Origin of the sequence: Marmoricola sp. RAF53, assembly GCF_052114005.1 — a bacterium.
Lineage (GTDB): Bacteria > Actinomycetota > Actinomycetes > Propionibacteriales > Nocardioidaceae > Marmoricola.
This window is the reverse complement of the sequence record NZ_JBFRDX010000001.1, coordinates 225,373-279,689: the sequence shown is the minus strand read 5'-3', so window position 1 is coordinate 279,689 and position 54,317 is coordinate 225,373. Positions and strand designations below refer to the sequence as shown.

Here is a 54,317-nt window from a genome sequence, read left to right as displayed (position 1 = left end):
ATCGTCGCTGTCCGCCACGACCAGGTGCCCCCGGCGGGCCAGGCCCGCGTTGAGAGCATCCATGAACATCGTGTGGGGGTCGCAGAGCACCAGCCTCATCGCGAGTTCCGCAGCACGACGGGAAACGTCATCCGGATCGTCGTACCCGCGTGGCTGTCGATGTGCAGCCGGCCCATGCCCGACCGGATCGCGTCCCGTACGACGGAGAGGCCGATGCCGCTCCCGGACCCGATCTCGCCGAACCCCGGCCCGTCGTCGGCGACCTCGACCCAGCGCTCGTCGTCCGACCTGCCGACCCGGACCGTCACCAGTCCGACGGTCGTCGCGGCACGGCAGGCGTTGTCGAGCAGGTTGGCGATCGCGCGCCGGAGCAGCACCGGGTCGCCCTGGACCACGTGGTCGCAGCCGTCGACCTCGAGGACGACGTGGTAGCCCGGCCCGACGGCCTCGACGCACTGGCGTGCCAGCGTGCCCAGGTCGGCCGGTGCCAGGTGACCGCCGTTGTCGTCGCTGAGCAGTGCCACCAGCGCGGCGGCGTACTCGAACTGCTGGTGCAGTACCCGGAACCTGCTCCGCACGCTGTCGCGCAACTCCTCGCCCGCGGGTGCTTCCGAGAGCAGCATCCCGGTGGCGATGTGCTGCTTCAGGTCGTGGCACACGGCCTCGAGCTGGTCCGACCTTTTCCTGTTGGTGCTCATTTCCTGGGTCATCTGTCCCCGTCCCCCGTTTTTCCCCCGTGCGGCAGGCGTCGCCGGTCGCGGGGACGTCACCCCGACGTCCCGGCAGGCTCCGACTGCCATTCCCCCGCTGCCCGGCGGCCGGCGTCCAGGCCGCCCCTCCGGGCAGGGACCGCGACGCTGAACGCGTACGCGGTCGTGCTTTCCCTCGCTTCGTCGTGTTGCGGCTACCTGCCGGGCGGTTCGCCCCGGGCCGCCGGTTCCCCCACCGGTCTCAACGACAGCTGCTCATCGTCCATCTTCCGTCCCCCGACGTATGTCCTGCTCGTGCGCGTGCCCTGGCAAGGGCCGAACCGCACGTGCCCGACCGTCCGGGCGCTCCTGAGGGATCAGCGAGCGTCACCCGGGGTCCGGGGGTGGTGCTACGGGATTGCGGTCCGAGAGGACCTGATCTCAGGATGCGCCGCGGCGACATCGTTTCTGAGCGGTTCTGGTGGATCTGGATTTCACCCTACGTCAGCGGTCGGGCCTGTCAACCGCCCGAACGGGCGGCGTTCGCAGACCCGGCGGAGTGACCTCGCGCGCGGGCAGCTCGCCGGTCACGAGACGGGCCGCGACGCTGCTCAGCGACGCGCCCCGGCTGCGCGCGTAGGACCGGATCGCGGCGAACGCCTGGGCCACCTCGAGGCCCCCGAACTCGGCCACCACACCCTTGGCCTGCTCCAGGGTGACGCGGCTGACCAGCGCGGTCTGGAGCTGCTCGGAAAGCAGCGAAGCCTCCGCGAGGGAGCGCTGGTGGAGGATGCCGATCGTGGCCACGTCCGCCATCGCGCGGATGAGCAGGAGGTCCGGTTCGGACAGCGGCGGCCGGTCCCGGTTGACCAGGTGGAGGACGCCGATGGTCTCGCTGCGGAGCCGCAGCGGGAGCACGGTCCCGGAGGTGAAACCGGTGCCGCGCGCCAGTCCGGCGAACGCCGACCACCGGTCCTCCAGGACGTCAAGGGAGGGGTACGGAACGGGCTCACCGGTCTGTACCACCTGACCGCCGGGGCCCTCCTTGCAGTCCAGCTCGAAGAGCGCGACGGCGAGCGGGTCCTCGCTCGCGGCGACCACGTCCAGGTTCCCGTCGCGGTCGGCCAGCAGCACCCCGGCCGCACTCACCGGGACCAGCTGGGTGCAGTCGAGCACCAGCCGGTCGAGCAGCTCGACCACGTCGAAGTCGTCGACCAGCGTGTCCGCGAGCTCCACCAGGCGCTGCGCGACCTCCACCAGGCGTTCGCGGTCGTGCCCGTCGGTACTCATGGAATCCCCCTGCCGCTCCCCGGTCGCGGACACGACGGAGGTGCGGTGCGTCCCCCGTCGCCTCACCAGAGTACGCGCGGATCCGGATTCGGGGACCCCCCTCGTCGGCGCGCGTGCCATGCTCGGGCATGGCCATCTCCGTCCGGGACGTGATGCGGCGGTGGGGTGGCCGCGCGATCGGCCTCACCGTCACCGGCATCGGCCTGTACGTCGTCGCGCCGAGCCTGCTGACCATGTTCGGCTCCTGGCCGCGGCTCGCCGAGGTCCGGCTCTACTGGTTCGCCGAGCTCGCGCTCTTCGAGACGCTCAGCCTGGCGTCGCTCTGGTGGCTGACCCGGATCGCGCTCGCCCCGCACCCGGGCGACGCGGAGTCGGGCACGCACCCCCGGCTCGGGTGGGGGACCGCGGCGGCCGCGCAGCTGGCCGGGAACGCGGCGAGCAAGGTGGTGCCCGGCGGCGCGGCCACCGGCGGCGTCGTGCAGGCGAAGATCCTGATCGACGCGGGGCAGCCGGGACCCGCGGTCGCCTCCGGCCTCACCGCCACGAACCTGCTCGGGACCGCGGTGCTGCTGCTGCTCCCGGTGCTCACCATCCCGGCGCTGATCATCGGGCCGCCCCCGGCGCACGAGCTGCAGCTGGGGCTGGTCGTCTCGGTGGTCCTGGCCGCGGTGATCGTCGCGATCGGGGTGACCGCGCTGACCTGGCCGCGGGTCGTGGCCACGGCCGGGCGCGGCATCGGCGCGGCCGTGCACCTGGTCCGGCCGGCGGTGACCGGTGAGGGACTCGCCACCGCGCTGCTCGCCCAGCGGGAGCGGATCGCCGCGGCGTTCCAGGGCCACTGGTGGCGCGCGGTGTTCGCCGCGGCGGCGAACCGGATGTTCGACTACGCCGCCCTGGTCGCGGCCCTGGTCGCGTTCGGCGCGCACGTCCGTCCGGCCGAGGTGCTGGTCGCGTACGTCGTCGCGCAGGCGTTCGCGATCATCCCGATCACCCCGGGTGGGGTCGGGTTCGTCGACGCGGGCCTGACCAGCCTGCTCGTCGTGGCCGGCGTACCCGCGGACACGGCGCTGATCGGCACTCTGCTCTACCGGTTGTTCTCGTTCTGGCTGCCGATCCCGGTCGGCGCGCTCGCCTGGGCGGGGTGGCGGATCGGCACCCGGTCGGGCAGCGGGGAACCGACCGCCTGACCGGCCGGCTCACTCGTGGCGGAAGCCGCCGAGGAAGCGTCGGAACAGCCCGCCCCGGCGCGGCAGCGGCGGCGCCGGCGGGGGTGCGGTCGCCCGGCGGGTGGCGATCGGCTGGTCGTAGTCGGTGCGGCGGATCGCGTCGATGATCTGCTCCTCGGTGAAGTCGCCGGAGCCCTCGATCTCGGGCACGAAGCCGACGAGCATCCCGTTGCGCATCACCTGCGCCTCGAGCGCGGCGGTGTCGTCGGAGTCCCAGGTCGCCTCACGGCCGTCGGGCAGCCGGACGACGATGCCGAACTGGTAGACGCCGACGCGCGCGAGGTCGGCGTTCGTGCCGAGCTCGCGGAGGGCGTCCACGACGCGACGGGCCTTGTTCTCGTCCATGGGACTGCGAGCGTAGCCCGTGGCCGGTCGGCCGGTCCGCTTCTCGGCAGCCGTCTTGTCTAGGGTGTGGCCATGGACCCGGACGACGGCATCGCTCCTCCCGCCGGCGACGTCGCGCTCACCATCGGGGACCTGGGCGAACGGACCGGCCTCAGTCCCGCGGTGCTGCGGATGTGGGAGACCCGGCACGGCTTCCCCGTCCCGCGTCGCCTCGCCTCCGGGCACCGGCGCTACACCGAGGCCGACGTCGACCTCGTCCGGCAGGTGCTGCGCCGCAAGGAGGCCGGCGTACGGCTGGAGATCGCGATCGCCGAGGCGCAGGCGAGCCAGGCGCCCTCCACCCCCTCGATCTTCGCCGGGCTGCGTCGCAAGCACCCGACCCTGGCCACGCACCGGCTGCGCAAGTCGACCCTGATCGCACTCTCCTGGGCGATCGAGGACGAGTGCTGCGCGGTCGCGGAGACCCCCGTCCTGTTCGGCGCCTTCCAGCGCGGCGACTTCTACGCGCCCTCGGCACCGCGCTGGACCGAGCTGGCCCGGGTCGCCCGCTCGGCCATCGTCTTCGCCGACCACTGGGACGGCAGCGCCGCGGACGCCGTCGGGCCGATCCGCGCCACCCTCGCCGAGGACGCGCCGCTACGCCGGGAGTGGGCCGTCGTCTGCGACGCCGTCGACTCCACCGCCTGCCTCTCCGCCTGGGAGCTGCCCGGACAGACGGACGTGCCGGACCGGCAGCGGATCTTCGAAGCCGTCTGGACCGTGGACCCCGTCGCGGTCCGCGACGCCGCCCGCGTCGCCGCCCACCTGGCCGCCTCCGCCGGTGTCCTGGCCGCCCAGGAATTGGTGGCCGAGCTCGCCGACGCCCCTGCGCCGCGCGTGTCGGCGGATCCGGGCGTGACCGCTCTGTTCAACCGCGTGGTCGCGTACGTCGACCGCCTGTCCTAGGCAGCGGGCCTAGGCAGCGGCGCAGCGATCCCGTCCACGCGCGGCACCAGCTCGAACACCTTGATCTCGCGGTCGGTCCGCTGCTCGTAGCGCAGGAAGTTCGGCCAGACCCCGACCATCGTCCTCCACGCGTCCGCCCTCTGTGCGCTCGTCACGCGGCGCGCCACGAGCTCGGTGGTCCGGCCGCGGAACCGGACGACGACCTCGGGGTGCGCCTCGAGGTTCTTCACCCACAGCGGCTCGACCGGCCCGCCGAAGTAGGAGCCCGCAACCAGGATCCGGTCGCCGTCGGGCACGCACAGCAGCGGGTTGCTGCGCGGCAGCCCGCTCTTTCGGCCGGTGGTGGTGAGCATCAGGTTCGGCAGCCCGGCGATGTCGAGAACGGTGAGCCGCCCGCGGCTGACCCGCTGCAACAGCTTGTCGGTCCGGACGATCTGCGGCAGCAGCCGGGGCATCCAGAAGACCGCTCCGATGCGGATCGCGAGCGGGACGAGGAGCCCGGGCTTGCGGGGTTCGAAGCGCGGGGTGGCGGTCATGGGAGGGCCTCCAAATATCTCAACACGAAACATGAACAGAATGTGGAGGTTCCTACCTTGCGCCATCGAGCACGAATAGGCAAATGAGGACGGACGCACATGAGAGAGACCCCCGAGGTGAAGCGTCTCGGGGGTCTCTCTCATTTGGTCTCGCTGCGCGCCCGTAGGGATTCGAACCCCAAACCTTCTGATCCGTAGTCAGATGCTCTATCCGTTGAGCTACGGGCGCCTGTCCCGCCGGCGAGCCAGCGGGACCCGCATATGTTAGCGGAGGTCCGCCGCTGACCGAAATCGAGGGTTTCGATGCGCCCGATCCGGGCACTTGATCGATCCAATAGGTCGCCGCCGAAGCGGCAGTTAAATTCTTCGGAACCTTCGGGGGCAGGACCGGTTCGGCCGGTCGTGCACCGGAGCGATCGCTGCAACGGCGCGGCGATCCTGCACCACACCCATCCAACTTTCAAAATCCGTCGATGCGCTCGACGGCCGGTCCGCGCCGCTCCAGCGGTGCGCACCGCGATCGAAGGGGAACACCTGGCATGACTGCCGAAACGACCATCCAGACCGCGCCGACGCCGAGCGCACCGACTTCTCGCGAGGACATCCTCACCTGGGTCGAGGAAATCGCGGAGCTGACCCAGCCGGACGCGATCCACTGGTGCACGGGCTCCGACGAGGAGTGGACCGAGCTGACCGACTTCCTGGTCGGCACCGGGACCTTCGTCAAGCTCGACGAGAACAAGAAGCCGAACTCGTTCTACGCCGCCTCCGACCCGACCGACGTCGCGCGCGTCGAGGACAAGACCTTCATCTGCTCGGTCGACGAGAAGGACTGCGGGCCCACCAACAACTGGATGGACCCCTCCGCGATGAAGGAGATCATGCGCGGGCTGTACGCCGGCTGCATGCGCGGTCGCACCATGTACGTCATCCCCTTCGTGATGGGCCACCTCGAGGCCGACAAGCCGATGTTCGGCGTCGAGATCACCGACTCGGCGTACGTCGTCGCGTCGATGCGCGTGATGGCCCGGATGGGCACCGAGGTCCTCCGCAAGATGGAGGAGACCAACGCGCCGTACGTCCCCGCCCTGCACTCGGTCGGGCACCCGCTGGAGCCCGGCCAGGCCGACGTCGCCTGGCCGTGCAACGACACCAAGTACATCGTCCAGTTCCCCGAGGAGCGGATGATCTGGAGCTTCGGATCGGGCTACGGCGGCAACGCGCTGCTCGGCAAGAAGTGCTACGCGCTGCGGATCGCCTCGGTGATGGCGCGCGACGAGGGCTGGATGGCCGAGCACATGCTGATCCTCAAGCTCACCTCGCCGCAGGGCGTCGTGAAGTACGTCGCGGCGGCGTTCCCCTCGGCCTGCGGCAAGACCAACCTGGCGATGCTCGAGCCGACCGTCCCGGGCTGGAAGGTCGAGGCGATCGGCGACGACATCGCCTGGATGCGGATCGGCGAGGACGGCCGCCTGTGGGCCGTCAACCCGGAGTTCGGCTTCTTCGGCGTCGCGCCGGGCACCAACGAGCACACCAACCCGAACGCGATGCGGACCATCAACAAGGGCAACTCGGTCTTCACCAACGTCGCGCTCACCGAGGACGGCGACGTCTGGTGGGAGGGCCTGGAGAACCCGCCGGCCCGGGCGACCTCGTGGAAGGGCGAGCCGTGGACCCCGGACAGCGAGGAGCTGTCCAGCCACCCGAACAGCCGCTACTGCACGCCGATCAAGCAGTGCGACATGCTCGCCGCCGAGTACGACGACCCGCGTGGCGTGCCGATCGACGCGATCCTCTTCGGCGGCCGCCGCAAGACCACGATCCCGCTGGTCAGCGAGGCCCGCGACTGGACGCACGGGACGTTCCTCGGCGCGACCCTGTCCTCGGAGACCACGGCGGCCGCGGTCGGCGCGGTCGGTGTGGTGCGCCGCGACCCGATGGCGATGATCCCGTTCATCGGCTACAACGCCGGCGACTACTTCGGTCACTGGATCAACATGGGCAAGGACAACGACGCGTCCAAGATGCCCAAGATCTTCTACGTGAACTGGTTCCGCCTCGACGAGAACGGCAAGTTCCTGTGGCCGGGCTTCGGCGAGAACAGCCGCGTGCTGAAGTGGATCATCGAGCGCATCGACGGCCAGGCCGCCGCGGTGGAGACCCCGATCGGCCACGTGCCGGCGCCGGGCTCCTTCGACCTCGACGGCCTCGACATGACCGAGGCGCAGCTCGAGCAGGCGCTCGCGGTCGACGTCGAGGAGTGGAAGGCCGAGATCCCGCAGATCCAGGAGTGGTTCGAGAAGTTCGGCGACGACCTGCCGAGCGTCCTCTGGACCGAGCTGGACGGTCTCAAGGCCCGCCTGGGCGTCTGAGAGCCGCCGCTCACCCCGTACGACGACGAGGGCCGCATCCCGCAAGGGGTGCGGCCCTCGGTCGCTCCGGCACCACCCGGACGGGTTGCAAGTTCATGTCCGAACAACCAGTGTCCGGTTTTGCAGGTTTCTGCGATCATCGTGCCTGTGAGTCTCGAGTACGACGCAGCCCACCGTCGTCTCCTCCAGAACGACGCCGGTGAGCTCTTCCAGAAGGTCGTCCTGGAGGGGTCCCTCGCCGCGTCCGACGAACGCATCGCCGCCGGCGGCCCCGACCACGAGTCGTTCGTCTTCCTCGTGGACCTCGGCCTGCTCGCCCTGGACCCGACCAAGGAGGTCTACCTCCCGGTCGATCCCGCGACGGTGCAGTCCCGCGTGGTCGCGCCGATGGGCCAGCGGGCCGCCGAGCTGCTCGCCGAGTCGACGAGCTGGGCGAACACCTTCGCCGACCTCGGCCTCGCCTATCGGCGTACGGCGCCGAGCGACCTGCCGATCGTGGAGCTGCGCGGGCTCCCGAACATCAACCGGTTCCTCACCGCCGCGGTCGGAGACGCGCAGAGCGAGCTGCTGACCGCGCAGCCGGACGGCGCCCGGCCGACCGCGATCCTCGACCAGGCCATCGAGCGCGACAAGCGGGCGCTGGCGCGCGGCGTACGGATGCGGACGCTGTACCAGCACTCCGCGCGACGCAGCGTGGCCACCCGCGAGTACGTCGAGGAGGTCATGCAGTTCGGCGCCGAGGTGCGCACGCTCGACGAGTTCTTCAACCGGCTGATCGTCGTGGACCGGCGGCTGGCGATCGTTCCGGGCATCGACGGCAGCGACGTGGCGATGGCGATCCACGACCCCAGCCTGGTGGCGTACCTGGTCGACATCTTCGAGCGCTTCTGGGAGCGCGGTCAGGTGTTCTCGGACCGGGAGTCCTCGACCGAGCGGGACATCGCCGAGGACGTGCACAAGATGACGGTCCGGATGCTCGTCGAGGGCCACAGCGACAACGCCAGCGCGAAGCGGGTCGGCGTCAGCACCCGCACCTACGCGGGCTACGTCGCCTCGCTGAAGAACGAGTACGGCGTCGAGACCCGCTTCCAGCTCGGCTACGCGATCGGACAGCAGGAGATCCGCGACCGGGACGCGGCGGAGGACGGCCCGCCGCCGGAGTGACCGGCATCGAACTTCCTGGAGAATTGACAAGGGCGGAGAGTGGGGGTCTCTCCGCCCTTCGTCACGAGACGGGCCTTGCGGCGTGACGCTGTCTGGGGGTCGACGATGCGTCCTCGTCCCGGGTCTCTATCAGCCCCAGCCGGTGTCCCACATGTAGGTGGTGACGCCGCCGGTGTTCCCGGGGCTTCGCGGTGCTGCGTCTGCGGCGGACGTCGTGCCGGCGAACACGCCGGTCGCGAGAACCGCTGCCGCGGCCAGAGCCGCCAGCTTCTTCATAGTGCTCATCAGGTGGGTGCCTCCCAATTTCGCCGGGCGCTCAGGGGACGCGACCGGATGTCCCTATCCTCCCGCAGTGCCCCGGTGCAGACCAGTACGGAGGCTGCCTCAGGAAGATGCACTGCACCTTCCTGCAAATTTGTGCAAGCACGCGCAGAAAGCACGAAGCCCCGCCGGGGAATTCCCAGGCGGGGCTCGCAATCTGGCGGAGCAAGCTCCGCCCTGGTTGCCCAGGGCGGAGGTGCTCGGTCTGGCGGAGCAAGCTCCGCCCTGGTTGCCCAGGGCGGAGGTGCTCGTTCTGGCGGAGGTGGAGGGATTTGAACCCTCGATGGGGTTGTAGCCCCAAACCCGCTTAGCAGGCGGGCGCCATAGACCGGACTAGGCGACACCTCCAGACAGCGAGGGCAAGATTACCCACCCGGTCGCCGTCCGGGAAATCGGCCCCGGTACCGGGTGTCCGGGTCAGATCCTGCGGTACCCGTGGCCGGTGTCCAGACGCCGCCGGAGCTCGTCCACGAACTCCTCGCGGTCGCCCTCGATGACGTTGACCGGGATCGTCGTCTGGCGACCGTCGCGCAGCCGCAGCAGGACGCACTCGGTGCCGCCGACCACGGCGGTGGTCAGGTTGTCGACGTCGGCCCAGCGGGCCCGGGTCGCGCCGGCGCCGCGGACGAAGCGGATCTGGTATCCGGTGTCGTCGAGGCGCACGACGTACCAGCGCCGGACCAGGAAGAAGCCGAGCGCGAAGATGCCGACCAGCACGAGGACCACCAGCGCGGTGAGCAGGTCCTGGGGAAGCCGGAGGACCGCGACCAGGACGGTCATCAGCAGCAGGACCAGGCCGATGCCGGCCAGGAACGTGCCCATCAGGCGTGCGCGCAGCGGCGCGGCCAGGCCGTAGTCGCGGGATTCGGTGCCGTTCACCCCCCGATTACATCTGGTGGACCGCGGCCCGGCGCAGCCGGGGTCGGCCGCCGGTCCGGCGCAGCCGGACGCGGCACGCCGTGCCTGCCGAGGAATTGGGACGAACAGGTCTTGCCTCGCGGTGTGGGCTGGGTCACACTCAGATTCCCTCCAACGCACGAACCCCCTCGTGAGGTGGTGGCCATGACCCTGGAAACAGCGATTTCCGAGCTGCGCCAGACGCTCGACGGAAGCCGAACGACCACCGGCTGGCGCCGCACGATGCGGCTACGTCTCTCCGAGGTGCGCGATGCCCTCGGCGACGAACGGTTCACCTCCTGGGACGGCTGGCTCGCCGCGCGCAGCGGGACCAGCGACCGCGAGCGCCAACAGCTGCTGGCGCGCATCACCGCCCTGGGCAACACGGTCCTGGACCGGCTCGACACGGAACGCGTCGCCTCCGAGGTACGCCGCCTGCTCAACGACCTCGAGCACTACCGGCAGAAGATGCACGACCTGGTCTACGACTCGGTCTCGATGGAGATCGGCGGGTCGGAGTAAGCACCGTTGGATCCGGCCTCATGGTCGGTCGAATCGGCAGCGGCAGCAGAGGGGGCGGGATTCGAACCCGCGGTAGGTCTCCCTACGACCGCTTTCAAGGCGGTTCCGATAGGCCACTCCGGCACCCCTCCTCGCGTCCGGCCGGGTCACCCCGCGACGCTCGTGGGCGAGTCTAGGACCTCAGCCGTGGTCGAGGACGACGAGGACGTCGCCCTCCTGGATCACGTCGCCGGGCGCGACCCGGACCTCGAGGACGGTCCCGCCGTGCTCGACGAGCACCGGGATCTCCATCTTCATCGACTCCAGCAGCATCACCGTGGTGCCGGGTTCGATCCGTTCGCCCGGGGCTACCGCGACCGAGAGCACGCTGGCTACCATCTCGGCGAGGATCTCGGTAGTCGTCGGTCGAGCCATGCGGCGACGCTACAGGGGGACCGCGGTTACTCGCGCGTTCAGTGCAGCGGCCGGGTGCGTCCGGGCTCGGGCCGGTGGGCGACGGCCTCCTCGTCGCGGCGGGCCCGGCGGCCGTGGCTGCCGGTGAGGAACTGCTCGACGCGGATCACCAGGTAGCCGATCACGACCCCGACGGCGAAGCTGTAGAGGCCCCCGAGCGCGATGGCGCCCGGCTCGAGGTCACCGCCGACGAGACGGGTCGCGATCGGCGCCGTCGCGGCCACGCCGAAGGCGCAGACCCACCAGCCCTGCCGGCGCCGGGCGCGCATGAAGACGCCCCAGACCAGCGCCGGGTAGCCGAGCAGCGAGACGATCGGGTGCGCCACCGCGCCGAAGGTCGAGCGGATCGAGGCGCGCAGGTCGTCCAGCGAGCCGACCATCTCGCGCGAGCCCCAGTGCGCCAGCGCCTCGCTGTAGGCCAGCGCCAGCGCGAGCATCAGCACGCCGCCCACGGCGACCGCGTAGCCGCGGCGGCCGAGGCCGTGCAGACCCGCGCCGAGCCGGTAGACGAGGGCGAAGGCACCGGCCAGGGAGAGCCCGAGGACGACGTAGCCGAACCGGTTCGGGTCGACCTGCGGCTGCGAGCCGGAGCCGTAGCCGACGACGCCGAACGCGCCGACCCAGGCGATCGCCGTCGCGACCAGCACCTCGCGGAGCGCGATCCCGAAGGTGGCGGCGGGCACGGTGGACATCACCGCCAGGGTCGCGGCGAGCACGCCGGTGCCGACCGAGGCGCCGGCGAGCAGCGGCTCCCAGCCGGAGACGATCGCGCCCACGGCGAGGGCCGCGCTCAGGCCCGCGGCCCAGAACGGACGGCCGCCGGTGCGGACACCGAGCCCCCAGGCGAGCCCCACCGAGACGAGTGCGGCGCCGACCTCCCGGACGAGGTCCGGTACGCCGTCGAAGGTGCGGGTGGCGAGCACGCCCGCGGCGCCGGCGATCACGACGACCAGCCACCCGGCCCGGACGCCGATGCTGCGCAGGACCCGCTCGCGCAGCGGGGGCGCGGTCCGCTCCGGCTCGGTACGCCGCCGCGGCGCCGGGGGCGGTGGCTTGGGGGCGGACCGCTGGGGGGACCGCATCGTCTGCCGGACCCGCGGCTGGGTCCGTGCCGAGCGGCCGTTCGTCACCGGGTGCTCGAGGACCGACGGGTCGCCGCGCAGCGGCTCGGTGGCCGGCTTCTCCGCGGTACGCACGGGTGCCGGCTCGGGCCGCGGGGCCGGAGCGGGGGGTGCCGCTGCGGGTGCCGGAGCGGGCACCGCAGCAGCCGGCGCGGGCGCAGGAGCAGCCGGCGCGGGGATCGGGGTCGCGACAGGCGCGGGTGCCGGTGTCGGGGCCGGTGTCGGGGCCGCTGCCGGGGCCGGAGTGGGTGTCGGTGTCGGTGTCGGTGTCGGTGTCGGCGGGAGGGCACGGCGGGCGCCGGGGGTGCTGCTGCCGGCGCCGCGGGCGACCACGTCGGCGAGCGGGTCCGGTCCCGGGCCGACGCGGGTCGGCCGGTCGGCTCGGCGCGAGCCGGGCGGCCGCGCCGCCGGACGCTCGCCCGACGGGACGAGTACCGGGCCGACGGCCGGCGGGCGCGAGGCCGGGCGCGCGGGCGGACGGGCGTGCTTCGAGCCCGGGAACGCGGGATCGGTGCCGTTGTCCGGCTCCGGGGCCGCCGTCTCCGAGTCGCTCGGAAGTGCCCGGCGGCGACCGGGCATACGGTCAGGACCGGACACCTGCTCCACCTTCGTCTGGATTGCTCGACGGACGTTTCAGCGTACCAACGCGGTCACAGCCGCCGGTTGCCCAACGAGGTGTTGCGCTGCCGGGCCTCCCGGACGGCGTCCAGGTCGAGCGTCGCCCGGAGGAGCTCTTCGCCCTCACTGGCCTCGGCGACGACCTCACCGGTCGGCGCGACCACCATCGAGTGCCCGGAGTAGCGCGGCCCGGGCTGCGCCGCCGCGACCACCCAGCACAGGTTCTCGATCGCGCGCGCCCGCACCAGGGTCCGCCACTGGTCCACCTTGAGCGGCCCGGCCACCCAGGCGGCCGGAAGCACGAGCACGTCCGCACCGGCCGCGGAGAGCGCCCGGGCGAGCTCGGGGAAGCGCAGGTCGTAGCAGGTCATCAGCCCGACCGACAGGTCGGCCACGCGGGTCACCACGGGCGTCAGCGGCCCGGCGGTGACGAGGTCGGACTCGCGCTGGCCGAAGGAGTCGTAGAGGTGGATCTTCCGGTACGTCGCGGCCCGCCCGCCGTCCGGCCCGGCGAGGACGAGGGTGTTGAACGGGCGCTCCGGGTCCTCGCTGGTCTCGAACATGCCCGCGAGGACGGCAGTGCCGCGGTCGGCGGCCAGTGCGGCGAGCGCCCCGGCGTACGGCCCGTCCAGCGGTTCGGCGTACGGGCCGAGGGCGGAGCCGGGCTCGCCGAAGTCACGCGCGGAGGCCTCGGGGAGCACGAGCAGGTCGGTGCCGCCGACCTCCGGCGCGAGCGCGCTCAGGGCCGCGCGGTTCTCGGCCGGGTCCAGGGACGCCGCGTGCTGCCAGACCGCCACCCGCAGCTGCTCACCCATGCGTGCAGTCTGCCACCGTCCGCGGTGGCAGACTGCACGCGTGGAGACAGCCCGGACCGGCGCGCGCTTGGGCGCGGTGATCCTCACCGGCGGCGGTGCCGTCCGGCTGGACGGTGCGGACAAGGCGTCCGTCGAGCTCGGCGGGCTCACCCTCCTCGAGCACGCGCTCGGCGCGGTGGTCGACGCCGCCGAGGTGGTCGTGGTCGGACCCGACGTGCCGACCAGCCGCCCGGTCACCTTCACCCGCGAGGACCCGCCCGGCGGCGGACCCGCGGCCGGCCTGCTCGCCGGGCTCCGCTGCTTCGCGCGCCGACCCGACTGGGTGCTCGCGCTCGCCGTCGACATGCCGCTGGTGACCAGCTGGACCGTGCGGCGTCTCGCCGAGGCCGCCCGGTACGACGGTGCGGCGCTCATCGACGACAGCCGCCGTCTCCAGTACCTCTGCGCGCTCTACTCGACCGACTCGCTGCAGCGGGTGCGCCCGTCGTACGAGGAGGAGCACGGCCTGTCGATGAAGGCCCTCGTGCACACCCTGCGCCTCGAGCACGTGCCCGCGGTCGGGCCGGAGACCCGGGACGTCGACACCTGGGAGGACCTCCTCCGGCTGCGCGAGGCCCTGGGCGACTGACCTGGGCAGTCGGACCTCTTGCGCCTCCGCCGGAGGTCGGCAATTGTGGGAAACGTGAACCTGCACGACTGGATCGACGAGCTCTGCGACGCCCTCGACGTCGAGATCGATCTCGACGAGGCGCTCATCCTCGACGTGGCCCGGGAGGCCGCGCACCAGGTCGAGCGCCCGGCTGCACCGATCACCGCGTTCCTGCTCGGGTACGCCGCCGCCCGGACCGACGGCGACCAGGAGGCGGTCGAGCGGCTCGCTGCCGCGGCCATCGACCTGGCCCGGCGCTGGGACAAGTCGGCGTACGACGTCGCGCACGAGGACGACGACCCCGAGGTCGAGGAAGAGCTGGAGTCCGTCGACGCCTGAGCCGGGCGCGGCGGGGTCGCGGAGCCGATGCGCCCGGGCCCTACGCTGATGCCCATGCGTGCCGTCGTCGTCCCCGTTCCCGGAGGGCCCGAGGCCCTCACCGTCACCGAGCTGCCCGACCTCGAGCCGGGGCCCGGCGAGGTGGTGCTGGAGGTGACCGCGTCGGCGGTCAACCGGGCCGACACCCTGCAGCGGCAGGGCTTCTACCCGCCGCCGCCCGGGGCCAGCGACGTGCTCGGGCTGGAGTGCTCGGGGATCGTGAAGTCCGTCGGTGAGGGCGTCACCGGCTGGGCGGTCGGGGACGAGGCGTGCGCGCTGCTGGCCGGCGGCGGGTACGCCGAGCAGGTGGCCGTCCCGGCCGGGCAGCTGATGTGGGTGCCGTCCGGGGTCTCCCTGGTGCACGCGGCCGCGCTGCCCGAGGTGGCCTGCACCGTCTGGTCGAACGTCTTCATGCTCGCCCACCTCGAACCCGGCGAGACCCTGCTGGTGCACGGGGGCGCGGGCGGCATCGGCACCTTCGCGATCCAGGCCGCGCACGCGCTGGGAGCGCGGGTCTTCACCACCGCCGGCACGCCGGAGAAGCGGGCCTTCTGCGAGAGCCTGGGCGCCGAGCGGGCGATCGACTACCGCGAGGAGGACTTCGTCCAGATCCTCCGCGAGGCCGGCGGGGCCGACGTGATCCTCGACGTGATGGGCGCCAAGTACCTGGAGCGCAACGTCAAGGCGCTGGCCACCGGGGGTCGGCTGGTCACCATCGGGATGCAGGGCGGGACCCGGGGCGAGCTCGACCTGGCGGCCCTGATGGGGAAGCGGGCCGCCGTGTTCGCGACCACGCTGCGCGCCCGCCCCACCGAGGAGAAGGCCGCGATCTGCAGCGCCGTGGAGGAGCACGTCTGGCCGCTGGTCGCCGACGGCACCATCCGCCCGGTGATCGAGGCCGAGCTCGACCTGGACGACGTGGCGAAGGCGCACGCCCTGATGGATGCCGGCGAGCACACCGGCAAGATCCTGCTGCGGATGTAGGGATCTCCTACTTCTCGGTGATCAGGTAGGTCACCGAGGTGCCGGTCTCGGTCCCGACGACCGTCAGGCTGACCGAGTAGTCGTCGTTGTCGTACCTGCGGACCTGGAGACGGCCGGCGTCGGTCTTCGCCCCGGCCGCGTAGCCGGCCTCGTCGAGCAGGTCGCCGGCGTCGTCGACGACGTCCTCGACGTCACCGGCCGGCTGCATCACGACCGACCAGGCGTAGCCGCTCCCGGGCTCGCCCGCCGAGGCGGCCGCGACGGGCGAGTCGAGCAGCGGGACGTCGTCCTTCGGGAAACCCTGCGGCAGCGCGGCGCTGACCTTGATCCGGGACTCCGGCACGAACGTCGCCGACGGCGAGGGATCCGGCGCGGCCGCGGTCCGCTCGTCCCCGCCGCAGCCGGAGAGGGCGAGCACGGGCAGGAGCGCGAGGACGGCGAGCAGGGAGGTGGAGCGCAACGTCAGGGGCGGCGTCATGGGCGGCATTGAAGCAGGTTCCCGGGCCGCGACGGGGCCGAACCGTGGGATGCCTGCACGGCCCGGGCTAGGCTCGCCGCATGTCCAGCCAGTCTGAGGAACAGCCCGATCCCCGCGTGATGATCATCGACCCGCAGGGCGAGCCGGCGGTCGCACCCGATTCCGACCAGGTCGCGGACGACGGGGCGGAGGGCGAGGACCCGGCCGGCCTGGTCGAGGAGCCCGCGAAGGTGATGCGGATCGGCAGCATGATCCGGATGCTGCTGGAGGAGGTCAAGGCCGCCCCGGTCGACGAGGCCGGCCGCACCCGGCTCGCCTCGGTGCTGCAGACCTCGATCGTCGAGCTCAAGGAGGGCCTGGCACCCGAGCTCGGCGAGGAGCTCGACCGGCTGATCCACCCGTTCGGCGACCAGACCCCCTCGGAGTCCGAGCTGCGGATCGCGCAGGCCCAGCTGGTCGGCTGGCTGGAGGGCCTGTTCCACGGCATCCAGACGGCGATCTACGCCCAGCAGATGGCGGCCCGGGCGCAGCTGGAGCAGATGCGTCGTGCGCTCCCGCCCGGATCGATGCCGCCGGGGATGCCGGGTGCTCCGCAGGAGGGCGACTCCTCGGGCGCCAGCTCCGGGGGCATGTACTTGTAGGACGAGTCAGCGGCGCGGGCGGTCCACGCCGGTGCGGCGGCGGCGTACGAGGGCCACGGCGCCCACGCCGAAGGCGACCACGAACGCGCCGATACCGGCTATCCGGACCAGGTCCGGGCCGCCGTCCTCGGGGGGCGGGGTGTCCCCGAAGGTGGGCAGTGGTTCGAACGGTCCCTTGGTCTTCGCCTGCACCTGGAGCACGACGTCGTCGGTGTAGGAGGTGCTGCCCCCGCAGAGGTCGGCGGTCATCCGGCCGGGGTGGCGGCCGTGGATGAAGAAGACGTAGCGCTCGCCGGTGGTGAGCTCACCGAGGCCGCAGGCGGCGTCGGACGCCGGGCTGACGACCTTCTCCCGGATGCCGGCGACGCCCTTGTAGACCTCGTCGACCTTGAGGCCGTAGGTCCGCTCCTGGCCGTTGGTCGTCGCCCACTCCAGCTCACCGCCGACGACCGTGTCCGCCCGGTCCACCTGATCGGCGACCGAGGAGCGCACGCAGCTGCAGGCCAGCGCGACGCTCGGGGTCAGCAGCACCATGCCGGCGCAGGTGCCGAGGACGACGAGCAGCGAGGCGAGGGCGCGCCGGGGCGAGCGGCCGCGTCGGGGGAAGGGCATGGGCTCAGTCTCGTCGGGCGCCGGTCGCGGTGTCGAGGAGCCGCTCGATGACCTGGGCCACACCGTCCTCGTCGTTCGGCGGGGCGAGGTGGTCGGCAGCCGCGCGGACGGTCGGGTGCGCGTTGGCCATCGCGTACGACGTCCCGGCCCAGGCGAGCATCGGCAGATCGTTCGGCATGTCCCCGAAGGCGACCACCTCGGCGCGGTCGATCCCGCGCCCCGTGCAGAACACCTCGAGGGTGGAGGCCTTGGTGACGTCGTACGCGCTGATCTCCAGCAGCGCCGTGGTCGAGGACCAGGTGATCTCGACGACGTCGCCGGCGGCCTCGAGCGCCCGGTCCCAGAACTCCTGCGGGCCGAGCTCCTCGTGCCGGGCGAGCAGCTTGTACGCCGGCCGGTCGGCGATCTCGGCGAAGCTGCCGCGCCGGGCGCCGTCGGGCACCGGGTAGCGCTCCAGGAAGCCGGTCTCCAGCGCGATCCCCTCGAGGGTCTCGACGGCGTAGTGCGTGCCGGGGATCGCCTCCCGGAGCAGGTCGGCGACCCGGGCCGCGACCTCCGGCGTGATCGCCCGCTCCAGGGCGGGGGCCGCGGCGGCGACGTCCCAGAGCAGCGCTCCGTTGGAGATGATCGCGTGGCCGTGGCCGCCGACGTGCTCGAAGACGTCCTCGGCCCAGCGCAGCGGCCGGCCGGTGACGAAGACCACGTCGACGCCGCTCGCCTCGGCGGCCGCGAGGGCCGCGCGGGTCCGGGGGGTCACGCTGCCGTCGGAGTGGACCAGGGTGCCGTCGAGGTCGGTGGCGATCAGTCGCACGGGCACGGTCACCCGGCGAGACTAACGGCCTTCCCCTGCGCAGGATCGCGGGCTAGTGTGTATTCAACCGTTTGGTTGACAAGGAGTCGGACATGTCGCAGCCCACCCCCGCCGATACCCACCGCGCCTACGCCGCGATCTTCTCCGGCGTCGTCGACGGCGTCGCGCCCGACGGCTGGGACGCACCCGCTCCGGTCGACGGCTGGGCGGCGCGCGACGTCGTGGGACACCTGGTCGAGTGGCTGCCCGCGCTGCTCTCCTCCGGCTCCGACGTCACCCTGCCCCCCGGGCCGGACGCGGCCGAGGACCCCGCTGCCGCCTGGGCGCACCACCGGGACGCGGTCCAGGCGCTGCTGGAGGACCCGCGCACGCCGGACCGAACCCTGACCAACCCGCACCTCGGCGCGCTGCCGGTCGACCAGGCGGTCGACCGGTTCTACAGCTCCGACGTCCTGCTGCACTCCTGGGACCTCGCCCGCGCCACCGGCCAGCAGGTCGACCTCGGCGAGGAGCGGTGCGCCGCGATGCTCGCCGGCATGGAGCCGCTCGACGAGATGCTCCGCCAGAGCGGTCAGTACGGACCGAAGGTCGACGTCCCCGCCGACGCCAGCGCGCAGGACCGGCTGATGGGGTTCATCGGCCGCGACCCGGGCTTCGGTGGTTGAGGTGCTCCGGAGCGACGCAGGAGCGTAGGAGCCTCGAAGCCCGGCGAGGTCCCCGCCGACCTCACCGCAGCGGCCGGACCATCACCAGGTTGCCGTCCTCGTCGCTTCCGCGCAGCCCCGTGAAGCCGCACTTGGCGAGCACGCGCACGCTCGCGGAGTTGCCCGGCTCCACGCTCGCCCGGACCCGGACGCCGAGCCGGTCGGTCTGCTCGAGCAGGCCGCGCAGCGCCTCGGTGGCCGCGCCGTGCCCGCGGGCGTCCTCGACGAGCCCGTAGCCGACCTCGACCTCGGCCACGCCGTCATCGGCCGGCGCCGGCGGGCCGAAGAAGCCGATCCCACCGACCACCAGCGAGTCGAACGCGCGGACGACGTGCCGCGGACCCCAGGTGCTGCCGTCGTCGCGGACCATCGACGCCGCGTCCAGGTCGTCCTGCCGCGGGTACCCCGGCGCGAAGGCCGGACCCCGCCCGCCGGCGAGCATCGCCTGCGCCTCCTCGTAGCCGACCAGCTCCAGCCGCAGCCGGGCGGTGGTGACGAGCAGGTCCGGCTGGTCGGGTGCGGTCACGGAAGCCCTTGGGTTGAGGAGGGCGCTCCGCGCCCGTCACGAAACCACCGACGCAGCTCGACCGCGGCGCCGTCCTCGCGGACCGTCGGTACGACGGCGTCGGCGGCCTCCTTGACCACGTCCGGCGCCTGGCCCATGGCCACGCCGCGACCGACCCAGGTGAGCATCTCGATGTCGTTGCGGCCGTCCCCGATCGCGAGCACGTCCGCGGCGTCCACCCCGAGCTCCTGGCACACCCACTGCAGGCCGCTGGCCTTGCTGACACCCTCGGGCGCCAGGTCGAGCCACGCGGTCCAGCCGATGAAGTAGTTGGTGCCGTGCAGGCCGAGCTGCTTGGCCAGGTTGACGAAGTCCTCCGAGGTCGAGTCCGGGTCGCGGATGATCACGCGGCTCACGTCGGTCGAGATCATCTCCTCGAGGTCGCAGATGATCATCTCGCCGTCGAGCTCGCCCGGCGGGAAGAGCCGGTTCACCCGGTAGCCGATCCCGTGCTCCTCGACCGCGACCGCGGCGCCCGGCACGTGCTCCAACACCGTCCGCACGGCCTCGCCGGCGTCGAAGGTGACCTCGTGGACGACCTCCATCGGCGCGTGCCGGAAGACCACCGAGCCGTTCGAGGCGACCACGTGCAACCGGTCGCCGCGCAGCTCCTGGACGAGCTCGGTCAGGCCGATCCGGTCGGCGACGCCGGCCATGCTCAGCGGCGCCCGGCCGGAGGCGAGCACGACGTGCGCGCCCGCCCGCGCGATCGCCAGCACGGCCTCGCGCACGGCGTCGGTCATCACCTCCGAGGCGAACCCGTTCTCCAGGTCCGGGATCAGCAGGGTGCCGTCGATGTCGAGCGCGACGAGCCGGGGCGTCCAGCCCTGGCCCACGCTCCGGGCGTCCCCCTCGGACACCACGCTCAGGCCCCGGCGACCGGGGTGAGCACCTCGCGGCCCAGCCACTTCTGCAGCGCCTTCGGCACCCGTACCGAGCCATCCGGCTGCTGGTGGGTCTCCAGGATCGCGACGATCGTCCGGGTCATCGCGCAGAGCGTGCCGTTCAGCGTCGAGATCGGCCGGACCTCCTGCTTGCCGTCCTCGCCGGGGAAGCGGCCGCGGGTCTCCAGGCGCCGGGTCTGGAACTCGGTGCAGTTCGACGTCGAGGTGAGCTCGCGGTACTTGCCCTGCGTCGGGATCCAGGCCTCGCAGTCGAACTTCCGCTGCGCCGACAGGCCGAGGTCGCCGGCGGCCACGTCGATGACCCGGTAGGCCAGCTCGAGCTTGTCGAGGAACTCCTTCTCCCAGGCCAGCAGCCGCTGGTGCTCGGCGTAGGAGTCCTCGGTGGTGGTGTAGACGAACATCTCCACCTTGTCGAACCAGTGCACCCGGATGATGCCCTTGGTGTCCTTGCCGTGCGAGCCGGCCTCCTTGCGGAAGCACGGGCTGAACGCGGCGTACCGGCGCGGCAGCGAGGCCGCGTCCAGGATCTCCTCGGAGTGGTACGCCGCCATCGGCACCTCCGAGGTGCCGACCAGGTACATGTCCTGGCCCTCGATCCGGTAGACGTCGTCGGCGGCCTGGCCGAGGAAGCCGGTCCCGGCCATCGCCTCCGGCTTGACCAGCGACGGCGCGATCACCTGGGTGAACCCGGCCTCACGGGCCTGCTCCATGGCGAGGTTGATGAGCGCGAACTCCAGCTCGGCGCCGACGCCGGTGAGGAAGTAGAAGCGCGACCCGGAGACCTTCGCGCCGCGGTCGAGGTCGATCGCGCCGAGGATCCGGCCGAGCTCGACGTGGTCGCGGGGCTCGAAGCCCTCGGCCGCGAAGTCTCGCGGCGTGCCGACGGTCTCGAGCACGACGAAGTCGTCCTCGCCGCCGGCCGGCGCCTCGTCGGCGGCCGGGTTCGGGATCGCCAGCACCGCGTCGCGCCAGGCCTGCTCGGCCTCGCCGGCGGCGGCCTCCGCGGCCTTCACCTCGGCCGAGAGACCTTTGGTCCGCTCCAGCAGCGCGGCCTTCTCCTCGCCCTGCGCCTGCGGGATCTGCTTGCTCAGCTGCTTCTGCTCCGCGCGGAGCGCCTCGAAGGCGATGATCGCGGCTCGGCGCCCCTCGTCCGCGGCGAGCGCGACGTCGACCACGTCCCCGGAGAGCCCGCGCTTGGCCTGGGCGGCGCGGATCAGGTCGGGGTTCTCTCGGAGCAGGCGCGGATCGATCACCCGGTGAGGATATCCGCCGGAGGCCGCGGTCCCGGTAACGGTTTCCCCAGCCCTCCTCCGGCCGGCCTCAGGAGACCGGCCGCCTCAGGAGACCGGGGCCTCAGGAACGGGCGGGAGTACCACGGCCAGCTCGGAGGCGACGCCGGGGACGACGTCGCGCGACGGCGTACCGACCTGCTTCCAGGTGCTGCCGCCCTTCTCGACCCGGTAGGCCCGGATGCTCGGGGTGTCGGCGCAGAACAGCCAGGTCTCGCCGGCCTTCGTGGTGAAGCCGCCGGCGAACCCGCAGGGCATCTCCGGCAGGCCCTCGACCGGGGTGCCGTCGTAGGAGAGCAGGGTGCCGCCCTGGCGCCGCACCGGTCGGAGGTCGGAGTCGCCGTTGCCGGCCGGGACCGTCTCGTCGCTGTCGATCGACTCGACGTACGGCTCACCGGTGTTCTTGTCGAAGCCGTTGCCGAAGATCCAGCCGTCCTTCAGCGGGAGGGTCCCGTCCTGGGTGGCCTTCTCCTTCCCCAGGTCGACCTTCCAGACCCGGTTCGCCGAGTCCACCACCCGCAGCAGGGACGGGTTCTCGGGGTCGAAGGCCGCCGCGGCCGGGACCAGTCCGGGCTGGCCGGACCAGGTCCGCACCGGCACCGCGCGCTGCCCCTCGCCGTCGACCGCGTAGAGCGTGACCCGCCCGGCCTTGGCGTCGGCGTCCGCGACCCGGGTGTCGAGCAGGCTCCAGGCGTGGTCCGCGGAGAGCAGCAGCGCCTGCTGGTCGGCGTACGCGTCGCCGGCGAGGACACCCGGCAGGCGTCGTACCTGCGCGGCGCCGGTGCCCGGGTCGTAGCGGACCAGGACGGCGCGGGACTCCTCGCCGTCGGCACCCTCGGCGGTGTTGAACCGCAGCAGCCAGTAGCCGTCCGTGGCCGCGGACGACGGCGACGCCGACTCCGTGGGGCCGGCTGCCGACGGCTCGTCCCCGCACCCGGCGGCGAGCAGTGCGACGGCCAGCAGCACACCGCCGGCGAGCCCTGCACGGGTGCGGGAAAGGAACGTCATCGGTACTCCCGGCGGACGTCGTGGGCCGAACTGCACTTGCTCCGAGTGTGGCAGAAGGACTCCTCCAGGGGCAGCCACCTGGGCAGCCACCTGGGCAGCCACCTGGGCTGCCACCTGGGCGGACGCCGGCCGCCGGACGCCGGCCCGGCGGTTACCATCGCGCCGTGATCGAGTCCCCCCGTCAGCGCTGGACGGTGCTCTCCTGGGCCGTGGCCTGCGCGCTGCTCTTCACGGCCCTGGCCGTGCTGGTGAGCAACGAGGCCGCGTTCCTGCTCGACCTCGACGACCGGGTCGCCACCTGGCCGTTCGAGGTGACCTCGGAGCACGACTGGCTGCGCTCGGCGGCGATCGGCACCGCCCACGCCGCCGGCACCCTGGCGATGACGGTCCTCACCGCGGTCGTCGTGGTGGCGCTCGCGTTCAAGGGCTACCGGCGGGCCGCGATCTGGACCGCCGGGGTGATGGCGGTGACCGGCCTGGCGACCCGCCTGCTCAAGCAGCTCGTCGACCGCGACCGCCCGGTCTGGGACGTCCCGATCCAGACGCTGCACTCGGCCTCCTTCCCCTCCGGGCACGCCTCGGGGATAGCGGCCGCCGCCGGTGTGACGATCGTGCTGGCCACCATGCTCGTACGCCGCCGCGGCCTGCGCCGGCTGATCGGGACCGTCGCCGTCCTGGTCGCGCTCGTCGTCGGCGCCGACCGGATCTTCCTGGGCGTCCACTACCTCAGCGACGTGATCGGCGGGTACCTGCTGGGCGCGTTCGTGGTCCTGGTCGGCCTGCTCGTCTTCGACCCCCAGCCGCGCTCGATCGCCCGGGACAACGACCCGCTCCCCGAGGCGATCCCCACCACCACCCGCCGGGTCGCGGCGATCCTCAACCCGATCAAGGTCGACGACCCGGCCGGCTTCCGGGCGATGGTCGACAAGATGGCGGCCGAGTCCGGCTGGAGCGGCGTCTCCTGGTGGGAGACCACCGTCGAGGACACCGGCTACGGGATGGCGCACGAGGCCGCCGTCTCGGGCGTCGACCTGGTGATCGCGATCGGCGGCGACGGCACCATCCGGGCGGTCTGCGAGGAGCTCGCCGGCACCGGTGTCCCGGTCGGCATCGTGCCCGCCGGCACCGGGAACCTGCTCGCCCGCAACCTCTCCGTCCCGCTCTACCTGCGTGCCGCCGTCGACGTCGCGCTCAACGGCCAGGACCGGGCCATCGACATGGTCCGGGTGACCGGCGACGAGATGGACGAGGCGAACTTCCTGGTGATGGCCGGGATGGGCTTCGACGCCGCCATGATGGAGGGCGTCAACGAGGACTTCAAGAAGAAGATCGGCTGGCTCGCCTACGCCTGGTCCGCCCTGAAGGCGCTGATGTTCCCGGCGATCAAGGTGGAGGTCTCGGTCGACGGCGGCGAGCCGACGACGCACCGCGCCCGGACCGTCGTGATCGGCAACGTCGGCTATCTCCAGGCCGGGATGCCGCTGATCCCCGACGCCGCGATCGACGACGGCCAGCTCGACGTCGTGCTGCTCTACCCGCGCCGGTTCCTGTCCTGGGTGCCGCTGGCCGCCCGGATCCTGACCCGGAACAAGCGCACCGACGAGACCATCACCCGGATGTCGGGACGCTCGGTCGTCGTACGGGCGAGCGCGTCGGCGCCGCGCCAGCTCGACGGCGACCTGATCGCGTCGGGTCGCGAGCTGCGGGCCGAGTGCCTGCACGGCCGGCTGCTGGTCCGCGTCCCGCGCTGACCCGCCCTAGGATCCCGGGCATGGGTCTGTTCACCCCGCTCGCGATCAAGATCGGCGGCATCTCCTGGCTGCCCCGGTTCCTCCCGCAGATCACCGCGATCGACATGTTCCTGCAGCGGATCACCGGCGGCCGGTTGTCCCTGCTGCGGCTCGCCGGGCTGCCCAGCATGGTGCTGACCGTGGTCGGCCGGAAGTCCGGGCAGCCGCGCTCGACGCCGATGCTCTGCGTCCCCTACCGCCAGGGCTTCCTGGTGGCCGGGTCGAACTTCGGCGGCCCGAAAGCCCCGGCGTGGGTGCTGAACGTGCGCGCCGCCGACCGGGTCACGGTCGCGGTCGACCGGGTCACCACCGAGGCGGTGCCGCACGAGGTCGGCGGCGAGGAGCGGGACGAGGCCTGGGCGCACATGCTGCGGACCTGGCCGAACTACGCCAGGTACGCCGAGCGCACCGACCGGGTGATCCCGGTGTTCTACCTCGCCCCCGTCGCGGCTTAGCGGATCAGCCGCGGGCCTGGCCGACCGCTTCCTCCTCCTCCGGGGAGAGCGGCTGGTCGCAGCGCCAGGCGCTGATCGTCTTGGCGTAGGTCCGGGCCTCGCTGCGCCCGTGGATCGAGGTGATCACGGTGCCGTCGCCGTGGTCGTCGAGGAGCGCCAGGGACCAGGAGAGCGCGCCGCCCAGGTTGGCATCGGACCCCCTGGCGTACGCGTCGTACCGGACCACGGCGAGGTGCTGGAGCGCGGTCGCGGCCTCGGCACGCAGCGCGGCCACCTCGTGCCGCAGGCCGAGCGCGTCCTCGGGCAGGTCGGACACGTCGCCGGGCTCGGTCGCACCGGGCGCCCGGCGCTGCTGCAGCACCAGGCCGAGCGACGCGAGGGCCACCAGGAGGGCGAGGACCGAGAGCACCGTGTTCACCGAAACCACCCTAGGAGCCCGGCGCCCGGTCGCCCCGGAGGCACGCGCCGCCCGCTGTGGGAAACTCGGCCGGTGACCGCACGACGCATCGCCTACCAGGGCGAACCCGGCGCCAACTCCCACATCGTCTGCCGGCAGCAGTACCCGGACTGGGAGCCGGTGCCCTGCGCCTCCTTCGAGGACGTCTTCGCCGCGGTCGAGAACGGCGAGGCCGAGCTCGCGATGATCCCGATCGACAACTCGATCGCCGGCCGCGTCGCCGACATCCACCACTTCCTGCCCTCGTCGAACCTGCACATCATCGGTGAGCACTTCCTGCGCATCCAGTTCAGCCTGATGGCGACCCCGGGCGCCTCGCTGGAGACGATCCGGACCGTGCACAGCCACGTGCACGCGCTCGGCCAGTGCCGCCGGATCATCCGCCAGCACGACCTGACCCCGGTCATCTCCGGCGACACCGCCGGCGCGGCCCGCGAGGTGGCCGAGGCGAACGACCCGACGCAGGCGGCGATCGCGCCACCGCTCGCCGCGGAGATCTACGGTCTCGACATCCTGGCCGACGACGTCGAGGACGAGGACCACAACACCACCCGGTTCGTCGTCCTCTCCCCCGAGTACGTCGAGGCGCCGCTCGGCAACGGGCCGGTCGTCACGAGCTTCATCTTCAACGTCCGCAACCTGCCCGCCGCGCTCTACAAGGCGCTCGGCGGATTCGCGACCAACGGCGTGAACATGACCAAGCTGGAGAGCTACATGGTCGGCGGCCACTTCGCCGCCACCCAGTTCCTGGCCGAGGTGGACGGCCACCCCGAGGACCCCGGTCTGAGCAACGCCCTGGAGGAGCTGGCGTTCTTCACGACCGAGGTGAAGATCCTCGGGGTGTACCCGGCCAGCGAGTTCCGGGACAAGTGAGCGGGCGTGGACCGGGCCCTGCCTTGCTCACGCCACCTCGACAGGCCCGATGACCGCCCTCATGCAGGAATCAGCCTTCGGCTGCCGCCGCCATGATGTTGAACATGCCGCCCTGCGGGTCGGCGTACACGCCCATCCGGCCGACGCCGGGCACGTCGAAAGCCGGCGCGACCGTGGTCCCGCCGAGCTCGGTGATCCGGGCCTCGGTGGCGTCCACGTCAGCGACGTTGAAGTAGACGTTCCAGTGCGGCGGGATGCCGTCCATCTGCGGGGGCATGCTGCCGCCCACGACCTCGCCGGCGGCGTTCGTGACGGTGGTGTAGCCCTCCGTCTGCTCGCTGTCCTGGCTCCCCATCCCGAGCACCTCGGCGTAGAAGGCGAGCGCCTTCTCCGGGTCCGGGGTGACCAGCTCGTTCCAGATCGGCGTCCCCGGCTCGTTGGCGCGCTCGGTGCCGATCGAGGTGCCCGGCTGCCACAGGTTGACCCGGGCGAGGGTCGGGTCCTGGATCGCCGCCATCCGGCCGACGCCCATCACGTCGAACGGCGGCGCGTCGACCTTGCCGCCCGCGGCCTCCACCTTCGCCACCGCGGCGTCGACGTCGTCCGCGGTCAGGTAGACGCCCCAGAACGCGGGGTGGCCCTCCAGGCCGGGCATCTGGCCGCTGATCCCGCAGACCGTGTCGCCCTCCAATTGGCCCTGGCGGTAGACGCCACCGCCGGCCTCCTCGGGCAGCGGCATCTCGGCGACGTCCCAGCCGAACAGGGCGGAGTAGAACGCCGCCCCCGCCTCGGGATCGGGTGAGACGAGCTCGACGTAGCTGGGCGTGCCCTGGGTGTACTTCTCGAACTTCGGCATGGTGCTCCCTCTTCTGCGCTGGCGCATCGGTGTGTGTCGACCCCGGCTGACCTCAGGTCTACTCCGGCCCACCGACAGTGATCAAGGCATCGTCGGGCGAAGGGCTACTTTGTTCCTGTGACGGACCCCAGCGCGCCCTCGGACCCGGGATCGGACCCGGTCACGGCGGACCTCGGTTTCGCCCGCGTCGACCTGGACCGGGCCCGCCGCACCGGCGACCCGGAGGTCGTCTACGGGGCCGGCAAGACCCCCGAGCAGGTCCTCGACATCCTCGCCACGCTGCACGCCCGGCACCCGGACCGGGCCGTCCTCGCCACCCGGCTCGCCCCGGAGGCGCTCGCCCTCCTCGGCGCCGAGCTCCCGGGAGTGCGGCTGGACCCGCTGGCCCGCGCCGCCACCCTCGGTCCGCTCCCCGAGCCGCAAGGCACCGTCGCCGTGATCGCCGCCGGGACCAGCGACGGGCCCGTCGCCGCCGAGGCCACCCTCAGCGTGCAGGTCCACGGCGCGGCCGTCCGCCGGGTCGACGACGTCGGCGTGGCCGGCATCCACCGGCTGCTCGAGGCCCGGGCCGAGTTCGCCGACGCCGACTGCGTGGTCGTGGTCGCCGGGATGGAGGGTGCGTTGCCCAGCGTCGTCGGCGGGCTCGTCGGCGTACCGCTCGTGGCGGTGCCGACCAGCGTCGGGTACGGCGCCTCCTTCGACGGCCTCGCCGCCCTCCTCGGGATGCTGAACTCCTGCGCCCCCGGGGTCGTCGTGGTCAACATCGACAACGGCTACGGGGCCGGCGTGCACGCCGCCCGGGTCGCCCGCAACGCCCGGAGGCGCGGATGAGGACGGCCTGGTTCGACGCCTCCTCGGGCGCCAGCGGCGACATGGTCCTCGGCGCGCTGGTCGGGGCCGGCGTCCCGCTCGCAGTGCTGCAGAAGGCCGTGGACGCGGTCACGCCCGAGCCGGTCCAGCTCCGCGTCGAGACCGTCGACCGGCACGGGTTCGCCGCGACCCGCTGCCACGTCGAGGGCACGGACTCGACCACCGCGCGCACCTGGACGGAGATCCGCGACCTGATCACCGCGGCACCGCTCGACGAACCGGTCCGCGACCTGGCCCTCGCGATCTTCGGCCGGATCGCCGAGGCCGAGGCGACCGTCCACGGCACCGACGTCGAGACCGTGCACTTCCACGAGGTCGGCGCCCTCGACTCGATCGCCGACGTCGTCGGCGCCGCCGCCGGCCTCGCGCACCTCGGCCTGACCTGGATCGCCTGCTCGCCGATCGCGCTCGGCGGCGGGACCGTCGGCACCGAGCACGGGCGGCTCCCGGTCCCGGTCCCGGCCGTCGTCGAGCTGCTCCGCGGGATCCCGACGTACGGCGGCCCGGTCGGCCGGGAGCTGACCACCCCGACCGGTGCCGCGATCCTCGCCGCCGTCGCCGACGAGTACGGCGCCCAGCCGCCGATGGCCACCGAGGACGTCGGCCTGGGTGCGGGCGGTGCCGACCCGGCCGGCCACGCCAACGTGCTGCGGCTGCTGGTCGGCGCCGGCGTGCGGGCCGACGTGGCCGCCGGCGGCACCGGGACCCTGGTCATCGAGGCGAACGTCGACGACCTCGACCCGCGGCTGTGGCCGGAGGTGATCGCGGCGCTGCTCGCCGCGGGGGCATCGGACGTCTGGCTGGCGCCGATCCTGATGAAGAAGGGCCGGCCGGCGCACACCCTGCACGTGCTCGTCGCCGCCGACGCCGCCGCCGCGGTGCGCCGGGAGATCTTCCGGCAGACCTCGACGATCGGGATCCGCGAGCAGACCTTCGCGAAGGTCGCCCTGGACCGGTCCTTCGTCGCCGTCGAGATCGACGGCCACACGGTCGCGGTGAAGGTCGCGCACCTGGACGGCGAGCTGATGAACGTGCAGCCGGAGTTCGAGGACGTCGCCGCGACCGCCCGTGCCCTCGGCCTCCCGGTCAAGGACGTGCTCGCCCGCGCCGCCGCGCTCGCCCGGGCCGCGGCCGCCGCCGCGGGCTGACCCGCCCCGCTCCGGGGTGGGCGCCCGGCACGTAGGTTGTCCCGGTGGACCTGACCGTCGTCGCCCTGACCTTCGCCGCGATCTTCGTCGTCGAGCTGCCGGACAAGACGTTCATCGCGGCGCTGGTGCTCTCGACCCGGTACCGCGGCCTCTTCGTGTGGATCGGGGTCGGCCTCGCCTTCCTGGTCCAGACGCTGATCGCCGTGACCGTCGGCAAGGCGGTCACCTTCCTGCCGGAGAACCTGGTGCACGCGGTGGCCGGGGTGATCTTCCTGATCGGCGCCGTGGTGCTCTTCCGCGAGGCACCGAAGGCCGACGCGGAGGAGGCCGGCACCGAGGCCGAGTTCGAGGCCAAGGCGACGGACCCGAAGACCGGTCTGGCCGCCATCGGAGCCTCGTTCCTGGTGCTCTTCGCGGCCGAGTGGGGCGACCTGTCCCAGCTGCTGACGATCAGCCTGGTCGGCAAGTACGACGACCCGCTGAGCGTCTTCCTCGGCGCCTGGGGCGCGCTGCTCGCGGTCTCCGGCCTGGCCGTGATCGCCGGCCGGGTGCTGCTGCGCCACGTGAAGCTCTCGGTGATCCACTACATCGGCGGCTCGGTCTGCCTGGCACTGGCCGCGGTGACGGCGTACGAGCTGCTGGCCTGAGGCCCCCGGGCCACGTCTCCGCCCCCAGGGCCCGGTCGAAGTAGTGTGCTCGGCATGAGCCTGGGCGCGAACAGCGAGGTCGGGACACTGCGGACGGTGATGCTCCACCGTCCCGGACCCGAGCTCAAGCGACTGACCCCCCGCAACAACGACAAGCTGCTCTTCGACGGGATCCCCTGGATCGGTCGCGCGCAGGAGGAGCACGACGCCTTCGCCCAGGCGCTGCGCGACCGCGACGTCGAGGTGCTCTACCTGGTCGACCTCCTCACCGAGACGCTCGCCGACGCCGACGCGCGCGACCGCGCGATCACCGACGTGCTCGGCTCGTTGCGGCTGGGCGACACCCTGCGCGGCTACCTGGCCGGAGCCCTGGCCGACCTCGACCCGGCGGCGCTCGCCCAGGTGCTGACCGCGGGGCTGCGCAACGACGAGGTCCGCGGCGGGTTCGGCCTCGTGACGTCGCTGCTCGCGCACGACGACTTCCTCCTCGACCCGCTGCCGAACCTGCTCTTCACCCGCGACTCCAGCGTCTGGATCGGCGACCGGGTCGCGGTGACCTCGCTGGCGATGCCGGCCCGGGAGCGGGAGACCCAGCTGACCGACCTGATCTACGCGCTGCACCCGCGGTTCGCGGGCACGCGCCGGATCCACGGCGCGCACCGCGAGCACGTCGAGGGTGGCGACGTGCTGCTGCTCGGCCCCGGGGTGATCGCCGTCGGCGTCGGCGAGCGGACCACTCCCGCCGGGGTCGAGCGGCTGGCCCGGCAGGTCTTCGACGACGGCCTGGCGACGACCGTGCTGGCGGTGCCGATCGCCCAGGAGCGGGCCACGATGCACCTGGACACCGTCTGCACGATGGTCGACGTCGACAAGATCGTGATGTACCCGAACGTCGCCGACCAGCTGGTCGCGCACGCGGTCACGCAGAGCGAGCCCGGCGTCCTCGACGTCGCCCCGGCGGAGCCGTTCCTCACCGCCGCCGCGAAGGCGATGCAGATCGACACTCTGCACCAGATCGACACCGGCCTCGACCCGGTCACCGCCGAGCGCGAGCAGTGGGACGACGGCAACAACACCCTCGCCCTGGCACCCCGGGTGGCCGTCGCCTACGAGCGCAACGTCGAGACCAACGCGCGGCTCGAGGCCGCCGGCATCGAGGTCATCGCGATCGCCGGCTCCGAGCTCGGTTCGGGCCGCGGCGGGCCCCGCTGCATGAGCTGCCCGATCGACCGCGACTAGGCACCGACCGCGGTGTCCGGACGGGTGTCCGGACACCCGTCCGGACATGGAAAGGCCCGGTCGGTGTTGACGGGGGATGCAACGCCGACCGGGCTGACAACCACTCTAGAACAGGTCCATGTGATCTGTCAGGATTTCGGTCCTGGTGGTCTGGTTTGGGTTGGCCCTCCTGCAAAAAGGGACCAAAGACCCACTCCGGGACGGCCCCGGAACTGCTCAGCGGACGGTCAGCTGACGGCTCGCCAGACCCGCCCGGGAGGCGCGCTCCTCGGTGCTGAGCGGGCTGGTGTCGGCCAGGGTCTCGGTGAGCAGCGCGTCGAGCTCGGCGACCGGCCCCGCGATCGCCTCGGCGCCGGTCCCGAACGGGAACTCCCACACCGGGACGAGCACGCCGTGCGCCCGGAACATCCCGATCAGGCGGCCCCCGTCGACCAGGGTGTCCTTGCCGGCGGCGTGCAGCCGGGCGAGTGCGTCGAGCAGGGTGTCCTCGTCCTCCGGCCGGACCCAGCGGAGGAACTCGCGCTCCCCCATCGCCGTCCAGTACGCCGACCCGACACCGTCGAGGCGGACCGTCGGAGAGGCGGCCGCGTTGGCCTGCTCCAGGACCGCGGCCATCGAGCCGTCCGGGTCGTCGAGGTCCTCGGCCCAGTAGTCGAAGCCGTCGTGCACGGTGATGTCGAGATCGCCGTCGATCAGGTCCTGCAGCCGCGGGCCGTCACCCGGGTCGGCGGTCAGGCCGACCAGCGTTCCCGGCTCGGCCTCCAGGGCGAGCTCGAGCACGGCGGCCAGGTCACGGCTCGGGTCGCCGTACGCGTGCTGGACCTGGAGGCCCAGCCAGATCGTTCCGTTGTCGCGCACCAGAGCCGGCGCGGCGCCCGGCAGCAGCGTCGCGAGCTTCACGGTGCGGTCGGACCCCTTGACCTTCAGCGGCGCGGTCGCGGCCGGGACGAACTCGCGCAGGGCGATCAGGTCGGCCTCGTCGGGCAGGCCCTCGAACGGTCGCGCCGACCAGGTCGCGGGCGCGCCGGACGCGCTGCCGTGGCAGGACTTGTAGCGCCGTCCGGAGCCGCACGGGCACGGCTGGCGCGGCCCGACCTCCCCAGGGGTCGACTCGACGGAACGTGCCTTGACGCGCGACTTCTTGCCCATGGGGGAAGGCTAGGGCATCACTTTGCGGGGGATGCCGCCTGCTGCCGGCCCGGGTTCGCCAGGTCCATCCGGACGTGCACGGCGTGCAGGTAGCTGGTGCGCTCGACCCACCAGGTGCTGCTCAGCGCCTCGACGATGGCGAGGCCACGGCCGCCGAGCGCCTCGGGAGCCGCCCGCTGCACCCGCGGCGACGACGCCCCGCCACCGTCGGCCACGGTCAGCTCGAGCCGGCCGTTCTCCAGGTGCCAGCGGACCAGGACGGTGCCGTTGCGCAGCGGCGAGGCGTGCCGCACCGCGTTGCCGACCAGCTCGGTCGCGACCAGCCGCGCATCGTCGACCACGCCGTCGGGGTACCCCTGGTGCCCGAGCCACGACTCCAGCGCCAGGCGCACGTCGCCGGCGCTCTCCGCCGCGAAGGGCAGGCTCATCGACACGGGCCCCTGAAGGGGTGTGGCGATGCAGGCACTCATCCGGTGTCCTCCGGTCGGGCGAACCAGGGTCTGGACGGTTCTGCCCCGGTTGTCCTCCGCGCAAACCTCGCGGCAGACCTCGGGGTCGGGAGTCACGGGCTCAGCGCTCCAGGTAGGCGAGCGTGTCGCCCGGCCGGTCGGTGATCACCGCGGAGACGCCGAGCTCGACGCACAGGTCGACGTCGTCGGGCTCGTTGACGGTCCAGACGTGCAGCTCAGTGCCCTTCCTGCGGATCCGCCGGATCTGGTCGGGGTACTTGCGCAGCAGCTTGATCCCCGGTCCCGCGATCCAGTCGTTGTCCGCGAACGGGCGCACCCGGGCCCAGTCGCTCGGCCCGTCCATCAGGAACACCAGCCGCAGGTCGGGCGCCGACTGCCGGACCCGGCGCAACGCGATCCAGGAGAACGACATCACCCGGACCGGCGAGCCCTTCCCCGCCCAGCCGAAGTCGCCGAGGTCCTCGACGAGGCGCCGCTCCACCAGCCCGGCGTACCGGGTCGGGTGCTTGGTCTCGATCGCGAGCTCCACCGGCCGGGAGTAGTCGGCGACCGTCTCCAGCAGCCGGCGCAGCGTCAGGACCTTGCCGAGCTCCGGATCCATCTCGGGGGCTTCGTCGTCCAGGTCGGCCCACGGGTGCTTCCAGCTGGCGACGTCCAGCTGCTCCAGGTCGGAGAGCTCCATCGAGGACACCACCCGGTCGCTGTTGGCGACCCGCCGGAGGTCGCGGTCGTGCACGCACACCAGGTGGCCGTCGGCGGTCAGCCGTACGTCGCACTCCAGCGCCTCGGCGCCCTCGTCGAGCGCGGCGACGTACGCCCCGAGCGTGTGCTCGGCATTGGACGCGCTCGACCCGCGGTGCGCGACCACCTGGGGCCTGGCCTGCATGAGGTCCATTCTGCAACCGGACGTAGGATTCCTCGGTGACTCACCCAGACGACACGCCCACCGGGATCGACCCCGAGGAGCTGGCGGTCACCCTCAGGGTGCTCTCGCAGCTGCAGACGCTGCCGCCGGACCACGACGACGTGCGCACCGTGAAGCGGGCGGCGTCGTACATGTACAAGATGATCAAGAAGGCCCGCCGGGCCGAGATCCGGCAGATCCGGTTCAAGCACGACCAGGACATCATCGAGAAGACCGCGACCGGCAGCGCCCTGCGCATCGACGACGAGACCGCCGGGATCCCGCTGGTCTCCACGGCGACCGGCGCCTTCGCCGGCGAGCTGATCACGGCGCGCGGCTGCTACATCTGCAAGCAGGACTTCACCCTGGTCGACGCCTTCTACCACTGGCTCTGCCCGAGCTGTGCGGCCTTCAGCCACAGCAAGCGGGACCAGCGGACCGACCTCACCGGCAAGCGCGCGCTCCTGACCGGCGGGCGCGCCAAGATCGGGATGTACATCGCGCTGCGCCTGCTCCGCGACGGCGCGCACACCACGATCACGACGCGGTTCCCCAAGGACGCCGTCCGCCGGTTCGCGGCGATGGAGGACAGCGCGGACTGGCTGCACCGGCTCAAGGTCGTCGGCATCGACCTGCGCGACCCGACCCAGGTGATCGCGCTGACCGACGACGTCGCCGCCGCCGGTCCCCTCGACATCCTCATCAACAACGCCTGCCAGACCGTACGACGCTCGCCCGGCGCCTACTCCCAGCTCGTCGAGATGGAGGCGGCGCCGCTGCCGGACCTGTCCGGGCTTCCTTCCGGGCTCCCCGAGATGGTGACGTTCGACCGCATCTCCGAGGCGCACCCGGCGGCGATCGCCGGTGCGCTCGAGAACCTGTCGGTGGCCCACCACGAGGGCGAGTCGGCCGAGCAGGCGCTGCAGGCCCACAACGCCGCGTCCCTGACCGCGCTCGCGCTCAAGGCCGGCAACGCCTCGCTGGAGGCGCACCTGGCCGGGACCGCGGTCGACGCCGGTGGCCTGCTCCCCGACGTGCAGCAGAACAACTCCTGGACCCAGGTCGTCGACGAGGTCGACCCGCTGGAGCTGCTCGAGGTGCAGTTCTGCAACTCGATCGCGCCGTTCCTGCTGGTCTCCCGGCTGCGGCCCTCGATGCGGGCCGCCGTGCAGGCCGGCGCCCGGCGCGCGTACGTGGTGAACGTGTCCGCGATGGAGGGGCAGTTCTCACGCCGCTACAAGGGCCCCGGTCACCCGCACACCAACATGGCGAAGGCGGCGCTCAACATGATGACCCGCACCAGCGCGGGCGAGATGTTCGAGACCGACAAGATCCTGATGACCGCCGTCGACACCGGCTGGATCACCGACGAGCGGCCGCACCACGAGAAGCTGCGGATCGCCGCCGAGGGCTGGCACGCCCCGCTGGACCTGGTCGACGGCGCCGCCCGGGTCTACGACCCGATCGTGCTCGGCGAGGCGGGCGAGGACCTCTACGGCTGCTTCGTGAAGGACTACCAGCCCAGTCCCTGGTGACGCCCCGCCGCGCGGGCCCGCGCGCGGATCCACGCGGCGTACCGGGCGGCGCTGTCCTCCCGCCCGGGTGCGGCCCGGACGCGGGCGAGCTCCAGGAGCTCCTCGAGCCGGTCGCTCGGGCCGTCCTCGGAGAGCAGCACGGCCTCGGCGAACGGGAACAGTCCGCGGAAGTTCTCCGGTCTGATCATCCCGAGGTCGCCGGCGCGGAGCGTGGCCAGGAACGCGTCCCGGTCGAGGAGCCGGTCGACGAGCGGCAGGCCGTCGTACGTCAGCCGGTCGGCGACCTCCTGCGCCACCTCCTCGGCGGCAGCGGGATCCCCGGCCTGCCAGGCCCCGTCGGCTCCGGCCGGGCTCCCGGACGGGCTCCCGGACGGGCTCCCGGACGGGCTGAGGCGTTCGCGGTAGAGGCCCAGCGACTCGTTCACCTGGTGCGGCGGGCGGCCCAGCCACTCGCCCATGAAGTCGAGCCACGGGCCCGGGACGATCGCGAGCGCGACCACGCAGCGGGCGATCCCGTCGCTCGACGTGGTCTCCAGGTCGACGACGGCCCAGTCGCCGCCGGGGTTGCAGCGCCGCCAGGTGGAACCGGACTCCTCGTAGCCGGCGGCACGCAGGACCGGGCCGGCGCGGTCCTCGATCGCGTCCCGGAGCGCTGCCTCCAGCGGCGGCTCCGTCACCCGGGCAGACCGCCGTTCTCCTCGCGCAGCCGGGGCTCGGTGCGGTTCTCGGGCCGGATGCCGTGCTTGTCGGCGTAGAAGGCCCGGACGAAGTCCATGTCGGCCCTCACGTCGCCGGTCGGGTGGAAGGTCGGCCCCATCCCGAGGCTGCGGGTCGGGCCGTCGACGAAGCCCAGGGTGATCGGGAGACCGGTCTGCTGGGAGATCCGGTAGAAGCCCGGCTTCCAGTACTCGCCCTTGCCGCGGGTGCCCTCCGCCGCGATGGCCAGCAGGAAGGACTCGTGGGTCTCGGCCTCCTTCAGCAGCGCCCGGACCGCCGCCCCGGGGTTCTCCCGGTCGAGCGGGATCCCGCCGGTCCAGCGCAGCACCGGGCCGAGCGGGCCCTGGAAGTAGCTGTGCTTGATCAGCAGCTTCGGCTGCCGGCCGCTGCCCCAGGCGATCAGCATCGTGGCGACCCAGTCCCACTGCGAGGTGTGCGGCGCGCCCACCAGGATCCCGCTCGCGGGGACGTCGCCGGTGAGCTTCCACCGGGTCGCCCGGAGGACTCCTCGGGCGAACGCGCGGCGGATCTTCATCGTCTGGGCCATTCTCCGACGCTACCGGGGTCCGGACCGGCCGCGACGTGCGGTCCGACGGACCCGTCAGCCGCGGTCGCGCAGGTACCGCCCGAAGTGCGGCACGGTGAAGGCGATCCGGCCGCGCTCGCCGGAGTAGATGAGCCCCTTCTTCAGCAGGGCGTCGCGCGCCGGGGACAGCGACTGCGGCTTCTTGCCGAGGGTCGCGGCGACGTCGGCGGTCGGGACGCTGCCGACCTCGTCGACCACGTCCTCGTGCAGCTCCGCGGCGGCGTCGGCCATCGCCCGCAGGTACTCGCGCTCGCCGGGGGTGGCCCGTTCGTAGCGGCTCCCGAAGAAGCCGACCGCCAGCTCGGCCTCGGCCTCGGGCGCGCCGACGGCCACGTCCGCCGCGGTGATCGGGCTGCGCGGAGCGACGTCCCAGACGGCCTTGCCGTAGGCCTGGATGAAGTAGGGGTAGCCGCCAGTGGCGTCGTACAGGGCGGCCAGCGCTCCGTCCTCGAAGGCGGCGTCCTCCTCGGTCGCCGGGGCCGACAGCGCCCGGTCCGCCTCCTCCCGGCTGAGCCGGTCGATCCGCTGGTAGCGGAAGAGCCGCTCGGAGTAGGACTTGCTGGCCGAGAGGACCGCCGGCAGGTGCGGGAGTCCCGCGCCGACGACGATCACCGGCAGACCGGACTGGCTGAGCTCGTGGCAGGCGGCGCACAGCGCGGAGACGTCGGCCGGCCCGAGGTCCTGCATCTCGTCGATGAAGACCGCGATCCCCTTGCCGACGTCGGCCGCGAGCCCGCCGACGTCGGTGAGGAGCTCGACCAGGTCGATCTCGACGTCGCCGGAGTCGGCGCGCCCCTTCGCCGCGGCGACCTCGATGCCGGGGTTCCAGACGTCGCGCAGCCTGGTGCCCGGCGCGGCGTCGCGCTGGACGAACGCCTTGATGACCGCGAGCACGGACTCGACCTGGTCGGCCTCGGGGTGGCCGAGCTCGCGGACGGCCTGGTGCAGCGCGCTCGCCAGCGGACGGCGCAGACTCTGGTCGGGGCGGGCCTCGAGCTTGCCGGTCCCCCAGCCCTTGCGGACCGCGGCCGAGCGGAGCGCGTTGAGGAGCACGGTCTTGCCGACGCCGCGCAGCCCGGTGAGGACCAGCGAGCGTTCGGGGCGGCCCTTCGCGACCCGTTCGAGCACGACGTCGAAGGCAGCCAGCTGGACGTCGCGGCCGGCGAGCTCGGGGGGTCGCTGCCCTGCGCCGGGCGCGTACGGGTTCCGGATCGGGTCCATGATCGGACGATATCCGGGTCTCTAGGAGTTTCCTTAGATTTGTTTAGCGAGTCCTCGACGGGGGAAGTGTCCACACTTCGACTACCGGGAACGGGCTCCGAGCGGGCCCGTAGAGTGACCTGGTCGTGCCGGCGGCCGGGAACTGGGGACCACGATGACTTTCACGCTCGCTCCTGACGAGCAGACAGATGCGGAGCTGCTGCACCGCGTGGGAACGGGCGACCCCGCGGCGGCGGCCCGCCTCTGGGTGCGGCTCTGGCCCGAGGCGCTCGAAGCGGCCCGCGGCCTGGTGGACCCGGCCGAGGTGCCCGGACTCGCGGCCGAGGCCCTCGTCGGTACCCTCGCCGCCGTCGCGCTCGGCACCGGTCCCACCGACGAGGCGACCGGCTTCGTGGTCGCCGCCGTGCACGAGCTCGGCGAGGACGACCTCGGCGGGTCGCACTTCCCCGTCGCCGACCACCCCGACGTCTTCCCCTCCCGCACCTTCGGCGAGGTCTTCGGCACGCTCCCGGACGAGGACCAGCAGCTGCTCCGGGCCGACGGAAGCGCGGCCGCGGCCGGCCCGGCGCTCGGTCGCCTGCAGGAGTCCTACCTTCGCCGGCACGCCGCTGGCGCCGAGACGCCGGACTGCGTGGACACGCACGCGTTCCTCGGCGCGGCCACCGCCGCCGCGCCCGATGACCCGGCTCCGGAGATCCCGCACCGCACCTGGGTCCACCTGAGCGAGTGCGCCGTCTGCACCGAGGCGTTCCACGAGCTGGCGCACAGCCCGGTCGCCCTGGTCGCGCTGCTGGGGACTGCTTCGGCTCCGGCTGCGATTCCGGTGGTTGCGGCGGGCGTCGGTTTCCCCTCTCCCCTTGGGGTTCCGACCGAACAGCCCGATGCATCGGGCTGGAACGACGGGAACGGGCTGGAAGCAGAGACCAGCGGACAGCCGATTCCGCTCGAGGACGACGAGCAGGAGGCCGTCGTACCCGTGGTCGTGCCGGCACGCCGGCGGGCCGAGCGCCGCTGGCGACGGCCGCTGGTCGCGCTGCTCGCCGCCGCCATCGTGGTCAGCGTCGTCGGCGTCGCGGTCGGGGTCTCGCGCCAGGACGACGAGCAGCCCGCAGCGAGTGCGGCCCCTGAGGCGATCCCGACCGACACCGACCCGGCTGCGGACGCCGTGGCCGAGCCCGCCGACCCGGCCAGCCCGCCGACCGAGACGCCGACACCGACCCCGGCGCCGACCCAGGTGCCGACGCTGGTCAACACCCCGACCGCCACCGCCGTGGCGACGGCGGCCGCGGCCGCCACGACGGAGCCGGTGACCGCACCCAAGCCCGCGTCGAAGCCGACCCGCAAGGCGACGGCCAAGCCGACCAGCCCCGCGGCACCGAAGCCGACGTCGTCCAGCTCACCTTCGGCGCCGGCCACCACCGCGCCGGCGAGCCCCGCCCCGACCCCGTCGCCGACCAAGACCTGCAACGCGCTCCAGAAGCTGTTCGGCTGCCGCTGACGCTACGGTGACCTCATGCCCGAGCTGCCCGAGGTGGAAGCACTCGCCCGCGACCTGGCCGGGCGGCTCGACGGCCGGGCCGTCGTACGCGTCGACATCGCGAACTTCTCCTGCCTGAAGACCTTCGACCCGCCGGTCACCGCACTCGCCGGCGGGATGGTCGACGGCGTCAGCCGGCACGGCAAGTTCCTCGACATCGACGTCTCCGGCACCCATCTCGTGCTGCACCTGGCCCTGGCCGGCTGGGTCCGGTGGAAGGACGAGGTGCCGAAGCTGCCCGCCCGGCCGAACAGCAAGTCCCCGCTCGCGGCCCGGATCGTGCTCGACGACGGCAGCGGGCTCGACATCACCGAGGCCGGCACCCGCAAGAGCCTCGCCCTGTACGTCGTCCGCGATCCGCAGGACGTCGAGGGGATCGCCCGGCTCGGACCCGACCCACTCTCCGCGGACTTCACCGTGGACGTGCTCCGCGGGATCCTCGAGGAGGCCGGTCGCGCCCAGATCAAGGGGGTGCTGCGCTACCAGAGCAACATCGCCGGGATCGGGAACGCGTACTCCGACGAGATCCTGCACGCCGCGAAGATGTCTCCGTTCAAGCCGGCCAACAGCCTGACCGAGGACGAGCTCGAGCTGCTGCACGCGACGATCCGCGACGAGCTGGGCGCCGCACTGGCCCGCGCCGACGGCCTGGCGGCGAGCGAGCTCAAGGGCGAGAAGAAGTCGAACATGCGCGTGCACGGGCGCACCGGCGAGAAGTGCCCGGTGTGCGGCGACGTCGTACGCGAGGTGTCGTTCGCGGACCGAAGCCTGCAGTACTGCGCGACCTGCCAGACCGGCGGCAAGCCGCTCGCGGACCGGCGGATGTCGAAGCTGTTGAAGTAGCCACCTACTCTTGATGCCGTGAACGGCATTCCCACGGTCAGCATCGATCAGGTCCCCCACCCGCTTCCCGAGGGCCTGACGGTGCTCGACGTCCGCGAGCCCGTCGAGTGGGCGCACGGCCGGATCGACGGCGCGCTGCACATCCCGCTGATGGAGCTGGTCGAACGCGTCGGCGAGGTTCCCGCCGACAGCCAGGTGCTCGTGGTCTGCAAGGTCGGCGGCCGGTCCGCCCAGGCGACCGGCTACCTCGTCCAGTCCGGCTACCAGGCGGTCAACCTGGACGGCGGGATGCTCGACTGGTCCGCCGCCGGTCGGCCCATGGTCACCGACCCGCAGGTCAACCCCGGCGAGCCGTTCGTCTTCTGACGCGCGCGGTGGGTTTCGGCTAGGGGGCCCGGTAGCCCGGGTGTCCCGAGGCCGCGATCCCGTGCTCGGCGGCGATCTTGCCGAGCAGCTCGACGAGCGTGCCGCGCTCGGCGGCGGTCAGGCCCGCCGTGACCGCTCGGTCGTGCTCCGCGGCGATCTGCCGCACCTCCGCGAGACGCTCGGTCGCTTCCGGCGCCAGGTGCAGCTCGTGCAACCGCCGGTCGGTAGGGCTCCGACGGCGCTCGACGAGGCCGCGGTCCGCCAGCTCGTCGAGCAGTTTCACCACCCGGCTCGGCACCGCCCCGATCGCTGCGGCGAGCTCCTGCTGGCTGATCCCGGGCCGGAACGCGAGCACCCGGAGGATCCCGACGTGCGGCGGGGTGAGGTCGAGCGGCGCGAGCCGGCGCGCGAACTCCGCGGCGACGTGCGCCCCGACCTGGGAGAGCAGCAGCGCCGCGCCGCTGGGCCGTCCGGGAGGTCTGGTCACGGACCGAGTTTCGCACAATCGCTCTGGCGTGTAATAGTTCAGAGCATGAACGATTTGGTGCGCCGCCGGATGACCGATCCCGTCGCCCGGGCCTGCCTGCTGCTCGCCGCCCTCCTGGTCGTCTCCGGGCTGGTGCACCTCGGGGTGTTCTTCCTCGACGACCGGCCCTGGCACGGCCCGGTCTCCTGGCGCAAGCCGTTCACGTTCGGGCTCTCCTTCGGCGTCACCCTGGCGACGGTCGTCTGGGTGACGTCGTACCTGCGGATGCCGGAACGGACCCGTCGGGTGCTGCTCGTGGTCTTCGCCGTCGACTGCCTCGTCGAGGTCGGCGGCATCACCCTTCAGGCCTGGCGGGACGTCCCCTCCCACCTGAACACCTCGACGCCGACGAACACCGCCGTCGCGATGACCCTCGCCGTCGGCGGCGGTGTACTCGTCGTCGTGCTCGGCTGGTTCGCGGTCGTCGCCCTCCGCGGCCACGTCGACGGACCGCCGAGCATGGTGCTGGCCCAGCGCGCCGGCTGGCTGCTGCTGCTCGCCGGCCTGGCGTCGGGCGCGGCGATGATCGCGCGCGGCTCGATCGCCCGCGCCCAGGGCGACACCGCCGCCACGATGTACCGGGTCACCGGCTTCCTCAAGGACTTCCACGGCGCCACGCTGCACGGAGTCCTGGTGCTGCCCGCCCTCGCCTGGCTCCTCGGCCGCACCCGTCTCGACGAGCCCACCCGGGCCCGCGTGGTCGCCGTCGCCGCGGTGGTCTACGTGGCCGTCGCGGTCGGCGTACTGATCGTGGACGTGGCCTGAGGCCCGCGCTTCCAGCCTGATGCCGGCCGAACAGCCTGTTGCATCGGGCTGTCGGGTCGGATTCCCAAGGGAAGAGGGGAAACCGTCACCGCCACACCGGCGGCAGCGGGACCTCCAGAGCGCGGGCGACACGGGCCAGGTACGCGGCGCGGGGGATCTCGACGACACCGAGGGAGGCGAGGTGCGGGGTGACCCACTGGGTGTCGAGGACGCGGAGGTCGGCGTGCTCGTCGCGGAGGAGGTCGACCAGGGCGACGAGGGCGACCTTCGAGGCATCGGGCGCGCGGGAGAACATCGACTCACCGGCGAAGAGGCCCCCGACCGCGACGCCGTACAGGCCGCCGACGAGCTCGCCGTCGGCCCACGCCTCGACCGAGTGCGCCCAGCCGAGCCGGTGCAGGCGCTCGTACGCCGCCGCTACCGGGGCGTCGATCCAGGCGCCGTCGCGGGACGGGTCGGCGCACCGGTCCACGACGTCGGCGAAGGCGGTGTCGACCCGGACCTCGTAGCGGCGCAACGACCGGCGCAACGAGCGCGAGACGACCAGGCCGTCGAGCGGGAGCACGCCGCGCGCCGCCGGCGACCACCAACCGATCTCGCCGGCACCGAGCTCGGGGACCGGCATCGGGAAGAGCCCGCCCCGGTACGCCGCCAGCAGGGTGGCCGGGTCCAGGTCGCCGCCGACCGCGATCAGGTCCGGGTCGCGCCGCCGCGGGGTCGGCAGCGCCCACGGCGTGGGTCCGGGGTCGATCGGCACGGGTCCATCATCGCGGGTCGGCGACACGGGCCCGACCTAGGACAGCCCGCCTAGGCTGTGCGACATGAGCTTCACCAAGCGGGTCGGTGCCAGCGTCGGCGCCAGCATGGCCCCCAAGGTCACCCAGGTCGCGCCGAACATCACGGCTGCCTTCGTGCACCAGTCCCTGACGATGGCGATCAGCGGCGTCGGGCCGCTGCCGAGCGCCGCGGCCGCGGCCGACAAGCAGCAGGCCGAGAAGCCCGGGGACGTGAAGCACGGCATCCACGACGTCATCGAGAACCACGTCCGGTACGCCGGCGTGCAGGGCTTCCTGACCAACCTCGGCGGCCTGGTCACCATGGCCGTCACCGTGCCCGCGAACATCGCCGGCCTCGCGCTCATCCAGTGCCGGATGGTCGCCGGGATCCTGCACCTGCGCGGCTACGACCTCGACGACCCGCGCACCCGGGACGCGATCCTCGCCTGCCTGCTCGGCGAGGAGAAGGTGATGCACCTGATCAAGCGGCACGAGATCCCGGGCACCCCGATGGAGATCGCCACCAACCTCACCCACGACCCGAACCTCGACAACCTCCTGGCCAACGAGGTCGCCGCCGAGCTGATCGCCCGCGCCGCCGGCAAGCGGCTGGTCACCGCCACCGGGCGCCGGATCCCGATCGTCGGCGGCATGGTCGGCGCCGGGACCGACGCCTTCGTCACCTGGAAGATCGGCCGCTACGTCGACCGCGAGTTCCTGCCCCGCCCGCGCAAGCGGCGGTAGGCGGCGAGCCCCTTCGCCGCGACGCGGCTGGTCCGGGCCTTCGCCACCAGCGCCCGCCGGACCCGGTACGCCGGAGTCAGGTAGGCGCGTCCGAGCTCGGCGTGCAGGTCCGCGATCTCGCGGTGCAGGGTCTCCTCGTGGTCGCGCAGCCGGGCCGCCTCGACGGTCATCGCGGTCAGCGCCTTCACCGCGGCCTCGGCGAACACCTCGGCCCGGGGGTGGTCGGGGTCGACGAACGGCAGCGCCGGCCGCGGCAGCAGGTCGTCGAGGTCGCCGACGACGTCGTAGCCGCGCAGGGCCAGCTCGGTGACCCAGGTCCGGCTGAGCTCGCCGGCCCACTCCCAGACGTCCGGCGGCACCGACAGCCGCGGCGAGATCCGGTCCTTCGAGAGGTTCTGGTGCACGAGGTTCTCGCGCACCAGCGGCCGGTAGTTGTGGTTGTGCACCAGGTCGACGAGCTCGTCGTTGAGCCGGCGCAGCAGGGCGGCCTCGGCGACGCCGAGGGAGGCGTTGGTGCGGGAGTCGTCGAGGGCGAACTCGTGCGGGTCCAGCCCGATCACCCCGGCGAAGCGCTCCCAGAGCAGCTCGTGCGGGGCACCGGCCGGCGGCACCGTGACCAGGTGGACACGCTCGCGCGGCAGCTCCGAGCCCCACCGGTCGAGCACGTCCGGGACCTCCTGGACGCCCCAGAACCAGCGCGCCACCACGGCTTCGCGGGCCGGGTCGCGCAGCTGCTCCAGGAAGGTCGCGTAGGGGGTCGTCCGGCGGTGCTTGATGTTCTCCTGCCACTCCGCCGGGATCTGCCGGACGAGGTCGCGCGCCGAGAGCACGACGTGCACCTCGGTCCCCGGACCGTCGACCGAGGCGACCGCGCGGGCGACCTGGGCGCGGGAGGCGGTGGCGAGGATCTCGTGGCTGATGATCGCGGTGCCGTCCCACTCGCGGACCTGGCCGGCCAGCCGGTCCCAGGCGCCGACGGCCTCGCGCTCGATCCCGCCCCAGGGCAGCTGCAGGAGGTCGAGGGCGGCGAGGAAGTGCGCGTCGAACCGGTCCGCGGCGTACAGGATGCCGCGGTCGCGGAGCGTGTCGCGCTCGGTGAAGAGCAGGTCCTGGACGAACGACGTGCCGGTCTTCGGCGCGCCCACGTGCAGGATCACCTTCCGCGCCATCAGGCCGTCCCTCCGCTCGCTCGTTGCCACAGCTCCGCGACGAGACCGAGAGCGAGCTCGAGCACGTCGGCGGGGTCGACCGAAGCCGGTCGCTCACGATCCGTGGTCGGGACCAGCAGGTCCGGATCGCCGTGCACAGCGTAGTCACCGGCACGCAGCTGTCCGGCCATCCGGCGCGCGGTCGCGGCCGCCCACGGGCGCAGCCCCGGCGGTCCGCCGAGGCCGGCGGCGTACGGGTCGGCGAAGGTCACGGCTGCCCGGGCGCTCGCCCACGGGCCCGCGACCACCCGGCGACGGCCCTCCTCGCCGGCGGCGAGGACGAGCAGCGGGTTGAGGACGCGGAGCAGGTCGGTGCCGGTGACGTCGGCGCGCGCGGGCGCCCCGAGCTTCGTACCGGGCTCCGTACCGGGCTCCGTACCGAGCTTCGTACCCAGGACGGCACCGACCCCGGCGAGCACCGCGGCCGGGTCGGCCCCGAGCACCACGTGCACCCGGTCGGCGCCGAACTGGTCGGCCAGCCGGCCGGCGATCTCGGGCAGCCGCAGGGCCGGCGGGACCCGGTCGTGGGTGGCGGCGGTGCGCCACATCCGGTGCCAGCGCATCCCGGCGCCGGCGCGGACCCGGGCCGCCCAGCGCTCGGCCATCAGGTCGTCGAGCGGCCCGCCGAGGACCAGGTACGTCGGCCGCAGGCCGCCCTCGCGCCAACCCGCCCCGACCAGCGCGTCCCGGACCGCGGCCGCGGCACCGGGGGCTCCCAGGACCACGAACCCGCGCCGCCGCCAGCGGCCGCCCCGGGACGGACGCGTGGCCGCCGCCGGCGGAGCGTCGACGAGCAGCCGGACCAGTACGGCGGCCGCGGCGCGCACCAGCTCGTCGGCGGGGAGCAGCTCGGGTTCGACGGCCGGCGTCCCGAAGGCGGGCTCGTCGGCCCACGGGAGCGGGGTGTCCACCAGACCGCGACCCGGGCTGGCGGTGCCGAGCACCAGGTCGGCCAGGTCGGCGAACCGCGGCAGGTCCGGCGCACGCAGCGCGAGCCGACGGACGACCTCCAGCTGCGCGGACCCCGGCAGCGGACCGGGGGGCGGCGGGCCGGGGGCGGGATCGCCGGCCCGGAACTCGGCCCACGTCGCGGTCCCGCCCACGCGCAGGTCAGCGGCCCAGGCACCGACCTGGGCGACGTACTCGGCGGGGCGGCTCACCCGCCCAGCAACCTGCGGGCCAGGCGGCGCACGCGCGACGGGTCACCGGGCGCGGACTGGGCGATCACCGCGGCCAGCGACTCCAGTGCGGCCTCGGCGACGAGGTCCGCGGGCGGCTGGTCCGGGTGGACCCAGGTGTGGTCGGGTCCGAAGTGCTCCGGCTCGAGGTCGTCGAGGCTGCCGACCACGTCGACGCCGGCCCCTTCGATCCACTCCCGCCACTCCGCGGTGACCCGGTCGACGAAGGCCCAGCGGACCTGCGGGATCACCACCGGGATCTTGTCGGCGCGCTCGCCCAGGGTGTCGCGGACGACGACGTCCCGGACCAGGTCGATGTACAGCTCGCGCGGGACCTCGCGGCCGACGAGCAGCTTGTTGAGCCGGCGCACCACGTTGGCCTCGACGACACCCAGCGAGGCGTTGAAGCGGGTGCTCTCCTCGTAGGCGCCGTCCGGGTCGAGCCCGACGACGCCGGCGAACCGCCGCCACAGCGCGTCGGGCGTGCTGCCCGGCGGCGGCACCGTGACGACGTGGATCCGCTCGGGCGGCAGCCCGTTACCCCACCGGGTCAGGATGTCCGGGAGGCTCTGCACCCGCCAGAACCAGATCCGCGGGCGGTTGCGGCGGCTGGAGGTGATCTCCCGCATGAAGCCGTGGAAGCTGCGGCGGCCGCGGTGCTTGATGCCCTCCTGCCACTCCGCCGGGATCTGGCGGGCCAGGTCGCGGGCGGTGAGCACGACGTGCACTTCGTCGCCGGCGAAGGCCGCCATCGCCTTGCGGACCTGCGCGGGTTTCGCCGCGGCGAGGATCTCGTGGCTGACCAGGACGTCGCCCGGAGCCTTCCGCGCCTCCGCCACCAGGGCTGCCCACTGGCCGCGGGCGACCTCGCGCTGACCGGCCCAGCGCTCCTCGATCAGGTCGAGCGCCGCCTCGAAGTGGTCGCCCGTCCGGGTCTGCACGTAGGTCAGTCCTTGGCGCGCGATCAGGTCACGGTTGAGGGCCAACCGGTCCTGGAGGTAGGTGGTGCCGCTCTTCGGTGTCCCGATGTGCAGGAAGACGCGGCGAGCCATGCGGGCATTCTGCCGCACCTACGACGTACGGCGGCCCTGCAGGGCGGTCACCACCCGCGACGGGCTCGGCCGCCCGAGGATGCCGGCCATCCAGGTGCTCGTCTCCACGAGGGCGTCCAGGTCGACCCCGGTCTCGACGCCGAGGCCGCGGAACATCCAGACGAGGTCCTCGGTGGCGAGGTTGCCGGTGGCGCTCTCGGCGTACGGGCAGCCGCCGAGTCCGCCGGCGCTGGCGTCGAAGGTGCGGATGCCGTGCTGCCAGGCGGCGTACGCGTTGGCGAGCGCCTGACCGTAGGTGTCGTGGAAGTGCACGGCCAGCACCTCGTCGGGCAGGCCCGCCGCGTTGAAGGCGTCGAGGAGCCGGCCGACCTGGCCGGTGGTGCCGACGCCGATCGTGTCGCCCAGGGAGAGCTGGCTGGCGCCGAGGTCGAACAGCCGCTTGCCGACGCCGACCACCTGGTCGACCGGGACGTCGCCCTCCCACGGGTCGCCGAAGCACATGCTCACGTACGCACGGACGTCCATGCCGGCCGCGCGCGCCCGCGTCACGGTGGGCTCGAACATCGCGAACTGCTCGTCGAGGCTGCGGTTGAGGTTCCGTTGCGCGAACGTCTCGGTGGCGCTGCCGAAGATGGCGATGTGCTCGCAGCCGAGCTCGATCGCCCGGTCCAGGCCGCGCTCGTTGGGGACCAGGACCGGGTGCCGCCGGCCGTCGGCGCCGAGCAGCTCCATCAGCTCGGCGGCGTCGGCGAGCTGGGGCACCCACTTCGGGTGCACGAACGACGTCGCCTCGACGACCGGGAGGCCGGCGTCGACCAGGCGGCCGATGAAGGCGGCCTTCGCCTCGACCGGGACGACGCCCTTCTCGTTCTGCAGGCCGTCGCGCGGCCCGACCTCGTAGATCGTGACCTCGGGGACCGGACGCTCAGCCATCGTGCGGCTCCACGGTGAACAGGACCTGCTTGAGCTGCACCAGGTCACCCGCGCCGGCGCCGACCAGGCGCACGGTGCCGGCGAACGGCGCCTTGAGCGCGACCTCCATCTTCATCGCCTCCAGCACTCCGAGTCGTTGGCCCTCCTCGACAGCGTCCCCCTCGGCGACGTCCACCGCCAGGACGGTTCCCGGCATCGGCGCGAGCAGCGAGCCGTCGCCCGCCTCCGGTCCGTGGTCCGCGAACGGGTCCGGTCGCTCGAAGACGAACCGCTGACCCCGGTGCACCGCTTCGAGGACGTCGGGCTGCACGTTGACCACGGTCTGCTCGCGGTGGCCGTCGATGCTCAGCACCAGCACGTGGTTCTCCGCGGAGATCTCGCGGACGTCCTGGTCGTCGACCCGGCCGCGGACCCGGTCGACCCGGACCGACTGGTCGAGCTGGATCAGGTACGGCGCCGGGTCGCCGGCCGAGCGCCAGCCGTCCGGCTGGAACGGGCGCTTCGGGCCGAGCGAGGCGAGCATGGCGCTGATCCAGGCGACCCCGGTGCGGGCGACGTCGGGCTCGGGAGCGGCGACGGTGTTGCGGTCCAGCCACGCCGTGTCGATGGTCGCGTCCCGGAACGCGTCACCGGCGACGAGGGCACGGAGGAACCCGACGTTGGTGGTGAGACCGAGGATCGCGGTGTCGTCCAGCGCTGCGACCAGCGCCTGCCGGGCGGTCTCGCGGTCAGCGGCGCGGACGATCACCTTGCCGAGCATCGGGTCGTAGGAGGTGCTGACCACCTGGCCCGGGAAGAGCGCGTGGTCCGCCCGGGCGTGCTCGCTCCAGCGCACGATGCTCGTCGTGCCCGCCTGCGGCAGGAAGCCGCCGAAGCTGTCTTCGGCGTAGACGCGCGCCTCGATCGCGTGGCCGTCGATCGCGACCTCGTCCTGCGCGAACGGCAGCGGCAGCCCGGCCGCGACCGCCAGCTGGAGCGCGACCAGGTCGGGGCGCTCGCCGCGGACCGAGACGGCCATCTCCGTGACCGGGTGCTCGACCTGGAGCCGGGTGTTCATCTCCAGGAAGTAGGCCTCGCCCGTCGCGTTGTCGAGCAGGAACTCGACGGTGCCGGCGTTCTCGTAGCCGACGGCGGCGGCCAGCGCCACGGCGGCGCCGGTGACGGCCGCCCGGATCTCCGGGGTGATCGTCGGGGCCGGGGCTTCCTCCAGCACCTTCTGGTGGCGGCGCTGCGTGGAGCAGTCGCGCTCGAAGAGGTGCACGACGTTGCCGTGGGAGTCGGCGAGCACCTGGACCTCGATGTGCCGGCCGGACTCGACGTACTTCTCGATCAGCAGGGTGTCGTCGCCGAAGGCGTTCGCCGCCTCGCGCGCGGCCGCCTCGACCGCCTCCGCGTACTCCCCGGCGGAGCGCACGATCCGCATGCCCTTGCCGCCACCACCGGCGGCGGCCTTGACCAGCACCGGGTAGGCGAGCTCGCCGGCCGGGGTCTCCAGGGACCACGACGGCACCACGGGCACGCCGGCCGCGACCGCGACCTCACGGGCGGCGTCCTTGCGGCCCATCCGGTCCATCACGTCGGCCGAGGGCCCGACCAGGGTGAGCCCCGCCTCCTCGACGGCGCGGGCGAACTCGGCGCGCTCGGACAGGAAGCCGTAGCCGGGGTGGATCGCCTGCGCGCCGGTCTCCTCGGCGGCGGCGACCACGGCCGCGATGTCCAGGTAGCTGGGCACCTCGACGGTGACGTCGGCCGCCCGGACGTGCGGCGCGTCGGCGTCGAGGGCGGTGTGGATGGCCACGGTGCGGATGCCGAGCGCACGCGCGGTCCGGAAGACGCGCAGCGCGATCTCGCCGCGGTTGGCGACCAGGAGGGTGCCGATCATCGAGGTCCTCACATCCGGAAGATTCCGTAGCCGGGGTCCGGGATCGGGGCCTGCGCGGTCGCCGCGAGACCCATCCCGAGGACCCGGCGGGTGTCCGCCGGGTCGATGATGCCGTCGTCCCAGAGCCGGGCCGTGGAGTAGTACGGCGAACCCTGCTGCTCGTACTGGTCCCGGATCGGCGCCTTGAAGGACTCCTCCTCCTCGGCGCTCCAGGTCCCGCCGGAGCCCTCGATGCCGTCGCGGCGGACCGTCGCGAGCACGGACGCGGCCTGCTCGCCGCCCATCACCGAGATCCGGGCGTTGGGCCACATCCACAGGAAGCGCGGGTCGTAGGCCCGGCCGCACATGCCGTAGTTGCCGGCGCCGAACGAGCCGCCGATCACGACGGTGAACTTCGGGACCACCGAGCAGGCGACCGCGGTGACGAGCTTCGCGCCGTCGCGGGCGATGCCGTTGTTCTCGTACTCCCGGCCGACCATGAAGCCGCTGATGTTCTGCAGGAAGACGATCGGGGTCTTGCGCTGGTTGCAGAGCTCGATGAAGTGCGCGCCCTTGAGCGCCGACTCGGAGAAGAGGATGCCGTTGTTGGCGACGATGCCGACCTTCATCCCCCAGATCGTGGCGAAGCCGGTGACCAGGGTCTCGCCGTAGAGGCGCTTGAACTCGTGGAACCGGCTGCCGTCGACGATCCGGCGGATCACCTCGCGGACGTCGTACGGGGTGCGGGTGTCGGTCGGGACGACCTCGTAGAGCGAGTCCGGCGACTGGTGCGGCTCGTCGATGCGGTCGGCCGCCTGCTGCTCGGGTGCGACCACCGCCGGCGGCAGCGTCTCGACGATCGAGCGCAGGATCGCGATCGCGTGCGCGTCGTCGTTGGCGAGGTGGTCGACCACCCCGGACCGGCGGGCGTGCACGTCGCCGCCGCCGAGCTCCTCGGCGGTGACGACCTCGCCGGTGGCCGCCTTCACCAGCGGCGGTCCGCCGAGGAAGATCGTGCCCTGCTCCTTGACGATCACGGTCTCGTCGGACATCGCCGGGACGTAGGCGCCGCCGGCGGTGCACGAGCCCATCACGGCGGCGATCTGCGGGATGCCCTCGCCGGACATCGTGGCCTGGTTGTAGAAGATCCGGCCGAAGTGCTCCTTGTCGGGGAACACGTCGTCCTGCATCGGCAGGAAGGCGCCGCCGGAGTCGACCAGGTAGAGGCAGGGCAGCTTGTTCTGCCGGGCGACCTCCTGGGCGCGGAGGTGCTTCTTGACGGTGATCGGGTAGTAGGTGCCGCCCTTCACGGTGGCGTCGTTGGCGACGATCATGCAGAGCCGCCCGCTCACGCTCCCGATGCCGGTGACGATGCTGGCGCTCGGCACCGCGTTGTCCTCGCCGTCGGCCCCGTACATCCCGTACGCCGCCAGCGGGCTGAGCTCGAGGAACGGGCTGCCGGGGTCGAGCAGGAGGTCGATCCGGTCGCGGGCGAGGAGCTTGCCGCGGTCGAGGTGCTTGGCCCGGGCCTTCTCCGAGCCGCCCTGCCGGACGAGCGCGAGACGCTCGCGGAGCTCGTCGACGAGCCCGGACATCGCGGTGGTCATCTCGGTGGACACCAGGTCTCCTTCTCGCCGGCCCCGGGGAGGGCGCGGAGCACCCTCCCCGGCGCGTGGTTAACGATCACTAACCTAGCCTAAGGGCACGGGACGAACCGAGTCCACCTTGGCCACGTCGTGCGGTCCGGCGCAAGGGTTTCGGGACGGTCGCCGCGCGACCTGCTCAACCAGCGGGTGTCACCGCCTGCGCCGTCACCACGAGGTTGTCGGCGTAGTGGAACCCACCACCGGGGAGAGTGATCCGGCTGGTGCAGGTGATCAGCCGGAGCAGGTGCGGCCCGTCGGTGCGGAAGACGTCGACCGGCAGCGGACGGCTGCGCGGGTAGCGCGCCACGCCGGTCACGGTGAACCGGTGCGCGACCCCGGCGGCGTCCACCCAGACCACCTGCTGCCCGCGCCGGGCGCGGGCCAGGGCCGCGAGCGGTCCGGGACGGTCGGCGTGGTCGGAGACGTGCCCGGCGAGGACGCTCGCGCCGACCACGTCGGAGGAGACGGCCGTCGACGACAGCCAGCCGATCCGGCCGGTCGAACCCGGGACGGCCACCGCACCGCCGCGGACGCCCACCGGGTCCACCGGCACCTGGATCCCCAGCGACGGCACCCGGAGCACCCCGACGCCAGCACCGGCGCCAGCACGGGCGCCAGCACGGGCGCGATCGGCGTCGAGCCGGCTGAGTGCCAACCGGGCCCGGGGCACCGCGGACGGACCGGTCGGCACGCTCGGCACCGGGCTGACCGGCTTCCGGGTCACCAGCGAGGTCTCCACCGCCAGGCCCGGTGGGCTCGTGGCCGCCAGCGTCGTCCCGGTCGCCGCCGCGTTCTCGCTCCAGGTGTAGCAACCCGGGCGGCCCACGCGGGCCTGTCCGGTCAGGTAGCTGCCCGCACGCTCGGCGTCGAACGCGCCCCGGGCCGCGACCGGCGAGCCGGCCCAGCGCGCAGCGGCGATCCGCTCGCACCCGGCCTTGCCGCTCGCCCCGTCGCTCGGCGCCAGCGGCCCGTGCAGCGTCCAGCTCACCCGGATCCGGTCCGGCCCGCTGATGCAGCCCACCTGCACCCGGTCCTGGAGCAGGTCCCCGAGGAGCGCCCGCTGCCGGGAGGTCGCCGTCGCCAGGCAGGGCTGGCTCTTCGGGCGGACCACCAGGGTCGTCTCGGCCGGCACCCCGGGCGCGGTCGCCACCGGCTCGGTGGTGCTCGTCCCGGGCCGGTCCTCGACGTAGGTCAGGCAACCGACGTCGGCCGGCCGGACCCGGTAGTCCGGCGTGGTCCAGGTCCCGTCGCCGCTCGTCGTGACCGTCCCGCGCGCGAGCACGGACGCGGTGCCCCAGACCTCGGCGCCCGCACCGGGGCACGACCCGGCGGCGTCCGGCGGGACCGGCCCCAGCAGGGACCAGCGGAACTCGCCGGCGGCTCCCCCGGTGCCGGCGACCACGACGCTGTCGTGGACCAACGCTCCGGGTTCGACCCGCTGGGCGGATGCCTGCGTGACCAGGGTCGGGGTCGACCGGACGATCACCGCGGTGGCCGTCGCCCGGGCCTCCACCGAGTCCTGGTGACCGATGAGCCCGCGCTGGCTGTGCCGCGAGGCCTGACCCGGGTGCGGGTTCACGGCCCACCGCAGCGGCCGGAACAGCTCGGGGCGCCGGCTCGGGGCACCGGTCACCCGGGCGGTGACGGTGGCGCTCCCCGGCGCGACCGGTGCGGTCAGCTCGACCCGCGCGGCACCGTCGGCGCCGAGACGGACCGAGCTCGGTCCGGCGAAGCCGTGGTAGCCGAGCCGCACCCGCATGTCCTGCGGCCTTCCGGCGCCGCTGGTGCCGCGCACCGTCGCCGCGAGGCGCTCCCCCGGGGTGACCACGGCGTCGGGCCCGGGGTCGATCCCGATCGCCAGTCGCCACGGGCCCCGGTGCGCGACGGCGTCGGCCCAGAGCGACCGGGCACGGCGGACCACGTCGGCGCCGATGAAGGCCACGTCCCGGACCCGGCCGGCCACGGTCAGGCCTCCGCCCATCCCGTGACCCAAGCCGTGACCCGCCCCGTGACCCGTCCCGGGGTCGCCGCTGACGTCGCTCATCACCTGGCGGATCACCAGGGCGATCGCGGCCGCCGTGCGGTCGTCGACCCGGGAGGCGGGGTGGGCGGTGACCAGCGCGTTCAGGGCCGCGACGGTGGCGGCTCCGACCCGGCCGCCGAGGCTCGTCCGCAGGTCGCCCCGGACGACGACCAGGCGGTGCCCGACGCCCCAGTCCGTCGCGAACGCGTAGTCGATGCAGTACATCTCGACGCCGTCGTACCCGCGGAGCGTGCCGAGCCAGTAGGTCCCGCCGCCCGGGTCGGCGAAGCAGGCGCCGCGGCGGATCCCGGTGTCGTGGCGGGCGCAGCGCTCGTCCGGGACCGCCCGGGCTCCGGGACCGGGGGGCGCACCGGGGGACGGACCGGGGGAAGCGGCGCCGGCGCGGTCCGGCAGCGGTGTCCCGGGAACCCCGAGGACACCCAGGCCGACGAGACCGACGAGCAGGGACAACAACACGGACAGGAGACGGATTGGTCGCAGCAGGCTCATGGCGCAGTTCTAGGAACCGACCGGGTCCGGCCGCGACCAGGCGACCCGCACCTGGGGACGACCTCCCCCGGAGCGTTCCCTGTGGACGAAGCCCTCGCCCCGAGGTGAACGTCCGCTCACCCGGCCTCTACACTCCTCCGGTGACCAGCCGCCGTGAAGAGATCCTCGAGATCGCGGCCGGACTGTTCGCAGAACGCGGTTTCCACGGCGTCTCCATCGCCGAGCTCGGCGCGGCCTGCGGGTTCTCAGGGCCGGCCCTCTACAAGCACTTCCGCAGCAAGCAGGCGATCCTGTCGGAGATGCTCGTCTCCATCAGCGAGCAGCTGCTCGCCGAGGGCCGCGCCCGCGTGCGGGCCGCCGAGGACGACAAGTCCGCCCTCGTCTCGCTGATCGACTGGCACGTCGACTTCGCGCTCGCGCACAAGCCGCTCATCGTCGTCCAGGACCGGGACTGGGCCGCGCTCCCGCTCGAGGCGCGCGAGAAGGTCCGGGAGACCCAGCGCAAGTACGTGGAGGTCTGGGTCAAGGTGCTGCGCAACATCGACGGCGACCTGCCGCTTCCCTCCGCGCGGGCGACCGTGCACGCCGCGTTCGGCCTGATCAACTCCACGCCGCACAGCGCGCTCGCCTCCGACGAGGCGATGCGCGAGATCCTCACCGGGATGGCTCAGCGCGCCCTGCTGGGCTGAGCAGCCGGCTGACCGCCTCGTCGTACGCCGCCACCGCGGTGTCGGCGAGCCCGTGGCCGGCCGGCGCCTCGTCGGCGATGCCGAGGATCTGCCGCGCCCGCCGGGAGGCGTCGTCGGCCTCCTCGCCGGCGCCCGTGGCCGGCTCGACCCCGTCGAGCAGCGCCTCCCGGGTGCGCCCGCGGAGCAGCAGCAGGGCGTAGGGGTCGCCGTCGAGGTGCCAGGCCAGCTGGTAGAGCAGCGCGAGCGCGTGCAGGCACGGCTGCGCCCAGGCGTCGCACTCGCACGCGGTCTCCAGGTCGCCCGGCCCGGGGAAGAGCTCCACCCCGGCCTCGTCGGCGTGCTCGACCAGCGCCGAGGGCAGCTCGCCGGACTCCAGCGCCGCCAGGTACCCGGCCTCGCGCGCGA

At 73.0% G+C, this 54,317-nt stretch carries 59 protein-coding genes and 3 tRNA genes (2 of these 62 only partly in view); 24 read left to right on the top strand and 38 right to left on the bottom strand.

The genetic code is table 11. From position 1 onward, the window contains the following. The 3 genes from AB4Y76_RS01360 to AB4Y76_RS01350 form a co-directional block, all read right to left on the bottom strand. Positions 1–99: the beginning of a response regulator gene (locus AB4Y76_RS01360; protein ID WP_441921681.1), read on the bottom strand. It extends 1,263 nt beyond the left edge of the window; the window shows 99 of its 1,362 coding nt (coding positions 1–99); it begins with the start codon at positions 97–99; the stop codon falls past the left edge of the window. Next, positions 96–698 carry a sensor histidine kinase gene (locus AB4Y76_RS01355; RefSeq protein WP_441921679.1) on the bottom strand — a complete coding sequence of 201 codons (603 nt, stop codon included), beginning with the start codon at positions 696–698 and terminating at the stop codon, positions 96–98. Before AB4Y76_RS01355 ends, AB4Y76_RS01360 begins: the two co-directional genes overlap by 4 nt. Positions 699–1,193: 495 nt before the next feature. Next, positions 1,194–1,979: an ANTAR domain-containing protein gene (locus AB4Y76_RS01350; RefSeq protein WP_441921677.1), complete on the bottom strand. Its 786-nt coding sequence runs from the start codon at positions 1,977–1,979 to the stop codon at positions 1,194–1,196. A gap of 128 nt (positions 1,980–2,107) precedes the next feature. Between AB4Y76_RS01350 and AB4Y76_RS01345 the strand changes: the two genes are divergently transcribed. Then, the gene (locus tag AB4Y76_RS01345; protein WP_441921675.1) at positions 2,108–3,166 is read left to right on the top strand and encodes a lysylphosphatidylglycerol synthase transmembrane domain-containing protein; all 1,059 of its coding nucleotides are present in this window, start codon (positions 2,108–2,110) and stop codon (positions 3,164–3,166) included. 9 nt (positions 3,167–3,175) lie between these two features. Here AB4Y76_RS01345 and AB4Y76_RS01340 read toward each other — a convergent pair whose 3' ends face one another. Next, positions 3,176–3,550, bottom strand: a complete 375-nt coding sequence (locus AB4Y76_RS01340; protein WP_441921673.1) for a hypothetical protein — start codon at positions 3,548–3,550, stop codon at positions 3,176–3,178. A 72-nt stretch (positions 3,551–3,622) separates the two neighbouring features. Between AB4Y76_RS01340 and AB4Y76_RS01335 the strand changes: the two genes are divergently transcribed. Then, positions 3,623–4,495, top strand: a complete 873-nt coding sequence (locus AB4Y76_RS01335; RefSeq protein ID WP_441921671.1) for a DICT sensory domain-containing protein — start codon at positions 3,623–3,625, stop codon at positions 4,493–4,495. Here AB4Y76_RS01335 and AB4Y76_RS01330 read toward each other — a convergent pair. After that, entirely contained in the window at positions 4,492–5,031 is a 540-nt protein-coding gene (locus tag AB4Y76_RS01330) for a nitroreductase family deazaflavin-dependent oxidoreductase (protein WP_441921669.1), read from the bottom strand. The two genes, AB4Y76_RS01335 and AB4Y76_RS01330, sit on opposite strands and share 4 nt — an antisense overlap. A gap of 156 nt (positions 5,032–5,187) precedes the next feature. Further along, positions 5,188–5,260: transfer RNA gene (locus AB4Y76_RS01325), tRNA-Arg, on the bottom strand. 310 nt (positions 5,261–5,570) lie between these two features. Between AB4Y76_RS01325 and AB4Y76_RS01320 the strand changes: the two genes are divergently transcribed. Both AB4Y76_RS01320 and AB4Y76_RS01315 read left to right on the top strand, forming a co-directional pair. After that, complete coding sequence (locus AB4Y76_RS01320) at positions 5,571–7,403, top strand: phosphoenolpyruvate carboxykinase (GTP) (protein ID WP_441921667.1); 1,833 nt, start codon at positions 5,571–5,573, stop codon at positions 7,401–7,403. Positions 7,404–7,550: 147 nt separating this feature from the next. Further along, positions 7,551–8,567: a LuxR family transcriptional regulator gene (locus tag AB4Y76_RS01315; RefSeq protein ID WP_441921665.1), complete on the top strand. Its 1,017-nt coding sequence runs from the start codon at positions 7,551–7,553 to the stop codon at positions 8,565–8,567. A 129-nt stretch (positions 8,568–8,696) separates the two neighbouring features. Here AB4Y76_RS01315 and AB4Y76_RS01310 read toward each other — a convergent pair whose 3' ends face one another. From AB4Y76_RS01310 to AB4Y76_RS01300, 3 genes are all read right to left on the bottom strand, one after another. Then, on the bottom strand, positions 8,697–8,852 hold the full coding sequence (locus tag AB4Y76_RS01310) for a hypothetical protein (protein ID WP_441921664.1): 156 nt from the start codon (positions 8,850–8,852) through the stop codon (positions 8,697–8,699). Positions 8,853–9,142: 290 nt separating this feature from the next. Then, a tRNA-Ser gene (locus tag AB4Y76_RS01305) sits at positions 9,143–9,236 on the bottom strand. A 69-nt stretch (positions 9,237–9,305) separates the two neighbouring features. Further along, on the bottom strand, positions 9,306–9,767 hold the full coding sequence (locus tag AB4Y76_RS01300) for a hypothetical protein (RefSeq protein ID WP_441921662.1): 462 nt from the start codon (positions 9,765–9,767) through the stop codon (positions 9,306–9,308). Between the two features lie 183 nt (positions 9,768–9,950). Here AB4Y76_RS01300 and AB4Y76_RS01295 point away from each other — a divergent pair, with 183 nt between their 5' ends. Further along, positions 9,951–10,307, top strand: coding sequence for a hypothetical protein (locus tag AB4Y76_RS01295; RefSeq protein WP_441921660.1), 357 nt, complete (start codon positions 9,951–9,953; stop codon positions 10,305–10,307). A 46-nt stretch (positions 10,308–10,353) separates the two neighbouring features. Here AB4Y76_RS01295 and AB4Y76_RS01290 read toward each other — a convergent pair. From AB4Y76_RS01290 to AB4Y76_RS01275, 4 genes are all read right to left on the bottom strand, one after another. Beyond that, positions 10,354–10,438 (bottom strand) — tRNA-Ser (locus AB4Y76_RS01290). A gap of 49 nt (positions 10,439–10,487) precedes the next feature. After that, positions 10,488–10,721 carry a biotin/lipoyl-binding carrier protein gene (locus AB4Y76_RS01285; protein ID WP_441921658.1) on the bottom strand — a complete coding sequence of 78 codons (234 nt, stop codon included), beginning with the start codon at positions 10,719–10,721 and terminating at the stop codon, positions 10,488–10,490. Between the two features lie 38 nt (positions 10,722–10,759). Next, the gene (locus tag AB4Y76_RS01280; protein WP_441921656.1) at positions 10,760–11,956 is read right to left on the bottom strand and encodes a hypothetical protein; all 1,197 of its coding nucleotides are present in this window, start codon (positions 11,954–11,956) and stop codon (positions 10,760–10,762) included. Between the two features lie 575 nt (positions 11,957–12,531). Next, entirely contained in the window at positions 12,532–13,314 is a 783-nt protein-coding gene (locus AB4Y76_RS01275) for a carbon-nitrogen hydrolase family protein (RefSeq protein WP_441921654.1), read from the bottom strand. Between the two features lie 40 nt (positions 13,315–13,354). On the opposite strand from AB4Y76_RS01275, the gene mobA reads away from it, so the two are divergent. Genes mobA through AB4Y76_RS01260 form a run of 3 tightly spaced genes read left to right on the top strand, consistent with a single transcriptional unit; the run spans position 13,355 to position 15,325 of the window. Further along, the gene (mobA, locus tag AB4Y76_RS01270) at positions 13,355–13,942 is read left to right on the top strand and encodes a molybdenum cofactor guanylyltransferase (RefSeq protein ID WP_441921652.1); all 588 of its coding nucleotides are present in this window, start codon (positions 13,355–13,357) and stop codon (positions 13,940–13,942) included. A gap of 54 nt (positions 13,943–13,996) precedes the next feature. Then, positions 13,997–14,302 (top strand): DUF6457 domain-containing protein, encoded by a 306-nt coding sequence (locus AB4Y76_RS01265; protein ID WP_441921650.1) that lies wholly within the window; start codon positions 13,997–13,999, stop codon positions 14,300–14,302. A gap of 54 nt (positions 14,303–14,356) precedes the next feature. Next, positions 14,357–15,325, top strand: a complete 969-nt coding sequence (locus AB4Y76_RS01260) for an NAD(P)H-quinone oxidoreductase (protein WP_441921648.1) — start codon at positions 14,357–14,359, stop codon at positions 15,323–15,325. Positions 15,326–15,332: 7 nt separating this feature from the next. On the opposite strand, the gene AB4Y76_RS01255 is transcribed toward AB4Y76_RS01260, so the two are convergent. Then, positions 15,333–15,803 (bottom strand): hypothetical protein, encoded by a 471-nt coding sequence (locus AB4Y76_RS01255; RefSeq protein WP_441921646.1) that lies wholly within the window; start codon positions 15,801–15,803, stop codon positions 15,333–15,335. A gap of 80 nt (positions 15,804–15,883) precedes the next feature. On the opposite strand from AB4Y76_RS01255, the gene AB4Y76_RS01250 reads away from it, so the two are divergent. Beyond that, positions 15,884–16,444 carry a bacterial proteasome activator family protein gene (locus AB4Y76_RS01250; protein WP_441921644.1) on the top strand — a complete coding sequence of 187 codons (561 nt, stop codon included), beginning with the start codon at positions 15,884–15,886 and terminating at the stop codon, positions 16,442–16,444. A 6-nt stretch (positions 16,445–16,450) separates the two neighbouring features. Here the strand turns inward: AB4Y76_RS01250 and AB4Y76_RS01245 are convergent, their stop codons facing one another. After that, complete coding sequence (locus tag AB4Y76_RS01245) at positions 16,451–17,056, bottom strand: hypothetical protein (protein WP_441921642.1); 606 nt, start codon at positions 17,054–17,056, stop codon at positions 16,451–16,453. 4 nt (positions 17,057–17,060) lie between these two features. Beyond that, positions 17,061–17,879: a Cof-type HAD-IIB family hydrolase gene (locus tag AB4Y76_RS01240; RefSeq protein ID WP_441921641.1), complete on the bottom strand. Its 819-nt coding sequence runs from the start codon at positions 17,877–17,879 to the stop codon at positions 17,061–17,063. Between the two features lie 80 nt (positions 17,880–17,959). Between AB4Y76_RS01240 and AB4Y76_RS01235 the strand changes: the two genes are divergently transcribed. Continuing rightward, on the top strand, positions 17,960–18,532 hold the full coding sequence (locus AB4Y76_RS01235; protein ID WP_441921639.1) for a TIGR03086 family metal-binding protein: 573 nt from the start codon (positions 17,960–17,962) through the stop codon (positions 18,530–18,532). A gap of 61 nt (positions 18,533–18,593) precedes the next feature. On the opposite strand, the gene AB4Y76_RS01230 is transcribed toward AB4Y76_RS01235, so the two are convergent. From AB4Y76_RS01230 to AB4Y76_RS01215, 4 genes are all read right to left on the bottom strand, one after another. Continuing rightward, a complete protein-coding gene (locus AB4Y76_RS01230) occupies positions 18,594–19,097 on the bottom strand; it encodes a GNAT family N-acetyltransferase (RefSeq protein ID WP_441921637.1) in 504 nt (167 codons plus the stop codon). Beyond that, positions 19,094–19,996 carry an HAD family hydrolase gene (locus AB4Y76_RS01225; protein WP_441921635.1) on the bottom strand — a complete coding sequence of 301 codons (903 nt, stop codon included), beginning with the start codon at positions 19,994–19,996 and terminating at the stop codon, positions 19,094–19,096. The genes AB4Y76_RS01230 and AB4Y76_RS01225 overlap by 4 nt, the downstream gene beginning before the upstream one ends. Positions 19,997–20,001: 5 nt before the next feature. Beyond that, a complete protein-coding gene (serS, locus tag AB4Y76_RS01220) occupies positions 20,002–21,294 on the bottom strand; it encodes a serine--tRNA ligase (protein WP_441921634.1) in 1,293 nt (430 codons plus the stop codon). 84 nt (positions 21,295–21,378) lie between these two features. After that, positions 21,379–22,338 carry a hypothetical protein gene (locus tag AB4Y76_RS01215; protein ID WP_441921632.1) on the bottom strand — a complete coding sequence of 320 codons (960 nt, stop codon included), beginning with the start codon at positions 22,336–22,338 and terminating at the stop codon, positions 21,379–21,381. A gap of 164 nt (positions 22,339–22,502) precedes the next feature. Here AB4Y76_RS01215 and AB4Y76_RS01210 point away from each other — a divergent pair, with 164 nt between their 5' ends. Then, positions 22,503–24,089 (top strand): phosphatase PAP2 family protein, encoded by a 1,587-nt coding sequence (locus AB4Y76_RS01210; protein ID WP_441921630.1) that lies wholly within the window; start codon positions 22,503–22,505, stop codon positions 24,087–24,089. Positions 24,090–24,109: 20 nt separating this feature from the next. Beyond that, on the top strand, positions 24,110–24,583 hold the full coding sequence (locus AB4Y76_RS01205; protein ID WP_441921629.1) for a nitroreductase family deazaflavin-dependent oxidoreductase: 474 nt from the start codon (positions 24,110–24,112) through the stop codon (positions 24,581–24,583). A 4-nt stretch (positions 24,584–24,587) separates the two neighbouring features. On the opposite strand, the gene AB4Y76_RS01200 is transcribed toward AB4Y76_RS01205, so the two are convergent. After that, positions 24,588–25,001 (bottom strand): DUF4446 family protein, encoded by a 414-nt coding sequence (locus AB4Y76_RS01200; RefSeq protein WP_441921627.1) that lies wholly within the window; start codon positions 24,999–25,001, stop codon positions 24,588–24,590. A 72-nt stretch (positions 25,002–25,073) separates the two neighbouring features. Here AB4Y76_RS01200 and AB4Y76_RS01195 point away from each other — a divergent pair, with 72 nt between their 5' ends. Then, positions 25,074–25,913, top strand: coding sequence for a prephenate dehydratase (locus AB4Y76_RS01195; RefSeq protein ID WP_441921626.1), 840 nt, complete (start codon positions 25,074–25,076; stop codon positions 25,911–25,913). A 70-nt stretch (positions 25,914–25,983) separates the two neighbouring features. On the opposite strand, the gene AB4Y76_RS01190 is transcribed toward AB4Y76_RS01195, so the two are convergent. Next, the gene (locus AB4Y76_RS01190) at positions 25,984–26,769 is read right to left on the bottom strand and encodes a VOC family protein (protein WP_441921624.1); all 786 of its coding nucleotides are present in this window, start codon (positions 26,767–26,769) and stop codon (positions 25,984–25,986) included. Between the two features lie 117 nt (positions 26,770–26,886). On the opposite strand from AB4Y76_RS01190, the gene larB reads away from it, so the two are divergent. The 4 genes from larB to AB4Y76_RS01170 are packed head-to-tail and all read left to right on the top strand — an operon-like array spanning position 26,887 to position 30,673. Next, positions 26,887–27,600 carry a nickel pincer cofactor biosynthesis protein LarB gene (gene larB, locus AB4Y76_RS01185; protein ID WP_441921622.1) on the top strand — a complete coding sequence of 238 codons (714 nt, stop codon included), beginning with the start codon at positions 26,887–26,889 and terminating at the stop codon, positions 27,598–27,600. Further along, positions 27,597–28,787: a nickel pincer cofactor biosynthesis protein LarC gene (gene larC / locus AB4Y76_RS01180; protein ID WP_441921620.1), complete on the top strand. Its 1,191-nt coding sequence runs from the start codon at positions 27,597–27,599 to the stop codon at positions 28,785–28,787. The genes larB and larC overlap by 4 nt, the downstream gene beginning before the upstream one ends. Positions 28,788–28,831: 44 nt before the next feature. After that, positions 28,832–29,434 carry a TMEM165/GDT1 family protein gene (locus AB4Y76_RS01175; protein ID WP_441921618.1) on the top strand — a complete coding sequence of 201 codons (603 nt, stop codon included), beginning with the start codon at positions 28,832–28,834 and terminating at the stop codon, positions 29,432–29,434. Positions 29,435–29,488: 54 nt separating this feature from the next. Next, positions 29,489–30,673 (top strand): arginine deiminase, encoded by a 1,185-nt coding sequence (locus AB4Y76_RS01170; RefSeq protein WP_441921616.1) that lies wholly within the window; start codon positions 29,489–29,491, stop codon positions 30,671–30,673. Between the two features lie 216 nt (positions 30,674–30,889). Here the strand turns inward: AB4Y76_RS01170 and AB4Y76_RS01165 are convergent, their stop codons facing one another. From AB4Y76_RS01165 to AB4Y76_RS01155, 3 genes are all read right to left on the bottom strand, one after another. Beyond that, positions 30,890–31,822 (bottom strand): DUF5926 family protein, encoded by a 933-nt coding sequence (locus AB4Y76_RS01165; protein WP_441921614.1) that lies wholly within the window; start codon positions 31,820–31,822, stop codon positions 30,890–30,892. Between the two features lie 17 nt (positions 31,823–31,839). Further along, the gene (locus tag AB4Y76_RS01160; RefSeq protein WP_441921612.1) at positions 31,840–32,250 is read right to left on the bottom strand and encodes an ATP-binding protein; all 411 of its coding nucleotides are present in this window, start codon (positions 32,248–32,250) and stop codon (positions 31,840–31,842) included. A gap of 142 nt (positions 32,251–32,392) precedes the next feature. Beyond that, complete coding sequence (locus AB4Y76_RS01155) at positions 32,393–33,178, bottom strand: glycerophosphodiester phosphodiesterase family protein (protein WP_441921610.1); 786 nt, start codon at positions 33,176–33,178, stop codon at positions 32,393–32,395. Positions 33,179–33,213: 35 nt separating this feature from the next. On the opposite strand from AB4Y76_RS01155, the gene AB4Y76_RS01150 reads away from it, so the two are divergent. After that, positions 33,214–34,731 (top strand): SDR family NAD(P)-dependent oxidoreductase, encoded by a 1,518-nt coding sequence (locus AB4Y76_RS01150; RefSeq protein ID WP_441921608.1) that lies wholly within the window; start codon positions 33,214–33,216, stop codon positions 34,729–34,731. Here the strand turns inward: AB4Y76_RS01150 and AB4Y76_RS01145 are convergent. From AB4Y76_RS01145 to AB4Y76_RS01135, 3 genes are read right to left on the bottom strand one after another with little or no spacing between them, the layout of a single operon-like run. Continuing rightward, positions 34,710–35,408, bottom strand: a complete 699-nt coding sequence (locus AB4Y76_RS01145) for a DUF4304 domain-containing protein (protein ID WP_441921606.1) — start codon at positions 35,406–35,408, stop codon at positions 34,710–34,712. The genes AB4Y76_RS01150 and AB4Y76_RS01145 overlap by 22 nt on opposite strands. Continuing rightward, complete coding sequence (locus AB4Y76_RS01140; RefSeq protein ID WP_441921604.1) at positions 35,405–35,995, bottom strand: 1-acyl-sn-glycerol-3-phosphate acyltransferase; 591 nt, start codon at positions 35,993–35,995, stop codon at positions 35,405–35,407. The genes AB4Y76_RS01145 and AB4Y76_RS01140 overlap by 4 nt, the downstream gene beginning before the upstream one ends. A 54-nt stretch (positions 35,996–36,049) precedes the next feature. Continuing rightward, positions 36,050–37,255 carry an AAA family ATPase gene (locus AB4Y76_RS01135; RefSeq protein ID WP_441921603.1) on the bottom strand — a complete coding sequence of 402 codons (1,206 nt, stop codon included), beginning with the start codon at positions 37,253–37,255 and terminating at the stop codon, positions 36,050–36,052. 154 nt (positions 37,256–37,409) lie between these two features. Here AB4Y76_RS01135 and AB4Y76_RS01130 point away from each other — a divergent pair, with 154 nt between their 5' ends. The 3 genes from AB4Y76_RS01130 to AB4Y76_RS01120 are packed head-to-tail and all read left to right on the top strand — an operon-like array spanning position 37,410 to position 40,001. After that, positions 37,410–38,753 (top strand): hypothetical protein, encoded by a 1,344-nt coding sequence (locus AB4Y76_RS01130; protein WP_441921601.1) that lies wholly within the window; start codon positions 37,410–37,412, stop codon positions 38,751–38,753. Positions 38,754–38,768: 15 nt separating this feature from the next. Beyond that, a complete protein-coding gene (locus tag AB4Y76_RS01125; RefSeq protein WP_441921599.1) occupies positions 38,769–39,635 on the top strand; it encodes an Fpg/Nei family DNA glycosylase in 867 nt (288 codons plus the stop codon). A gap of 18 nt (positions 39,636–39,653) precedes the next feature. Further along, positions 39,654–40,001, top strand: a complete 348-nt coding sequence (locus tag AB4Y76_RS01120; RefSeq protein WP_441921597.1) for a rhodanese-like domain-containing protein — start codon at positions 39,654–39,656, stop codon at positions 39,999–40,001. Positions 40,002–40,020: 19 nt separating this feature from the next. Here AB4Y76_RS01120 and AB4Y76_RS01115 read toward each other — a convergent pair whose 3' ends face one another. Then, positions 40,021–40,488 carry a MarR family winged helix-turn-helix transcriptional regulator gene (locus tag AB4Y76_RS01115; protein WP_441921595.1) on the bottom strand — a complete coding sequence of 156 codons (468 nt, stop codon included), beginning with the start codon at positions 40,486–40,488 and terminating at the stop codon, positions 40,021–40,023. A 45-nt stretch (positions 40,489–40,533) separates the two neighbouring features. Here AB4Y76_RS01115 and AB4Y76_RS01110 point away from each other — a divergent pair, with 45 nt between their 5' ends. Next, positions 40,534–41,292, top strand: coding sequence for a hypothetical protein (locus AB4Y76_RS01110; protein WP_441921593.1), 759 nt, complete (start codon positions 40,534–40,536; stop codon positions 41,290–41,292). 85 nt (positions 41,293–41,377) lie between these two features. Here AB4Y76_RS01110 and aat read toward each other — a convergent pair whose 3' ends face one another. Continuing rightward, positions 41,378–42,049: a leucyl/phenylalanyl-tRNA--protein transferase gene (gene aat / locus AB4Y76_RS01105; RefSeq protein ID WP_441921591.1), complete on the bottom strand. Its 672-nt coding sequence runs from the start codon at positions 42,047–42,049 to the stop codon at positions 41,378–41,380. A gap of 64 nt (positions 42,050–42,113) precedes the next feature. Between aat and AB4Y76_RS01100 the strand changes: the two genes are divergently transcribed. Further along, complete coding sequence (locus AB4Y76_RS01100) at positions 42,114–42,812, top strand: EcsC family protein (protein ID WP_441921589.1); 699 nt, start codon at positions 42,114–42,116, stop codon at positions 42,810–42,812. On the opposite strand, the gene AB4Y76_RS01095 is transcribed toward AB4Y76_RS01100, so the two are convergent. From AB4Y76_RS01095 to AB4Y76_RS01065, 7 genes are all read right to left on the bottom strand, one after another. Then, positions 42,767–43,981: a hypothetical protein gene (locus AB4Y76_RS01095; protein ID WP_441921587.1), complete on the bottom strand. Its 1,215-nt coding sequence runs from the start codon at positions 43,979–43,981 to the stop codon at positions 42,767–42,769. The genes AB4Y76_RS01100 and AB4Y76_RS01095 overlap by 46 nt on opposite strands. Then, a complete protein-coding gene (locus AB4Y76_RS01090; protein ID WP_441921585.1) occupies positions 43,981–45,180 on the bottom strand; it encodes a hypothetical protein in 1,200 nt (399 codons plus the stop codon). Before AB4Y76_RS01090 ends, AB4Y76_RS01095 begins: the two co-directional genes overlap by 1 nt. Continuing rightward, positions 45,177–46,250 carry a hypothetical protein gene (locus AB4Y76_RS01085; protein ID WP_441921583.1) on the bottom strand — a complete coding sequence of 358 codons (1,074 nt, stop codon included), beginning with the start codon at positions 46,248–46,250 and terminating at the stop codon, positions 45,177–45,179. Before AB4Y76_RS01085 ends, AB4Y76_RS01090 begins: the two co-directional genes overlap by 4 nt. A gap of 18 nt (positions 46,251–46,268) precedes the next feature. Beyond that, a complete protein-coding gene (locus AB4Y76_RS01080) occupies positions 46,269–47,183 on the bottom strand; it encodes a hydroxymethylglutaryl-CoA lyase (RefSeq protein WP_441921581.1) in 915 nt (304 codons plus the stop codon). After that, positions 47,176–49,065 (bottom strand): ATP-binding protein, encoded by a 1,890-nt coding sequence (locus AB4Y76_RS01075; RefSeq protein WP_441921580.1) that lies wholly within the window; start codon positions 49,063–49,065, stop codon positions 47,176–47,178. Before AB4Y76_RS01075 ends, AB4Y76_RS01080 begins: the two co-directional genes overlap by 8 nt. Positions 49,066–49,073: 8 nt before the next feature. After that, complete coding sequence (locus AB4Y76_RS01070; RefSeq protein WP_441921578.1) at positions 49,074–50,663, bottom strand: carboxyl transferase domain-containing protein; 1,590 nt, start codon at positions 50,661–50,663, stop codon at positions 49,074–49,076. A 163-nt stretch (positions 50,664–50,826) separates the two neighbouring features. Continuing rightward, the gene (locus AB4Y76_RS01065) at positions 50,827–53,190 is read right to left on the bottom strand and encodes a class F sortase (protein WP_441921576.1); all 2,364 of its coding nucleotides are present in this window, start codon (positions 53,188–53,190) and stop codon (positions 50,827–50,829) included. 173 nt (positions 53,191–53,363) lie between these two features. On the opposite strand from AB4Y76_RS01065, the gene AB4Y76_RS01060 reads away from it, so the two are divergent. Then, entirely contained in the window at positions 53,364–53,912 is a 549-nt protein-coding gene (locus tag AB4Y76_RS01060; RefSeq protein WP_441921575.1) for an SACE_7040 family transcriptional regulator, read from the top strand. On the opposite strand, the gene AB4Y76_RS01055 is transcribed toward AB4Y76_RS01060, so the two are convergent. Next, positions 53,878–54,317, bottom strand: the 3' portion of a protein-coding gene (locus AB4Y76_RS01055) for an SWIM zinc finger family protein (RefSeq protein ID WP_441921573.1). It continues 274 nt past the right edge of the window; the window shows 440 of its 714 coding nt (coding positions 275–714); the start codon falls outside the window, past its right edge — the gene reads right to left on this strand; the stop codon is at positions 53,878–53,880. The two genes, AB4Y76_RS01060 and AB4Y76_RS01055, sit on opposite strands and share 35 nt — an antisense overlap.

Bases quoted from the DNA above. Each gene is read 5' to 3' on its own strand.
- AB4Y76_RS01250 (WP_441921644.1), top strand. From the start codon at position 15,884: ATGTCCAGCCAGTCTGAGGAACAGCCCGATCCCCGCGTGATGATCATC.
- AB4Y76_RS01205 (WP_441921629.1), top strand. From the start codon at position 24,110: ATGGGTCTGTTCACCCCGCTCGCGATCAAGATCGGCGGCATCTCCTGG.
- AB4Y76_RS01125 (WP_441921599.1), top strand. From the start codon at position 38,769: ATGCCCGAGCTGCCCGAGGTGGAAGCACTCGCCCGCGACCTGGCCGGG.
- AB4Y76_RS01100 (WP_441921589.1), top strand. From the start codon at position 42,114: ATGAGCTTCACCAAGCGGGTCGGTGCCAGCGTCGGCGCCAGCATGGCC.
- AB4Y76_RS01135 (WP_441921603.1), bottom strand. From the start codon at position 37,255: ATGGACCCGATCCGGAACCCGTACGCGCCCGGCGCAGGGCAGCGACCC.
- AB4Y76_RS01170 (WP_441921616.1), top strand. From the start codon at position 29,489: ATGAGCCTGGGCGCGAACAGCGAGGTCGGGACACTGCGGACGGTGATG.
- AB4Y76_RS01110 (WP_441921593.1), top strand. From the start codon at position 40,534: ATGAACGATTTGGTGCGCCGCCGGATGACCGATCCCGTCGCCCGGGCC.
- AB4Y76_RS01080 (WP_441921581.1), bottom strand. From the start codon at position 47,183: ATGGCTGAGCGTCCGGTCCCCGAGGTCACGATCTACGAGGTCGGGCCG.
- AB4Y76_RS01340 (WP_441921673.1), bottom strand. From the start codon at position 3,550: ATGGACGAGAACAAGGCCCGTCGCGTCGTGGACGCCCTCCGCGAGCTC.
- AB4Y76_RS01155 (WP_441921610.1), bottom strand. From the start codon at position 33,178: ATGCAGGCCAGGCCCCAGGTGGTCGCGCACCGCGGGTCGAGCGCGTCC.
- AB4Y76_RS01190 (WP_441921624.1), bottom strand. From the start codon at position 26,769: ATGCCGAAGTTCGAGAAGTACACCCAGGGCACGCCCAGCTACGTCGAG.
- AB4Y76_RS01335 (WP_441921671.1), top strand. From the start codon at position 3,623: ATGGACCCGGACGACGGCATCGCTCCTCCCGCCGGCGACGTCGCGCTC.
- AB4Y76_RS01350 (WP_441921677.1), bottom strand. From the start codon at position 1,979: ATGAGTACCGACGGGCACGACCGCGAACGCCTGGTGGAGGTCGCGCAG.
- AB4Y76_RS01355 (WP_441921679.1), bottom strand. From the start codon at position 698: ATGAGCACCAACAGGAAAAGGTCGGACCAGCTCGAGGCCGTGTGCCAC.
- AB4Y76_RS01255 (WP_441921646.1), bottom strand. From the start codon at position 15,803: ATGACGCCGCCCCTGACGTTGCGCTCCACCTCCCTGCTCGCCGTCCTC.
- AB4Y76_RS01275 (WP_441921654.1), bottom strand. From the start codon at position 13,314: ATGGGTGAGCAGCTGCGGGTGGCGGTCTGGCAGCACGCGGCGTCCCTG.
- AB4Y76_RS01310 (WP_441921664.1), bottom strand. From the start codon at position 8,852: ATGAGCACTATGAAGAAGCTGGCGGCTCTGGCCGCGGCAGCGGTTCTC.
- AB4Y76_RS01330 (WP_441921669.1), bottom strand. From the start codon at position 5,031: ATGACCGCCACCCCGCGCTTCGAACCCCGCAAGCCCGGGCTCCTCGTC.
- AB4Y76_RS01295 (WP_441921660.1), top strand. From the start codon at position 9,951: ATGACCCTGGAAACAGCGATTTCCGAGCTGCGCCAGACGCTCGACGGA.
- AB4Y76_RS01095 (WP_441921587.1), bottom strand. From the start codon at position 43,981: ATGGCGCGGAAGGTGATCCTGCACGTGGGCGCGCCGAAGACCGGCACG.
- AB4Y76_RS01130 (WP_441921601.1), top strand. From the start codon at position 37,410: ATGACTTTCACGCTCGCTCCTGACGAGCAGACAGATGCGGAGCTGCTG.
- AB4Y76_RS01285 (WP_441921658.1), bottom strand. From the start codon at position 10,721: ATGGCTCGACCGACGACTACCGAGATCCTCGCCGAGATGGTAGCCAGC.
- AB4Y76_RS01165 (WP_441921614.1), bottom strand. From the start codon at position 31,822: ATGGGCAAGAAGTCGCGCGTCAAGGCACGTTCCGTCGAGTCGACCCCT.
- AB4Y76_RS01085 (WP_441921583.1), bottom strand. From the start codon at position 46,250: ATGGCTCGCCGCGTCTTCCTGCACATCGGGACACCGAAGAGCGGCACC.
- AB4Y76_RS01075 (WP_441921580.1), bottom strand. From the start codon at position 49,065: ATGATCGGCACCCTCCTGGTCGCCAACCGCGGCGAGATCGCGCTGCGC.
- AB4Y76_RS01345 (WP_441921675.1), top strand. From the start codon at position 2,108: ATGGCCATCTCCGTCCGGGACGTGATGCGGCGGTGGGGTGGCCGCGCG.
- AB4Y76_RS01260 (WP_441921648.1), top strand. From the start codon at position 14,357: ATGCGTGCCGTCGTCGTCCCCGTTCCCGGAGGGCCCGAGGCCCTCACC.
- AB4Y76_RS01320 (WP_441921667.1), top strand. From the start codon at position 5,571: ATGACTGCCGAAACGACCATCCAGACCGCGCCGACGCCGAGCGCACCG.
- AB4Y76_RS01215 (WP_441921632.1), bottom strand. From the start codon at position 22,338: ATGACGTTCCTTTCCCGCACCCGTGCAGGGCTCGCCGGCGGTGTGCTG.
- AB4Y76_RS01140 (WP_441921604.1), bottom strand. From the start codon at position 35,995: ATGGCCCAGACGATGAAGATCCGCCGCGCGTTCGCCCGAGGAGTCCTC.
- larC (WP_441921620.1), top strand. From the start codon at position 27,597: ATGAGGACGGCCTGGTTCGACGCCTCCTCGGGCGCCAGCGGCGACATG.
- AB4Y76_RS01245 (WP_441921642.1), bottom strand. From the start codon at position 17,056: ATGCCCTTCCCCCGACGCGGCCGCTCGCCCCGGCGCGCCCTCGCCTCG.
- AB4Y76_RS01235 (WP_441921639.1), top strand. From the start codon at position 17,960: ATGTCGCAGCCCACCCCCGCCGATACCCACCGCGCCTACGCCGCGATC.
- AB4Y76_RS01160 (WP_441921612.1), bottom strand. From the start codon at position 32,250: ATGAGCCTGCCCTTCGCGGCGGAGAGCGCCGGCGACGTGCGCCTGGCG.